This window comes from Minwuia sp. IMCC3060 (genome assembly GCF_029909435.1).
Classification (GTDB): domain Bacteria; phylum Pseudomonadota; class Alphaproteobacteria; order Minwuiales; family Minwuiaceae; genus Minwuia.
In genome coordinates this window covers 1,940,536-1,997,224 of record NZ_CP123782.1, presented here as the reverse complement: position 1 = coordinate 1,997,224, position 56,689 = coordinate 1,940,536, and the positions used below count along the sequence as shown (strand labels likewise).

Genomic DNA, 56,689 nt, shown 5'->3' with positions numbered 1-56,689 from the left:
CCGCCTGATGACATTCCCGCAAGGCGGCTTATGTTCAGGAAAGATTTTCAGGCGGAGTACCCCATGTCCGATCTCGCGACCACTTCAGAGCTGTTCTTCACCCGTGCGGGACTGGATCCCGACCGCGCCCGCCGTCAGGTGGGGGAGGCGCTGGAGGGCTGCGACGACGGGGAGCTGTATCTGGAGTACAGCCAATCGGAGATGCTGGCCTTCGACGACGGGCGACTGCGCAACGCAAGCTTCGACACGGCGCAGGGGTTCGGCCTGCGGGCCGTGGCGGATGAGGCGCAGGGCTATGCCCACTCCTCCGAACTGTCGCATGACGCCATCGCGCGGGCCGGGGATACCGTCAGCGCGGTACGGCGCGGCCATCAGGGCACCCTGGCCGATGGCCCGGCGCGCACCAACCGCAGCCTCTATGCCGACGACAATCCGCTGAATGAATTCGACTTCGAGACCAAGGTGAAGCTGCTGCAGGACATCGACGCCTATGCCCGCGATCTGGATTCGCGGGTGCGGCAGGTGACCTGTTCGCTGGCCGGTTCCTGGAAGGCTGTCCGGATCATCCGCCCGGACGGTGCGGAGGTGGGCGATATCCGCCCGCTGGTCCGGCTGAATGTCTCGGTCATGGTCGGCGATGGCGACCGCCAGGAAACCGGCAGTGCCGGAACCGGTGGACGCACCGGCTATGCCGCCTACATCGACCCGACCCGCTGGCAGGGGGAGGTGGACGAGGCCCTGCGTCAGGCGCTGGTCAATCTGGAAAGCGTTGCCGCGCCTGCGGGCGAGCAGACTGTTGTGCTGGGTCCGGGCTGGCCCGGGATCCTGCTGCATGAAGCGATCGGCCACGGGCTGGAAGGCGATTTCAACCGCAAGAAGAGCTCGGTCTTCTCCGGCCTGATGGGACAGCGCGTGGCGGCACCGGGCGTCACCGTCGTCGATGACGGCACGATCCCTGACCGGCGCGGGTCGCTGACCGTCGATGACGAGGGCACACCGAGCAGCCGCACGGTGCTGATCGAGGACGGTATCCTGCGCGGCTACATGCAGGACCGTCTCAACGCGCGCCTGATGGGTGTTGCCGCGACCGGCAATGGCCGCCGCGAGAGCTTCGCCCACATGCCGATGCCGCGCATGACCAACACGGTCATGGAGAATGGTGACCGCGATCCGGCGGAGATTCTGGAGAGCGTGCAGAACGGCATCTATGCCACCAGCTTCGGCGGCGGCCAGGTGGACATCACCTCGGGCAAGTTCGTCTTCACCTGCACGGAGGCCTACCGGATCGAGAACGGCAGGATCGGCGCCCCCGTGAAGGGCGCCACCCTGATCGGCTCCGGCGAGGAAGTGCTGAAGAAGGTTGCCATGATCGGCAACGACATGGCGCTCGACCCCGGCATCGGTACCTGCGGCAAGGCCGGGCAGGGCGTGCCCGTCGGCGTCGGACAGCCGACCCTGCGCATCGATGGCCTGACCGTCGGCGGCACGGGCTGAGGGTGCGCGGGCCGGTGATGCCATCAGACTGCTGCGCGGCACGGGAATAGATCAGACAGAACCGCCGGACTGCTCCTTCCCTCTTGATGGGGGAAGGCCGGGATGGGGGTGAGTCGGCGAAGCCGAACAGGCACCGGCCCATCATCCGATAGCCTCCGGCTTCACCCCCCATCGACCGCTCCGCGGCCACTTCCCCCTCAAGGGGGGAAGCAGCTCAGACCGGGACCAGCGTCAGTCGCTGGCGTGGCCAGCGAACGGTCACTCCGCCGCCTGGGCCTGATCGCCGGAACTCGTGGGCTTGCGGAACAGGCGGAGCAGGTCGGCCTCCCGCTTCTTCGCGCCCTCGATATTGTGTTCCTTGATGTGGCCATAGCCGCGAATGTCCTGCGGCACTTCCGCGATGGCCTTGGCCATGGCGTGGTTGCCCGCTGAGAGCTTCGCGATCAGTTCCGCGACCACCGTCTCGTACTCCGTGATCAGGGCGCGTTCCTGCTTGCGCTCCGCCGTGTAGCCGAAGATGTCGAGACGCGTGCCGCGCAGGCGTTTCAGCCCGGCGAGGACGTGGAACACGGGCATGATCCAGCCGCCAAACTCCATCTTCGACAGCCTGCCGGTCTCCGGGTCCGGCCTGCTGATCAGCGGCGGCGCCAGGTGGAACTTCAGCTTGTAGTCGCCCTCGAACTGGTTCTGCAGCCGACGGCGGAAGGTGCCGTCGGTATAGAGCCGCGCCACCTCGTACTCGTCCTTGTAGGCCAGCAGCTTGTAGTAGTTGCGGGCAACCGCCTCGGCCAGACCGGTGGCGCCGCCACCCTTCTGCTGCTCCGCCTTCTGCACGTCGCGCACCAGCGCCTCGTAGCGGTCGGCATAGGCCTTGTCCTGATAGGCGGTCAGCAGCTTGCGACGGTGGTTGATGATGTCGTCCAGATCGGTGAGCGGCTTGCGGAACGGCAGCACCGAACTGCTGGCCGGCTGTGCCGCGGCCTCGACCGCGTCCAGGTCATGCGCGGCCAGACGCCCCCAGTTGAAGGTCTCCTTGTTCATGCCGACCGCGACACCGTTCAGCTCGATGGCGCGCATCAGGGAGTCGAGACCCACCGGCAACTGCCCGCGCTGGAAGGCATAGCCCAGCATGAACAGGTTGGTGGCGATGGAATCCCCCAGCAGCGCCGTGGCGATGCGGGTGGCGTCAATGAATTCCGTCTGGTTGCCGCCCGCAGCCTCCCGGATCGTGTCCTCCAGCGCGCCGGAGCCGTACTTCATGTCCGGGTTCAGGGTGAAGGCAGCGGTCGGGGCCAGGTGGCTGTTGATGATCGCGCGGGTGCCGCCCTTTTCCATCGTGTCGATGGCATTGTCGGAGGCCGCGACGACCATGTCACAGCCCAGCACCAGGTTGGCCTTGCCGGAGGCGACGCGGACGGCGTGAATGTCCTCCGGCGCGTTGGCGATGCGCACATGGCTCATCACCGCGCCGTTCTTCTGCGCCAGACCGGTATAGTCCAGCACGGACGATCCCTTGCCCTCCAGATGCGCCGCCATGCCCATCAGGGCACCGACGGTCAGCACGCCGGTGCCACCGATGCCGGTGACGACCATGCCGAAGGGCTCGTCCTCCACCGGGGCCTTCTCGGGCATCGGCAGATCGGCAAAGCGATCCTTGGCCGCCGCGCCCTGCTTGCCCATTGATGCAGCCTTCGGCTTGCGCAGCCCGCCGCCATGAATGGTGACGAAGCTGGGGCAGAAGCCGTTCACGCAGGAGAAGTCCTTGTTGCAGGACGACTGGTTGATCTGGCGCTTGCGGCCGAGCTCGGTCTCCGCCGGTTCCACGGAGACGCAGTTGGACGCGACGGAGCAGTCGCCGCAGCCTTCACAGACGTCTTCATTGATCATCACCCGCTTGGCCGGGTCGGGGAAGGTGCCACGCTTGCGCCGCCGCCGCTTCTCCGCCGCGCAGGTCTGGTCATAGATCAGCGCGGTGCAGCCCGGCGTGTCGCGCAGTTCCTTCTGCACGTCATCCAGTTCGCTGCGGTGATAGATGCGAGTGCCTGCGGGGAAGCCCGCATCGCCCGGATACTTGTCCGGTTCGTCGGTCACGACGATCAGCTTCTTCACGCCCTCGGCCCAGACCTGCTGTGCGATCTGCGGCACGGAGAGCTGGCCGTCGTGCGGCTGGCCGCCCGTCATGGCCACGGCGTCATTGTAGAGGATCTTGTAGGTGATGTTGACGCCGGAGGCGACGGCGGCACGGATGGCCAGCAAGCCGGAGTGGAAATAGGTGCCGTCACCCAGGTTGGTGAAGATGTGGTTGTCGGTCACGAACGGGGCCTGGCCGATCCACGGCGTGCCCTCGCCACCCATCTGGGTGAAGGTCTGGGTCTGGCGGTTCATCGACAGCGCCATGAAATGACAGCCGATACCTGCCGTGGCCCGCGACCCCTCCGGCACGCGGGTGGAGGTATTGTGCGGGCAGCCGGAGCAGAAGTAGGGGACACGCTCCAGCTTGTCGCCGGCGTCACGGGTCTCGGCCGCGATCTTCTTCATCCGCTCCTTGGCGTCCAGCTGGTCGATCCGTTCCTCCATCTCCGGATTGCTGTGGAACGGCTTCAGGCGCGCGGCGATGAAACGGGCGATCTCGGCAGGGCTGAGTTCCCCATGGCTGGGGAACAGCCAGTTGCGGTGCTCGTCGAACTTGCCGACGATGCGCGGGCGCACATCCTCGCGCCAGTTGTAGAGCTGTTCCTTCAACTGGTTCTCGATGACGGCGCGCTTCTCCTCGATCACGATGACCTCTTCCAGGCCTTCCGCGAAGTGGCGCGCGCCTTCCGGCTCCAGCGGCCAGGGCATGCCGACCTTGTAGAGGCGGATGCCGATCTCGGCAGCCAGTTCCTCGTCGATGCCCAGATCGTCCAGCGCCTGCATCACGTCCAGATAGGACTTGCCGGTGGTGATGATGCCGATGCGCGGCTTCGGGCTGTCGATCATCGTCTTGTCGATGCCATTGGCGCGGGCGAAGGCCAGGGCGGCGTAGATCTTGTGGCGGTGCAGGCGGTGTTCTTCCTGGAACCGGTCATCGGGCCAGCGGATCGACAGGCCACCCGGCGGCATCTCGAAGTCCGGCTGCCGGATGTTCACGCGATGCGGATCGATATAGACACTCGCAGCACTTTCAACGGTTTCCGAGACACACTTGAACCCGACTGCGAGGCCGGAATAGCGGCTCATGGCCCATCCCAGCAGGCCGAAATCCAGATACTCCTGCACGTTGGAGGGATGCAGCACCGGGATCATGGCGGACATGAAGACATGTTCCGACTGGTGCAGCAGCGTCGATGAAACGCCAGCATGGTCATCGCCTGCGAGAACCAGCACGCCACCGTTCTTCGACATGCCGGCGGAGTTCATGTGCTTCAGCACATCGACAGAGCGATCGACGCCCGGACCCTTGCCGTACCAGATGGCGAAGACCCCGTCATATTTTGCGGTGGCATAGAGGTTGGTCTGCTGCGAACCCCAGACGGAGGTCGCGGCCAGATCCTCGTTCAGGCCCGGCTGGAACCGGATGTGGTTCTTCTCCAGATACTCCTTGGCCTGCCAGAGCTGCTGGTCATAGGTGCCGAGCGGGGAGCCGCGATAGCCGGAAATGAAACAGGCCGTGTTCAGCCCTGTCGCGAGGTCCCGGTTACGCTGCATCATCGGCAGGCGGATCAGGGCCTGCGTGCCGGTGATGAACACGCGGCCTTCTTCCAGTTCGTACTTGTCGTTCAGCGATACCTGGGCGAGGTCCATTCTCTGCGCTCCCGCGGTCAGTGTTTCCGACGTCTCATCAGAAGCTATCTGCCGGGTGACGCAAAGTCAACTATAGGTCAGAAATATTGACCTTTAATTGTAATTTTCTTTCGCCGTGAGAGCCCCCGTTTCAGGCTGCCTTCTCCCGCATCGTCACGAACTCCTCCGCTGCTGTCGGGTGGATGCCGACGGTGCGGTCGAAGTCGCGCTTTGTGGCGCCCATCTTCACTGCGATGGCGATGCCCTGGATGATCTCGCCGGCGTCGGGGCCAACCATGTGCACGCCGAGGACCTTCTGGGTAACGCGGTCGACGATGATCTTCATCATCGTCTTCTCCTCCCGCCCGGTCAGGCTGAGCTTCATCGGGGTGAAGGTGGAGCGGTAGATGTCGATGGTCCCGTGCAGTTCCCGGGCCTGGTCCTCGGTCAGCCCGACAGTACCCACCGGGGGCTGGCTGAAAACGGCGGAAGGGACGTTGGCGTGGTCGCAGGGGGTCGGGTCGTCCAGATACTCCGTGCGGTAGAGCGCCATGGCTTCCTGGATGGCCACCGGGGTGAGGGCGATGCGGTCAGTGACGTCGCCGATGGCCCAGACATTGTCGAGATTGGTCCGGGAATATTCGTCCACCTTGATCGAGCCGTTCGGCGCAAGCTCGACACCGATCTCCTCCAGCCCGATGCCTCCTGTGCGCGGGTGGCGACCGATGGCGAACATGATGCAGTCGGCCTCCAGCGTCGAACCGTCAGTCAGGGTGGCGACCAGGGTCTCGCCCTGTTTCTCGATGGCCGTGATGTTGGTGTTGGTACGCAGATCCACGCCCTTGCGCACGATCTCGGTCGACAGCACGTCGCGCACATCCTCGTCAAAGCCGCGCAGGATCTTCTCGCTGCGATAGATCTGCGTTACCTGCGACCCGAGCCCGTTCATGATCCCCGCGAATTCCACGGCAATGAAGCCGCCGCCGACCACCACGAAACGCTTCGGCAGGTCGGGCAGGAAGAAGACCTCGTTGGATGAAATGGCGTGCTCGATCCCGGGGATCTCCGGCATCGTCGGCCAGCCGCCGGTGGCGACGATGATCCGGTCGGTGGTCACGGTCTCGTTGCCGACCAGGATCGTGTGGCGGTCCACGATCTTCGCCGGGGCCTCGTAGAGCTTCACACCGGCATTGTCGAGCAGGCGGCGGTAGACGTCGTTCAGGCGGCTGATTTCCGTGTTCTTGTTGGCGATCAGGCGGTCCCAGTTGAAGCGGTCGGGCTTCACGTCCCAGCCGAAACCTGCCGCATCCTCGAAATCCTCCGCGAAGTGGCTGGCGAAGACCATCAGCTTCTTCGGCACGCAGCCGACATTGACGCAGGTACCGCCCAGGAACTGCTGCTCCGCAGCCGCGACCCGCGCGCCGGTCGACGCGATCATGCGGGCAGCACGGGTGCCCCCGGAACCAACGCCAATGACGAAGAGGTCGTAATCATAGTTGCTCATGTGCGGGGCTTCCTTGCGGTCGTATCGGTGCGGATGGGTCGGTGTTTCGTTTCAGCAGATAGGCAACAGGCGGCGGGAGCCAAGTCCCGCCGCCTGAATGCCGCGTTCAGCAACATGTGATGGTCAGCTGTCGATGCCACCCATCAGCATGTACTTGATCTCCAGATAGTCATCGATGCCGTACTTGGAGCCTTCGCGACCGAAGCCGGACTCCTTCATGCCACCGAACGGTGCGACCTCGGTGGAGATGATGCCGGAATTGATGCCGACGATGCCATATTCCAGCGCCTCCGAAACCCGCCAGACACGACCCAGGTCACGGCCATAGAAATAGGCGGCGAGACCGAACTCGGTATCGTTCGCCATCTGGATTGCCTGCGCCTCGTCAGTGAAGCGGAACACGGGGGCGAGGGGGCCGAAGGTCTCTTCCCTTGCCACCTTCATGCCCGGCGTCACGTCCGCCACGATGGTGGGTTCGAAGAACTGGCCACCAAGTTCGTGGCGCTTGCCGCCCTGGACCAGCCGTCCGCCCTTGGCAATGGCGTCGTTGACGTGCTCCTCCACCTTGGCGACCGCAGCGTCGTCGATCAGCGGCCCCTGGTCGGTTTCACCCTTCAGGCCGTCACCGACGCGCAGTTTCGCCACAGCGGCCTGCAACTTGTCCAGGAAGGCGTCATAGATGCCGTCCTGTGCCAGGATACGATTGGCGCAGACGCAGGTCTGACCGGTGTTGCGGAACTTGGACATGATTGCGCCCTCGACCGCCGCATCCAGGTCGGCGTCATCGAAGACGATGAACGGCGCGTTGCCGCCCAGTTCCATGGTGGTCTTCTTCAGGGTGTCGGCGCACTGCTTCATCAGCATCTTGCCGATCTCCGTGGAGCCGGTGAAGGACAGCTTCCGCACTGTCGGATTGCTGGTCATCTCCCCGCCGATGGCAGATGAGGAGCCGGTGACCACCGACAGCAGCCCGGCGGGCAGACCGGCGCGATGCGCCAGTTCCGCCATGGCCAGCGCCGAATAGGGGGTCGATGTCGCGGGTTTCACCACCATGCCACATCCGGCGGCCAGCGCCGGGGCGGCCTTCCGGGTGATCATCGCGGCGGGGAAGTTCCACGGCGTGATGGCGGCACAGACGCCGATGCCCTGCTTGATGACCACGATGCGGGCGTCCGCGCGGTGGCTCGGGATGGTGTCGCCATAGATGCGCTTGCCCTCTTCCGCGAACCATTCGATGAAGCTTGCGGCATAGGCGACTTCGCCCTTTGCCTCGGCCAGCGGCTTGCCCTGTTCGGCGGTCATCAGGCGGGCCAGGTCTTCCTGATGCTCGAACATCAGATCGTGCCAGCGGCGCAGGATCACCGACCGTTCCTTGGCGGTCTTGGCCTGCCAGCCGGGCATCGCGGCCTCGGCCGCCGCGATGGCGCGCGCGGTTTCGTCCGCGCCCATCTTCGGCACGGTGCCGAGCTTGGCGCCGGACGCGGGATTGGTGACGTCGATGGTCTCTCCGCCGTCCGCGTCGCACCACTCGCCGTTGATGAAGCACTGTTCGCGGAACAGGTCCGCATCCTTCATGCCGATGGCCGGCACGCCCATGGGTGTCTGGTCGTTCATGACGCTCTCCCTCGCTTCTGATGCGTGATTTGCGGGCAACCTATCACGGCCCGGAGCGGACATGAAACGCGACGAAGCGTGGCGGTGGCTCAGGCCGCCACCTTCCGCTCCAGCGGTCGCTCGTCGATGGGGAAGTGGACCAGTGCCGCCAGCACACCCAGCGCGATGCTGAGCCACCAGACGATGTCATAGCTGCCATAGATGTCGAACAGCAGCCCCCCCAGCCAGACGCCGAGGAAGGCCCCCACCTGATGGCTGAAGAAGACGATGCCTGCCAGCATGCCGATGTACTGGGCGCCGAAGATCTGGCCCACCAGCCCGGTGGTCAGCGGCACGGTGGAGAGCCAGAGCAGCCCGATCATGCCGGAGAAGATCAGGATCGTCGTTTCACTGACCGGGGAGTAGAGCAGGAACAGGATTGCCGCGGATCGTGCCAGATAGAGAAAGCTCAGCATGTACTTCTTGCTGTAGCGATCCCCCAGCACCCCGGCCATCAGCGTGCCGAAGATGTTGAACATGCCGATGACCATCAGCGCGACGGCTCCCAGTCCGGGATCGAGCCCGAGGTCGCGGATGTAGGAGGGCAGGTGACTGCCGATGAAGGTGACATGGAAACCGCAGACGAAGAAGCCGGCGATCAGCAGGATGTAGCCGCGATGCCGACCCGCCTCCCGCAGCGCTGCGCCAAAGGTCTGGGTGCTGCCGACCGTCGCCTGCGGACGTCCGGCCAGCGGAATGGTCAGGGGCACGATGATCAGCACCATCATGGACATGATCAGCAGCGCCGTGACCCAGCCATAGCCGTCGATGAAGGTCTGGGCGAGCGGGGACAGCACCATCTGTCCGGCCGATCCGCCCATGGTCACGACGGACATGACCAGGGTCCGCCGGTGCATCGGCGTGCGCCGCGCCACGACCGCCATGCCGATGTTCATGGAGGCAAAGCCCTGCGCGATGCCGATCAGCACCCCGCCTGCCAGGTGCATGGCCACCGGCACGCCGGAGAAGCTGATCGCCAGGATGCCGACGGCATAGAAGATGCCGCCCAGCGCCATGACCTTGCCCGCGCCGTAGCGGTCGGCGATGGCCCCGGCGAAGGGTTGCGTCACGCCCCACATGATGTTCTGCAGCGCCAGGGTCATGGAGAAGACCTCCCGCCCCCAGGACATGGAGTCGGAGATCGGATCCAGGAACAGGCCGAACATGTTCCGCGTGCCCATGCCGAAGAACACGATCAGCGACGCCGAGATGACCATCAGCCAGAGCGGCCAGCGCCGCACCAGCGCGGATGTTTCAGATGTTGCCGTCATTTGCCTGTTCTCCCCCACGGCGCGGTGCGCCGGCCTCGACCAGATAGTCCTGTCCGATCACATGTCCATGATGATGCAGGTTGTGGTGCCATGTGCAATCAGCCGATCCTCGGCATCGACCAGCTTGCCCTCCGCCGTGGCGGTGGAACGTCCGGCATGTATCACCTTGCCGATGGCGCGCACCTTGCCGATGCCCGGGCGCATGGCGCGGATGTAATTGATCTTCAGTTCCAGCGTCGTGTAGCTCTTGCCCGCCGGCAGCGTGGAATGCACCGCGCAGCCCATGCAGGAGTCCAGCAGGGTCGCGGCATAGCCGCCGTGGACCGTCTTCAGCGGATTCAGGTGGTTCTCGTTCGGCTCGCCCTCGAAATCGACGCGCCCGTGCTCGACGTGGGCCACGGTGAAGTTCAGCGTCCGCCCGATGCTGGGCGCGGAACCGGCATTGCTGAAAGCCATCTCGAGCGCCTGCAGGCCGGTCATTTCCTTCAGTGATCCCGGAGCATTCATGATCGTCGTTCCTTCTCGCTGACACTGCCGTGCACGACGGCCCGTGTGTTTCTCGTGGTCAGGGGACTGGCGCATTGCGGGCAGTCGATGCGCGGTTCGATGACCGTGTTGCAGTCGGTATGGAGATAGCTGACCGCCGTGCCGTCCGGGTGGGGCAGGTGCCGGTCGGCCCAGGCGGAGAGCGCCAGGATGACCGGCATCAGATCGCGTCCGGCCTCGGTCAGGCGATACTCCTCCCGCAGGGGCCGCTGCGAATAGGCTTCGCGGCGCAGCACGCCCTTCTCCACGAGCATGTTCAGCCGTTCCGTCAGCACACGCCGGGCGATGCCGAGGCGGGAATGGAAATCCTCGAACCGGCGCACGCCCAGCAGGCAGTCACGCACCACCATCATTGTCCAGCGGTCACCCAGCACCGACTCGGCGCGGGCCACGGCACACTGCTGGTTTTCGAGATCGCTCCACCGCATGGGTCTGTATTCCACTCCGATCTGATCGTCGCGCCAGCATCAGGTCTGTTTTTAAGACGGACAAGTGAGATTTCCTGCCGGTTCGCGACAGAATTCCTCTGGTGAGGTCAGCAGACCGCTTCAGGGCGCCGCGATCCGCACCAGTTCTCCGGCGGAGTTCTGGTGGCGGGTATGCAGCCGCAGACGCACCTCAGTCCGCCGCCTGCAAGGCGTCCGCGATGAATTCCATGCGGTCCTTGCCCCAGAACAGCTCCGTGCCGACGATGAATGACGGGGCGCCGAAGACGCCGCGCTTCAGGGCATTGTCGGTTTCGTCGATCAGCGCCTGCTTCATGGCGGGTTCCTCGGTCCGGCGGACGAAATCCTCGGGGTCCTGACCGATTTCCCGCGCGACATCGGCCAGCCCGGCCAGGGTCGCGACACTGGCGTCGTTCTGCTCCCAGTAGCGGCGGAAGATGGCGTCCAGATAGGCGTCCTCGCAGCCGAACTCACGCGCGACCAGCGATCCGCGCAATGAAATGCTGGTCTTGATCGGAAAGGTGTCGGGGAAGCGGAAGGGCAGGTCATGGCGCGCGGCCCAGCGTTCGAGATCGCGCTTGCGGTTGGCGATCTTGGCGGCGGGTTCCTCCATCAGCACATACTTGTGGTGCCGGAAGACATGGCCGAGGTTGAACGGGCGCATCCGGATGGTCGCGCCGTGACGGGCCGCAAGCGGGCGGATCAGGTGCAGGGCGAAATAGGTATTGGTGCTGCCCGTGTCCCAGAAGAACTCGATTTCCTTCGCCATGGCTGCCACCCGCTTCCCGTGATTGATGCGCCTGCCCGGAACGTCCAGACTGCGCCGACAGGGAGGACGATACATGAAGCCTGAGGCCGCGATAACACCGCCATGGCGCATTGGCGTCGACATTGGGGGCACCTTCACCGACATGGCGCTGATCGACGCCAGCGGGTCGTTGCGTGTGTTCAAGTCCCCCTCGACGCCCGCCGATCCGGCGAAGGGCGTGGTGAACGTGCTGGAAGTCGCAGCCGCGGCGCTGGGCGTCGCGGTGGGCGACCTGCTGCGGCAGTGCCGTCTGTTCGTGCATGGATCAACCATCGCCACCAACACGATCCTGGAGCGGAAGGGCGTGTCGGTCGGCATGCTGGTGACAGAAGGGTTTCGCGACTTCCTGGAGATCAGGCGCGGCCTGCGCGCCGACCAGTGGGACCATCGCGCGCCCTTTCCCCCTGTGCTGGTGCCGCGATACCTGCGCCGTCCCGTGCGCGGGCGTCTGGACCGGGACGGGAGTGAGGAGTCGCCCCTGAACACTGACGATGTACGTGACGCCGTGCGGTTCTTCGAGGCTGAGGGCGTGGAGTCCATCGCCGTCTGCCTGATGAATGCCTACGTCGATCCGGTGCACGAGCGGCAGGTGGCGGAAGTTGTCTCGGCGGAATGGTCAGGTCGCTGGTTGTCCCTGTCATCGGAGATCAATCCGGTGGTGGGTGAGTACGAACGCGGCTCCACCACCGTCATGAATGCCTATATCGCACCGAAGGTCGTCGGATACCTGGAACGGCTGGAGCAGCAGTTGCAGGCGGCGGGACTGCAGCAGTCCATCCTGCTGGTGCAGTCGAACGGCGGTGTGGTCTCGGCGCAGGAGGCTGCGGCGCGGCCCGTCAACCTGGCCCTGTCGGGACCGGCAGCCGGTGTCGGGGCGCTGAACCTCTATCGGACGCTGACCGGCATCGACGATCTGGTGGCGATGGAGATCGGCGGCACAAGCTGTGATGTCACTCTGATGGCCGGTGGCGATGTCCCCGTCTCCGATGCGCTGGAGATCGACGGCTATCACCTGGCAACGCCTGCGGTGGATATTCACACCGTCGGTGCCGGAGGCGGGACGCTGGCCGGCGTGGACGGCGGCGGCATGTTGCGTGTCGGGCCGGAGGGGGCAGGGGCCGATCCCGGACCCGCCGCCTACGGGCTGGGCAATGACCGCCCGACGGCCACGGATGCGCATCTGGTGCTGGGGCGGCTGCGGCCCGGACCCATGGCAGGCGGCGCGGTGACACTGGACGAGGCGCGTGCGGCAAGGGCAATCGAGGATCATGTCGCCCGACCGCTGGGCCTGAGCGTGGAGCAGGCGGCCATCGGAATCCTGCGCCTGCTGGAGCAGAACCTGCTGCACGCGGTGGAGCGGCTGTCGGTGGAGCGTGGCTACGATCCGAAGCGTTTCACCCTGGTCGCGGCGGGGGGTGCGGGACCGATGCATGGGGTGGCGGTCGCCCGCGCGCTCGGCTGCGAACGGGTCTTCGTGCCGGTGCAGGCCGGGGCCTTCTGTGCGCTGGGGATGCTCTGGTCGGACGTGCGGCTGGATTCGCTCAGGGTGATGGATGGCGACCTGGACGCGATCACGGCAGACGAAGTGGCCGAAGGCTTCGGTCCCCTGCTCGACACGGCCGCGCGGGCGCTGGAGCGGGAAGGTTTCACGGCGGCGGAGGCGGAGGTCCAGCGGGTCTTCGACCTGCGCTACAAGGGGCAGCAGTGGTCGCTGCGCACTGTGGTACCGGAGAGTGGTGAAACACTTGACCGGTCCTCCATCCGTCAGGCGTTCGAGGCCGATCACGAACGGCGCTTCGGCCATATCCAGCCCGATGGCAAACTGCTGATCACCGCACTGCGCGCCGTCGCCACGGGGCGCATCGAACGGCAGGCACCGAAGGGCATGGCCGAACGCTCTGACGGCGGCAAGCCGGTGCCGCAGGATCACCGTCGCGCCTTCGTTGATGCGGCAACGGGCTGGGCGGATGTGCCTGTGCATGCCTCCGACAGCCTGCTGCCCGGGCACCGGCTGACAGGCCCGGCGATCATCGAGGCCCCGACAACGACCGTACTTGTCGGCGCGGGGGATGAACTGAGCGTGGATGACCACGGCAACTACCTGATCAATATTGCAGTGGGAGGCGCAGCATGAACATCGATCCGGTGACCCTGGCGCTGGTACAGAACCGTCTGGACCACATCTCCCGCCAGATGGGCTTCGTCATGACGCGTACCGCGCGCAGCCCGATCTTCAACCAGAGTCACGACTTCTCCTGTTTCATCGCCGATGCGGCCGGCACCCTGATCAGCCAGGCGGACGGCATTCCGATCCATACCGGCGGTGGCGGCTTCACGGTGCGGGCACTCATCGATGCCTTTGCCGGACGGATCGAGCCTGACGACATCTTCCTGTCGAACGACCCTTACGTGGCGGGCGGCAACCATCTGCCGGACTGGGTGATCAGCCGCCCGGTCTTCGTCGACGGGGAACTGGCCGCCTGGACCTGCAACCGGGCGCACCAGTCCGACATCGGCGGTGGTGCGGCAGGCACCTACAACCCCGAAGCCACGGAGATATTCCATGAAGGCATCCGACTGCCGCCGCTGAAACTGTTCGAGCGCGGGGAGGTGCGTGACGACCTCTGGCAGTTGCTGCTGCTCAACAGCCGCACGCCGGAACTGCTGGACGGTGACCTGCGCGCCATGATCGGCTCCACCCGCATCGGCGCGGAGCGGCTGGCGGAGCTGGTCACCGAACTGGGGCGGGAGGCCGGGGCAGGCTATTTCGACGCCCTGCTGTCCTATGCCGACCAGCGTTTCCGCCAGGCCTGTGAGGAACTGCCGCGCGGCACTTACAGCGCCACGGAGATCACCGACAATGACTGCTTCGAGCAGCGCGACATCAAGGTCTGCGTGGCGGTGACCGTGACCGATGACGGGGTGAAGGTGGATTTCACCGGGTCCGACCCGCAGATGCGCGGCTTCAAGAACTCCTCCCTCGCCAATACCCATTCCGCCGTCTACATGGCGCTGGCGTCCTTCTTCGACCCGGACATGCCGCGCAACGAAGGCGCGTTCCGCTCCGTCGAGATCGTCGCGCCCTACGGCACGGTGGTGAACCCGCGCCCGCCCGCGCCTCTGACCATGTGCACCGTGTTCATCGCGCACGAGATCGTCCACGCCATCTGGCGCGCGCTGGGGGAGGCGGTGCCGTCCCGCGCCTGCGCCGGTTGGGGCAAGACGATCCACAACATCACCTCCGGCCGCCAGCCCGGCAGCACCGAGCCCTATGTGATGTACAACTGGGCCGCCAATGCGGCGGGCGGTGCGGTGGAGGGCCGGGACGGTTTCAACCAGATCGGCCTGCTGATCGCCCTCGGCGGGCTGCATCTGCCCAACGCGGAGGGGTATGAGCGGATCTACCCCGCCATGATCCGTCGCCAGGAATTCCGCACCGATGCGGCAGGGGCCGGCACGTTCCGGGGCGGCAGCGGGGTGCACTACGCCGTCGATGTGACCGGCGACGCGACCTATTCCTTCCGGGGGGAGGGACTGGACACCCCCTCCGGCTTCGGCATCCAGGGCGGCGGCACCGGGTCCGCCGGTACGATGCATGTGCAGTCCGCCGATGGCACCACATTTACGGCGCCGAAGTATGGCGTCCGCGAGTTCCCGCCCGCCCGTCTGGAGGCCTCATCCCCTGCCGGTGGCGGCTGGGGCGACCCGAAACAGCGCGATCCGGCACTGGTGCTCCGCGACGTCCGCGACGAGATCGTCAGCACGGAGGCGGCGCGGGAGGTCTACGGCGTTGTGATTGCCGGGGATGGCCGGTCGGTGGACATGGAAGCGACGCGGGCGGCAAGAGGGTAAGGGGTACGCCCTTGCCTGGATTTTCCCCGCGCCCACCCCAGACACGACGCTCGCGGAGGTGGTCCGCGAGCCCAGTCTCCGACGTCTGTGCGGCACTGCTGGGTACCCGGGTCGAGCCCGGGCACGGCGTCATGCGGGGTGGGGCAGCTGGTGATCAAATTGCATCCACCCCAGCCACGACGCTCGCGGACTTGATCCGCGAGCCCAGTCTCCGACGCTTGTGCGACACTGCTGGGTACCCGGGTCGAGCCTGGGCACGGCGTCATGGGGGTGGCCAGGCATGGAAACAGTCTCTCCACCCTCGCTCCGACGCTCGCGGACTTGATCCACGAGCCCATGCAGCGGTGCAGGCGGAGGCCCTTCAGCTTCCCTTGAACGCAGGCTGGCGCTTTTCCATGAAGGCGGTGCGGCCCTCACGGAAGTCGTCGCTGGCGAAGCAGGCTTCGACGGCAGCGTCGCAGGCGGCGATGTCGCGATGGTCGGGGTCCTTGGCGAGTTCGTCGATGGTCATCTTGGCGGCCTGGATGGTCAGCGGCGCGTTGGCGGCGATGCGGGCGGCATAGTCGCGGGTATAGCTCTCCAGTTCCGCCGTCGGGACCATGCGGTTGATCAGGCCCATGCGTTCTGCCTCCGGCGCGTCGAACTGGCGGGCGGTGAAGAAGATCTCCTTGGCATAGGCCGGACCGACGATGTCCAGCAGCCGCTTCGTGCCACCGACGCCATAGCCGAGGCCGAGCCGCGCGGCCGGCACGGCGAAGCGGGCATTGTCGGCGGCGATGCGGATGTCGGCGGACAGCGACACGGCGACACCGCCACCGATGCAGAAGCCGTTGATCATGGCGATGACCGGCTTCTTCACCTTCACCAGCGCCGCGTGGGCCTTGCCCGCCACGGCGTCATAGACCTTGGTGGCTTCGGGCGAGTTGCGCTTCTCGCCGAATTCCGAAATGTCCGCGCCCGCGATGAAGGCCTTGTCGCCCGCGCCCTTCATGATGATCACCCGGATGTCCGGATCCGCGGCATAGGCATCGACGATCGCCGGAATCGCGGCCCACATGTCGACGGAGACGGCGTTCCGCTTCTCCGGCTGGTTGAAGATGATCCAGCCGATGGCCCCGTCCTTTTCCGCCAGCATCCGTGTCGTTTCGAGTTTCATCGCGTCTTCCCCAGTCAGATGATGCCATCGGCGCGCAGCGCCGCGATCCGGTCAGCGTCGTAGCCCAATCCGGCAAGAATGTCGTTGGTGTGTTCGCCCTTCGGCGCAATGCGGTGGCGCAGCGCCGGGTCCAGGTCACCCATCTGGATCGGCTGTCCCACCAGTGTCAGGTCCGGCCCGTCATCCTCCACCCGGCGTGCCATGCCGAGATGCCGGACCTGCGGGTCGGCGAAGGTCTGGTCGATGCCGTTGATCGGGCCGCAGGGGACACCTGCCGCGTTCAGCACCTCGATCCAGTCGGCACTGCTGCGGGTCTTCAGGATGGCCGCGACCCGGTCGTTCAGTGCGGCCCGGTTGCGATAGCGCCTGCCGCCGCTGACATAGTCCGGGTCATCCGCCAGCTCCGGCGCACCGATGCATTCGCAGAACCGGCGATAGATCGTGTCACCGACGGCAGCCACGTTGATGTGACCGTCGGCAGTTGCATAGGCGTTGGTGGGAACCGAGGTCGGGTGCTCGTTGCCGACGCGGCCTGCCACTTCGTCCTCCACCAGCCAGCGCGCCGCCTGGAAGTCGAGCATGAAGGTCTGGGCCTGCAGCAGCGACGTGCGCACCCACTGGCCCTTGCCGGTCTGTCCCCGCCCGATCAGCGCCATCAGGATCGCCTGCGCCGCCAGCAGCCCCGCCGTCAGGTCGGCGATGGGTATACCCACCCGCATCGGCGGCCCGTCCGGATCGCCGGTGATCGACATCAGTCCGCCCATGCCCTGGGCGATCTGGTCGACGCCGGGACGCTTCCGGTAGGGACCGTCCTGACCGAACCCGGAGATGGAGGCCAGGATGATGCGCGGGTTGATGGCTTCCAGCGCGGGCCAGTCGATGCCCAGCCGTTCCTTCACGTCGGGGCGGTAGTTCTCGACCACCACGTCGGCCTGTCGCACCAGATCGGCCATGACCTGCCGTCCCTCCGGTTGTTTCAGGTTCAGGGTCATGCTGCGCTTGTTGCGGTGCAGGTTCTGGAAGTCGGGGCCATCCCGTGGCCCACCCAGCTCGCCGTCACCGCCGGCGGCGTCCGGCATCTCGATCTTGATGACATCCGCGCCCCAGTCGGCCAGCTGCCGGACAGCGGTCGGCCCGGCGCGCACCCGTGTCAGATCCAGCACCGTATAGGGCGCAAGGGGCAGGGGAGAATCCGCTGAAACACTCATGCCGCCACGCCCTCCCGCGCTTCGAAGATGGTCAGGAACGCCTGCTTCAGCACTGCATCCACCTCCGCCACGCTCGCATCGATGCCCAGATCGGCCAGCGATGTGACCCCATGTTCCTGGATACCGCAAGGCACGATGCCGCTGAAGTGGTCCAGGTCGGGGGCCACGTTGATGGAGATGCCGTGAAAGCTGACCCAGCGCCGGACGCGGACCCCGATGGCGGCGATCTTGTCCTCCCGCCCGTCATCGCGGACCACCCAGACGCCGACCCTGCCGTCCCGCCGCTCCCCGGTCACGCCGAAGGCGGCGAGGGTGGCTATGACCCATGACTCCAGATCATGCACGAAGCGGCGGATGTCCTGACCGCGCGGCTTCAGGTCCAGCATGACATAGCCAACCCGCTGTCCCGGCCCGTGATAGGTATATTCGCCGCCGCGCCCGCTGTGGAACACCGGAAACCGGTCCGGCTGCAGCAGATCGGCGGCATTGGCGGAGGTGCCGGCGGTATAGAGCGGCGGATGCTCCAGCAGCCATACACAATCCGCTGCGCCGTCGTTGCGGATTGCCGCGACGCGCTGCTCCATCCAGTCCACGGCCTGCGTGTAGGGGACCGGATCGCCCGATATCCGCCATTCGGAATTCATGCGTTCTGTTTACCGCCTGCTAACCACGTTGCCTCATCATAAGGCCAGTTTCAGCAGGAGTGGACATGAGCAAGCAGGATACGGCAACCGTCGAAATGGCGCTGAGCGATGTGGAGGTGGAAATCTCCGTCGTGCTCGGGCGAGCCCAGATGCCCATTCACCAGTTGCTGAAGATGGGGCGTGGGGCGGTCATCGAACTCGATGCCGACGTGGACGACCCGGCCTGGATCCTGGCCAACGACAAGGTCATCGCCCGTGGCGAGATCGTCGTGACCGGGGAACATGTCGGCATCTCCGTACTCGACACCTTCCGGGACAGCAGCGGCGACTGACACCGCAGTCAGTCGCCGCGTCCGTGCGGCGCGTTGAAGTCGATGTCGGGTCCGACGGAGACGATACGCGTCGGGTTCACGTTCTCATGACTGGCGTAATAGTGGGTGCGGATGTGGTCCATGTTCACCGTCTCCGCCACGCCGGGCCACTGGTAGAGCTCCCGCGTCCAGGCGAACAGGTTCGGATAGTCGACCAGCCGCCGGATATTGCACTTGAAGTGCCCATGGTAGACATGATCGAAGCGGATCAGTGTCGGGAACAGGCGCCAGTCGGCCTCCGTGATGCGATCCCCCACCAGGTAGCGTTGCCGGCCCAGCCGTTCCTCCAGCCAGTCCAGTGAATCGAATAGGGCGTGGACAGCCTCCTCGTAGGCGTCCTGCTTCACCGCGAAGCCGCTGCGGTAGACACCATTGTTGACGGTCTCGTAGACCCGCTTGTTCACGGCATCGATCTCGTCGCGCAGTTCTTTCGGGTAATAGTCGCCGGGCTTCGCGAAGGCATCGAACTCGCTGTTCAGCATCCGGATGATCTCGGACGACTCGTTGGAAACGATGGTCTGGCCATGGGTGTCCCAAAAGACGGGCACGCTGCTGCGCCCGGAATAGCGCGGGTTGGCGGTGGTATAGAGCTGGTGCGAATAGGTAAATCCGTTCACCCGGTCCCCGGTCGCGCCTGGATATGCCGTGAACTCCCAGCCGTTCTCCATCATCAGCGGGCTGACGACGGAGAAGCCGATGACATCCTGCAGCCCCTTGATCGCCCGATAGATCAGGGTGCGGTGCGCCCAGGGGCAGGCGTAGGAAACATAGAGGTGGTAGCGCCCGGCCTCCGGGGGGAAGTCCGTGCTGCCATCGGCCCGGATCCAGTTGCGCATCTGCGCGTCGATGCGGACGAACTCGCCCTTTTCCGATGGCTTGCGCGGCACCGCGCGCCAAACACCGTCCTCGAGTTGTCCCATGGTTCCCGCCTCCCGTTGCGCTGTCAGGGAAATATGGCGCGGTGCGGGCTGACAGACCACCGCGCACGTGGAACAATCCGGTTTCCAGATGGAAACAGGAACCCCGGATGCATGATCTATCTGCCATGGCCGTCTTCGCCGCGATCGCGGAGGCGGGAAGCCTGACGCAGGCCGCCGAACGGCTCTCGCTCTCCAAGTCCGCCGTTTCCAAGCAGCTTTCGCGGCTGGAGGAACGGCTGGGCGCGCGGCTGGTCAACCGCAATACCCGCCAGGTCAGCCTGACGGAGGTCGGCATCGTCTATTTCGACTTCTGCGCCCGCATCCTGGAGGAGGCCGAGGCCGCGGAGGCAGCCGTGGCCAACCTGCAGGACGCGCCGCGTGGCCGCCTGCGGGTCAATGCGCCCATGAGCTTCGGCACCATGCACCTGGCGGCGGCGCTGACCGGCTTCGCGAATGCCTATCCCGAGATCACTGTGGATCTCGAGCTGACGGACGCCTTCGTCGATCTGGTGGACGGTGGAATCGACGTGGCCGTCCGCATCACCTCCATGCAGGACTCCACCCTGATCGCACGGCAACTCGCCCCGGCGTGCCGCATGGTGGCCGCCAGCCCCGACTACCTGGCCGAACACGGCACGCCGCAGCACCCGCGGGACCTGAGCCGCCACAACTGCATGATCTATTCGCTGGCTCCAAACCCGGGCACATGGGTGTTCCGTGAGGCGGATGGATCGGCCATGCCGATTCCGGTGCAGGGCTCCATCCGGTCCAACAATGGAGAGGTACTGCGGGAGGCCGCGATTGCCGGTCTCGGCATCCTGGTCGATCCGACCTTCATCACCTACCGCGCGATCCGCGACGGACGGCTCGTGCCGCTGCTCTGTGACTACGAACTGCCACGGTCCGGCATCCACGCCGTCTACCCCAACCGCCGCCACCTCTCGCCCAAGGTGCGGGCCTTCATCGACTTCCTCGGCAACCACTTCGGCGACCCGCCCTACTGGGACCGCCACATCCAGACCGTGCTGGACCGCTGACGCCGGTCTCGGGACTGGCAGGCTGGATCAGGCCGGATGCCTCACACGTGCTGGTCGATCAGGATCGGGTTGCCGTCGGGGTCGACGACAATGCAGTTGGCGGGGCCGGTGCTGTCCTCGTCGGCCTCGCTGACGAAGGTGACGCCGTCGGCTTTCAGGCGGCGCTGGATCTCGCGGATGTCGGTGAAGTCCTCCAGCGTCCGGCCCTGGGAGTCCCAGCCAGGATTGAAGGTCAGCGTGTTGCGTTCCAGCATGCCCTGGAACAGGCCGATGACGCAGGTGGGGCTGGTCATGATCAGCCAGCCCTGGTCGGTGCCACCGCCGAAGGCCGTGAAACCGAGTTTCTCGTAGAAGGCGCGGGAAGCTTCGATGTCCTTCACCGCGAGGCTGAGAGAGAAGTTGCCGAGTTCCATCGTTGCTGCTCCACCGGGGGCTGTCTGCTCCGCTCAGGCAACGCTCACCGGATCGGCGCGTTTGCGGACAACCCCATAATAGCGCCAAAGCAGCCGCGCGGCGACGCCCCGGTTTGGATGCCAGGCCTGCGCGATCTCCCGCAACTGCTTCTCACCGGGGCGTTCGGGCAGGCGTTTCAGGTCCTGTACCGCCACCTGCAGTGCCAGATCGCCGGAGGGGAAGATGTCCGGCCGGTTCAGGGCAAACAGCAGATAGACCTCCGCCGTCCAGCGCCCGATCCCGGTGACGGCGGTCAGCGCGGCCATGGCATCCTCATCGCTCATCCGGGGCAACCGGTCGAGTGGCAGGGCACCGGAGACAATGTCGGCGCTCAGCGCGCGCATGTAGCGCATCTTCGGACGGCTCAGACCCATGGCCTTCAGTGCATCCCCGTCATGGTCCAGGAACCGCTCCGCCGTGAACGGGTCCGTCGCGGCCTCCACCCGTGCCCAGATGGCGGCGGCAGAGGCAAGCGAGACCTGCTGGTCGACGATCAGCTTCATCAGGGTCTTCAGGCCGGGCGGGCGGCTGCGGTCGGGCAGCGCCCCGGCGACAGCCCGCGCCTGCCGCAGGTCCGGGTCCGCCTGAAACAGGACTTCGAGTGTCGCCGCGAGTTCCGGTGACTCACCGGACCGGAACGGGGCAGGGGCGCTCACCGGTTCAGGACACACGGCATCAGGTTCCGGTGCTCAGGGCTCGGTCTGCCCCATCTGACAGATCAGATCCCAGGCTTCCTTCGGGATCGGCATGACCGACAGGCGCGACTGGCGGATCAGGGGCAGATCGGCCAGCCGTGGCTCCGCCTTCACATCTTCCAGCGTCACGGGGGTCGTGAAGGGGCGCACCGCCTTCACGTCCACCATGCCGAAGCGTTCCTTCGGGTCGGTGTGATCGGGGTAGTATTCCCGGATCACCTCGACGATGCCGACGATCCGCTTCTCGTTCACCGAGTGGTAGAAGAAGCCGCGATCACCGACCTTCATGGCCTTCATGTTGTTGGAGGCCTGGTAGTTGCGGACACCGTCCCAGTGTTCGCCCTTGTCACCACGGGCGACCTGATCATCCCAGCCCCAGGTGTTCGGCTCCGACTTGAACAGCCAGTAGTTCATGGTGAACGGTCCCCCTGCCTGCCCGGCTTCACTTGCTGCTGTTCTGCCGCACCATGTTGATGATGCCGGAGAAGTCCTTCGGCCCCTGTGCCATCTGCTCGGCATAGGCGGTATAGAGCTTCTCCGCCTCCGCACCCATGTGGGTGTCGGTGCCGGTGTCGGCCGCCGCAGCCGCCGCCAGGCGCAGATCCTTCAGCATGTTCTCCGCCGTGAAGCCCGCCTGATAGTCGCGGTTGGCCGGGCTGGTCTCCACAGGACCCGGAACCGGGCAGTAGACATTGATCGACCAGCAGTAACCGGAGGAGGTGGAGACGATGTCGAAGAAGGTCTGGTGATCCAGCCCCAGCTTCTCCGCCAGCACGAAGGCCTCGCTAGCTGCGGCCATGGAAATGCCGAGCACCATGTTGTTGCAGATCTTCGCGGCCTGGCCATTGCCCGACCCGCCGGCATGGACGATCTTCGCCCCCATCTTCGACAGGATCGGCTCCGCCCGCGCGAAGCCGTCGTCCGTCGCGCCGCACATGAAGGTCAGCGTGCCACCCTCGGCGCCGCCGACGCCGCCGGAAACCGGCGCATCCACCATCTCCAGTCCCGACGCAGCGGCTGTCGCGGCGACTTCGCGCGCGGTCGAGACGTCGATCGTGGAGCAGTCGATCAGCAGCGATCCGGATGCCTTCGCCGCGGCAATGACACCGCTGTCGCCCAGGTAGGCGGCGCGGACATGGTCCCCCTTCGGCAGCATGGAGACCACGACATCGCGGCCCGTTGCGGCCTCCTGTGCGCTGGCTGCGGCCTTGCCGCCCGCTGCCACCACGCCCTGCACGGCGTCTGCCGACAGGTCAAAGCAGGTAACCGCGTGACCGGCCTTCAGAAGGTTGCGGGCCATCGGCCCCCCCATGTTGCCGACACCGATGAAACCGATTTCCGCCATTTGCTCTTCCTCCCCGGAATGCTGTTGTCGTGTGCTCAATAAAGCGTTTCGCGATAGGCCTGCTCAAGCTGTTTCTCGGATGCTTCCACATCGATCACCGTGTTGGTCTGATCCGCGATCATCTTCGACAGTGGTGGCAGCACCTTGCGGTCCTGCTGCACCGACGGATCCCAGAGCTTCGAGCGGATGAAGGCCTTGGCGCAGTGCAGATAGGCCTCATCGACCTGCACCACGATGGCCGAAACCGCCGGTTTGCCGTTGACCGCCATGGACTGCAGCAGGTCCGGATCCACCGAGACATGGGCACGCCCGTTGACGCGCAGGGTCTCGCTGATCCCCGGAATCATGAAGATCAGCGCCACGTGCGGGTTCTCGACAATGTTGGTCATCGAATCGATCCGCCGGTTACCGGGGCGATCCGGGATGACCAGCGTGTGGTCATCCAGTACCTGCACGAAGCCCGGCAGGTCGCCCTTCGGCGAGACATCCGCCGGACCATCCTTCGCCGCGCTGCCCATCACGAGAAATGGCGAGAGCTCGATGAAACGGCGGCAATGCGGGTCCAGTGACGGGATCGCCTTCGTCGCGGCCCGGCCGGAGGCATGGCCATAGACTTCGCGCAAGGCATCCTCGGTGCGCAGAATGTTGTCCGTCATCTTCATTCTCCCGTTCTCGTCCAGCCGTGCAACGTGCGACCGGACGGACCTTAGTTGCGTCGCCTGCAGGGGTCCAATGTCGAAAGGCTGACCCTGCTCAGTCCGGTTTGCCGGGGTTGCGGTGGGCGATGAGGTTCCTGCGCGCTTCCTCGTCCCAGTTGCCGGTGGGCTTGCCGAACTCCTGCCCCACAGCATAGCCGCGCCGCAGCGCCGGGCGCTGCTGCAGTGCCTTGTACCAGCGCTTCACGTTGGGGAACTGGTCCAGGTCCACTTCCTGGCGCTTGTAGGTGATGACCCAGGGCCAGCAGGCCATGTCCGCGATAGAATAGTCGTCGCAGATGAATTCCCGCCCTTCCAGCCGACGGTCGAGGACGCCGTAGAGGCGATGCATCTCGTTGTCATAGCGCTCCCGCGCGTAGGGAATGGGTTCCGGCGCGTAGAAGCGGAAGTGCCCGGCCTGGCCGAACATCGGTCCCATGCCGCCCATCTGCCACATCAGCCATTCCATGACCGTCTTGCGCCCGCGCAGGTCGGTGGGCAGGAACCTGCCGGACTTCTCTGCCAGATACACCAGTATGGCCCCGGTCTCGAAGACGGAGACAGGTTCCCCGCCGTCTTCAGGATCATTGTCAACAATTGCCGGCATCCTGTTGTTCGGGCTGATCTTCAGGAATTTCGGTTCGAACTGGGCACCGCGACCGATGTTGATCGGAATGACGTTGTAGTCCAGTTCCATTTCCTCCAGCGCGATGGAGATCTTCCAGCCGTTCGGTGTCGGCCAGTAGTAGGCGTCGATCATGGTCTTGCTCCCCAGCAGTGTTGCAGCACCCAAGGTAGAGCATCTGGCCGGTTCCGAAAGACCGCAACGCGTTTCCATTGTGCATGGCATCAGTTACGCTCGCCCCATGCGCCCGGTCAGATATTTCGATGATTACGTTTTGGGGGACAGGTTCGTCACGGATCGCGTGACGATCACGGAGGGGATGATCCTGCAGTTCGCGCGGATGTACGACACGCAACTGTTTCACATCAATCTCGACAAGACGGCGGAGAGCAATTTCGGCGGTCTGATCGGCAGCGGATTGCAGACCCTCAACTTCAGCTTCGCCCTGTTCTTCAGGCTGGAGCTGGTGCAGCCCGTGGCCCTGGGGGGACCTGGCCTGGACAACCTGCGCTGGACGCGGCCGCTGCGCCCCGGTGACACAATCCATGTGATCTGCGAGGTCACGAAGATCGTGCCATCCCGCAGCAAGCCCGACAGGGGCATGCTGACCATGCGCCACGACACCTTCAATCAGCATGATGAACTGATCCTGACCTTCGACTGCATGCATCTGCTGCGGCGGCGGGAAGCGGCATGAGCTTGCGCGGGCTGACACTTGGCGGGCTGCTGTTGCTGCTGGCGGCCTGCGGCGGGCGTGGTGATCTGCCCCCGCCGGTGATCGAGGATCCGCGCCTGTCGCGCAATGGTGAGCTGTCAGGGGTCGCGGGGCTGACCCAGGACGACTGGAACGCGCTGGACCGGGACCTGAAACGCGCGGTCTTCAGGCTGGGCTTTCTCGAACGTCTCGGCACCGAATGCACGAACCTGTTCCCGGAGCACACGGATTTCCTGGGCGAGTTCGCGCTGCTGGTGCAGCGCGGACTGACGAACGGGGTGCAGCGCGCCATTGCCATGGAAACGGAGCGGCTGCGTCTGGCCGGTGATGGCCGGGAACGGGCGGTGATCGCACTGCTGGCGATGCGCCGTGCGAAGATGGATGTGCCCGGCATGATGGCGGACCAGATCAACATTCTCGCCACGACCCCGGTCGATGGTCATGACGCTGTTGTCAGCGCCTGCGGGTTGCTGTTCGAGCGGGAGGGCCGACGGGACCTGATGCGGACGGTTTCGGTGCCGCTGGAGGCCTATTACGCGACCATCGAGGCGGAGTATCCAGCATTGCACGGCAAGGGTGAGAAGGTGACACGGATCCGGCGGATCCTGGAGCGGATCTGATCAGCCTTCCGGCGTCTCCTTCCAGCGGTGGGCGAGGCCGCTGTCGATGTCGAACAGGTCCAGTACCCGCCCGACGGTGTGATCCACCATTTCATCCAGGCTCGACGGCCGGGCATAGAAGGCCGGGACCGGCGGCATGATGATCGCGCCGGCTTCGGTCGCCTGGCTCATCAGCCGCAGGTGACCGGCATGCAGCGGGGTTTCCCGCACCATCAGCACCAGTCGCCGCCGTTCCTTCAGCGTCACGTCGGCGGCCCGCGCCAGCAGGTTTCCGGCGGCACAGTTCGCCACCTCCGACAATGTCTTGATGGAGCAGGGGGCGATGACCATGCCCCTGGTGCGGAAGGACCCGCTGGCGATCCCGGCACCGACATCGCCCACGGGATAGCTGACGTCGGCCAGCGCACGCACCGCATCGACGCTCCGGTCAGTCTCCGCGTTGATGGTCAGGGCCGCGGCCTTGCTCATCACCAGGTGGGTTTCCACCGACTGGTCGCGCAGGACCTCCAGCAGGCGGATGCCATAGGCCGCGCCGCTGGCCCCTGACATGCCGATGATCAGGCGTTCGGTCATGGGGTGCGCGGTTTCCTCAGACGGTGAAGATCTTGCCCGGATTCATGATGTTCTGCGGGTCCAGCGCATTCTTGATCATGCGCATGAAGCTGATGGCATCGCCGTGCTCCGCCTGCAGGAACTTCATCTTGCCGGTACCGACCCCATGTTCGCCGGTGCAGGTGCCGCCCATGGACAGGGCGCGCTCCACCATGCGGTCGTTCAGGGCATCGGCGCGCTTGAACTCCTCCTCGTCACCCTCACCCAGGACAAAGGCGAGGTGGAAGTTGCCGTCGCCGACATGGCCGACAATCGGGGCGATCAGCTTCGATTCCACGATGTCCTTCTTGGTCTCCAGGATGCATTCCGCCAGCCGGGAGATCGGTACGCAGACGTCCGTCGCCCACAGCACGGAATTGTTGCGCAGCGCCTTGGCCGAATAGGCCGCGTCATGGCGGGCCTGCCAGAGCTTGGTCCGCTCCTCCGCCTGGGACGTCCACTGGAAGTTGGCACCGCCGAACTCGCCGCAGATATCGCCCATGCTGCTGGCCTGTTCGGCCACGCTGGCTTCCGAGCCATGGAACTCCAGGAACAGGGTCGACATGACGGGATAGTCGAGACCGGAATGACGGTTGATCGCGTCCATCTGCACGTCATCCAGCAGTTCGATGCGCGCAATCGGAATGCCGCACTGGATCGTGGTGATGACCGCGTTCACCGCGCCCTCCAGATCGGGGAAGGACACAACGGCGGAGGTAATGGCCTCCGGAATGCCATAGAGCCTCAGCGTCACCTCGGTGATGATGCCGAGCGTTCCCTCCGACCCGACCATCAGCCGGGTCAGGTCATACCCGGCGGAGGATTTCCGGGCGCGGCGGTTGGTGCGGATGATGCGCCCGTCGGCCATGACGCAGGTCAGGGCGAGCACGTTTTCCCGCATCGTTCCGTACCGGACGGCATTGGTGCCGGAGGCCCGGGTTGCCGCCATGCCGCCGAGGGAGGCGTCCGCGCCCGGATCGATGGGGAAGAACAGCCCGGTGTCGCGCAGGTACTCGTTCAACTGCTTGCGGCGGACACCGGCCTGCACGGTGCAGTCCAGATCCTCGGGATTGACCTCAACGACAGCATCCATCTGGCTCAGATCAACCGTCACGCCGCCGCGGGTCGGGATGACGTGGCCTTCCAGCGAAGTGCCTGTGCCATAGGCGATGATCGGCACGTCGTTGGCGGCGCAGATCTTCACGATGGCCGACACTTCCTCCGTCGAGTGGGCGAAACAGACCGCGTCGGGCATGGAACCATGATGATAGCTCTCGTCATGGCCGTGGTGTTCACGCACCGCCGTGGCCGTGGTCACGCGGTCGCCAAGCAGGTCCTTCAATGCCGCCAGCGTGGTGTCGAGCGTCTCGCTGTCGGGTCTCAGGGCGGTATCGGCCATGTTCACAATCCTCCGTCCGGGCGCAGATGCGCACCTCTTGTTGCTTGCACGTTATAGCAATTGCGGGGCCGATGAAACGTTGACCGTAACCCAGGCAACCTATTGCAACCGACAGCCAAACCCGCCTTTACTGCGGGCCGAATTCGACATGACCCGGGGAGGAGTTACACGATGGATGTCCGGACGCTGATGGCCCGCGCGGCAACCTTCTATGCGGATCGCGAAGCGGTGGTCTGGCGTGACCGCAGGCTGACCTTTGCCGAGGCCTGGGACCGTGCGGTCCGCCTGGCCAATGGTCTGATCGCGCTGGGGGTCAAGCCCGGCGACCGGGTCGGGGTGCTGGAGGACAATTCCATCGAGGCGGCGGACTTCTTCGCCGGGGCCGCCATCGCGGGCGTCGTGCGCGTGCCGCTCTACGCCCGTGACAAGCGGGAGATGCACCTGCACATGCTTGGGCATACCAACTGCAAGGCCGTGCTGGTGGCTGCGCACTATGCCAGCGACATGGACGGCTTCGTCGATGAACTGCCGGATCTTGAGCATGTGATCGTGCGTGATGATGGCTACGAGGACTGGCTGGCGGCGCAGTCGGACGTGATGCCGGAGGTGGAGATCGACCCCGACGACAATTTCATCATCCGCCACACCGGCGGCACGACCGGCAAGCCGAAGGGCGTCGCCTATACGCACAAGGCCTGGCTTGCGGCGGGGCGTGACTGGTTCTACCTGTTTCCGCCGGTTGAGCCGGGGGACAAGTGCCTGCATGTCGGCCCGATCAGCCATGGTTCCGGTTACCAGTACCTGCCGGTCTATCTCTCGGGTGGCTGCAACGTGCTGCTGGACCACTTCCACCCCGGCGAGACGTTGGACCTGATCGCGGAGGAGGGCATCGCCTATGCCTTCTTCGTGCCGACCATGCTCAACACCATGCTGCAGGACCCGACGGCTCGGGACCGTGACTATTCCAGCCTGAAGTGCATTCTGGTTGCTGCCGCGCCGATTTCGGATGCCACCGCCTATCTGGCGCGCGATGTCTTTGGCCAGGATGCGCTGTATCAGGGCTATGGCCAGACGGAGGTGCTGCCGGTGTCCATGATGGGGCCAAGGCAGTGGTTTGCGGAGATGGAGGGCTCGAATCCCATCCGGTCCTGTGGCATGCCGCTGCCCTTTGCCGAGATCGAGATCTGGGACGAGGAGAACAATCCGGTCCCGCTGGGTGATCCGGGCGAGATCGTGGCCCGGACGGACGGCCAGATGGTCGGCTTCTGGAACAACCCGGAGGCGACGGCGGAACGCATCGTGCGGGGCTGGGTGAAGACCGGCGATGTCGGCCGGCTGGACCGGAACGGCTACCTCTACATCCTCGACCGCTCCGACGACATGATCATCTCCGGTGGCTTCAATATCTGGCCGCTGGAACTGGAGAACGTCATCGCCGACCTGCCGGGCGTGGTGGAGGTTGCCGTGTTCGGCGTGCCGCACGAACGCTGGGGCGAGACCCCGCTGGCGATCTGCGTGCTGGACGGCACGGCAGAGGTGACGGAGGAAGACGTGATCCGCACCTGCGTCGAGCGGCTGGGGTCCTACAAGAAGCCTTCGAAGGCCGTGTTCCAGAAGGATCCGCTGCCCAAGTCACCGGTCGGCAAGATCCGCCGCAAGGATCTGCGCGAACCCTATTGGAAAGGCATCGACCGCCGCGTCGCTGGCAGCTGACCGGCGGTGACGGCGGGGCAGGGGGCCGGGCGATCCCGGATCGAATTCTGGTACGACTTCGCCAGCCCCTATGCCTATGTCGCGGCAGAGAGAATCGCCCGATTGCCGGAAGCGGACAGGGCGCGGTTCATCTGGCGCCCGTTTCTGCTTGGCGCCGTCTTCGCACACCACGACCCGGACGCGGGCAACCGTCAGCCGATGAATGCCGCCGCACGCGCCAACAAGTGGCGTGATCTCGCGCGCCTCTGTGCATGGTTCGGGATCGGCTGGTACGGGGAGGGGCTGCGCAGATACCCGCCCGACAGCCTGCGGGCGCTGCGCCTCGCCCTCGTGATCGATGATCCTGGATTTGCCCTAAAGGTCTTTCGCGCCGCATTCGCGGAGGATCGGGATATCGCCGACCCGGTGGTGCTCGCGTCCCTCGCGGGCGCATCGGGCCAAGTGCAGCAGCAGGCCGCCGAATCCGCGGAGATCAAGCGCCAATTGCGCCGGAACGGCGAAACAGCCATTGCCGCAGGCATCTTCGGCGCCCCGAGCTTCCTGGTCGGTGAGGAACTGTTCTTCGGTCAGGACCGGCTGGACCAGGCACTCGGCTGGGGTCAGCCGGGCTGATTGCCAAAGATCCGGTGTCTGACCTGGTCGCCTTCGGCAATGCCGATCACACGGGCCACGCCGCCGTTGATCTCCAGCACCGCTGAAGCGGGTTTCATGGAGGGGATCGGGGTCTCGTCGTAGGGGACGGCGCGATGATGGATGTGGACGATGATGCCCCGCCGGTCGATGAAGATGATGTCGAGCGGCAGCGGGGTGTTCTTCATCCAGAAGCTGAGAGGCTGTTCCCGTTCGAAATCGAACAACATGCCGTGGTCGAGTGGCATGGACTGCCGGAACATCAGGCCGCGACGGCGGCTGGCCGCATCATCGGCAAGCTCCACGGCGAAGCGCCGTTCGCCGCCGGCGGTCTCGACAGTCAGGCTGCTCAGATCCTGTGCCGCAGCGGGGGCAACGGTCGCCACGGTCAGGAGCAGCAGCAGGAGGATGGGGCGGAGAAGGATTCGCATGGTCAGGAGGTTTCCATTCCCGGCAGGGCCGTGGCAAGTGCCGCCAGACCGTCAGGGCCGTCGTTCGGCTGGTCGGCCAGGGTCGTGAACCAGTGCTCCGGCGGATTGCGGCCCGCCTGGCGATGCCATGTGAGGTCCCGCAGGATCCGTTCCGCCCCGGCAGGCAGGCGCGATGGCCGCGCAAACCCGGCCAGGGCACCCCAGATACCGGTCCAGCAGCGCGCGACCGACCAGGGATTGTAGCCGCCGCCGCCCAGCACGATCAGTCTTGGCGCAATCCGGTCAACGGAGCGCACGGCCCGCCAGATGGCACGGTTGGAGAGCTCCAGGCGGCTCAGCGGATCATCGGCCAGTGCGTCGGCACCGCACTGCATGATCACCACATCCGGCGCGAAGGCCGTGACGCGGGGCAGCAGTTCCTGTTCGAACACGCTGCGGAACAGGCTGTCACCGGACCCCCTTGGCAGCGGCCAGTTGCCCACCGTCGGCGTCTGGCGGTGCGGGGTTTCCACCCGATGCGGCCAGCGGCCATGTTCGTGGATGGAGAGCGTCAGGACGGTGGGATCATCGTGGGTCGCATCCTCCACCCCGTCGCAATGGTGCGCGTCCACGTCCACATAGGCGATACGTCCGACGCCGTGGTCTTGCAGTCGCAGGATCGCCAGCACGGGATCGTTGAAGTAACAGAAGCCGGAGGCGCGGTCGGGACGCCCGTGATGGGTGCCGCCCGCAGGCGTGTGAACCCGCCGTGCCCTGTCGCCGGCAATCAGGTCGGCGGCGAGCAGGCTGGCCCCGACAGCGGTGGCCGGTCGGCGGAAGATCTCGCCATAGACCGGGTTCTCCAGCTTGCCGATGTTGTGCCTGGCGATCAGCTCCGGTGTTGCCTTCTGCGTCCGCTCGGCCTGCATCACCGCCGTGACATAGGCCGGATCGTGGAACCGGCAGAGCTGGTCCACGGTCGCCAGCGGGCTTTCGATGTAGCAGTCGTCATCCAGCCAGCCGAGCGCCCGGCAAAGGTCCATCACCGTGGAGACACGGGGGATGGCCAGTGGATGCCGCCGCCCGTAGCGCGAGGTCCGGTAGATCTCGCTGCCGATGAAGACCGTGTCTGCCCGCACGTCGAACCGCTCCCCTCGACAGGATGACTTCTGCCTATATAGTGCGTCGAACCGGGGGAGCCGCAAGTGTGGCTGAGAGGTGCATGACGCACGACCCCTTGAACCTGATCCGGTTGGTACCGGCGTAGGGAGGGATCGTGGCCCATGGGCGTTCCGCCGGGCACATCACCAGAAGCATCTGCCGACGAAGGCTTTGGCCTCGCGCTGCGCGACCTTTCCGTCGCCTATGGCGCGCGTACGATCCTGCGCGACCTGTCACTGGATGTGCCTGCGGGCAGCACGACCTGTCTGCTGGGGCCGAGCGGGATCGGCAAGTCGACCCTGCTGCGACGGGTGGCCGGATTGATTGACGGGCCGGGCACGGTGCAGGCGACGGATGGCCAGCCGCTGGCGGGCCGTGTGGCACTGATGGGGCAGGGGGACGGGCTGCTGCCCTGGCTCAACGCACTGGACAATGTCCTGCTGGGGTCGCGGCTGCGCGGAGAGCGCGCGGATCGGGACAGGGGACTTGCCATGCTGGCGCGGGTCGGCCTGGCGGAGGCGGCTGAATCCCGACCGGCAACTCTCTCGGGCGGCATGCGGCAGCGGGTGGCGCTTGCCCGGACCCTGATGGAGGACTGCCCGCTGGTCCTGATGGACGAACCCTTCTCCGCCGTGGATGCGCTCACCCGGCTTCGCCTGCAGGATCTGGCCGCGGAAATGCTGGCCGGGCGCACGGTGCTGATGGTGACCCATGATCCGTGGGAAGCGATCCGCATCAGTCATGCGATCACGGTCATGACCGGTGATCCGGCGACCATCAGCCGAACCCTGGAACCGGGCGGACAGACGCCACGCGCCATCGACACCGACAGCGCCCGGGATCACTGGCGCCAGTTGATGGAAGCGCTGGGGGAGATGGCATGAGCCGCCTGCTGACCGCTGTCGCCACCACCTTCGTGTTGCTGGGGCTCTGGCAGGGCTACGTCCAGGTCAGCGGGATCGAGCCATTCCTGCTGCCCGGCCCGATTGCGGTCATCGAGACACTGATCGCACGGCATGAACTGATCCTGCGCCATCTGGGCACCACCGCGCAGGAGATCGTCCTGGGGCTGCTGATCGGCACGACGCTGGGTGTCGCCGCCGCGATCCTGATACACGCCATTCCGGCAGCGCGGCGCATTGGCCTGCCGTTGCTGGTCATCAGTCAGGCCGTGCCGGTCTTCGCTCTGGCACCGCTGCTGGTGCTCTGGCTCGGTTACGGTCTCTGGTCGAAGGTCGCCATGGCGGTGCTGATCATCTTCTTCCCCGTAACAACGGCCTTCCTCGACGGCCTGCGGCGGACGGAGCCGGGGATGCTCGATCTGGCCAGCATCATGTCGGCCACCCTGCCTCCTTTCCGGCGCACGGTCGCGCTGATGCTGCATGTCCGCATTCCTGCCGCCCTGCCTGCGCTGGCATCCGGGCTGCGCGTTGCGACCGGTGTCGCGCCTATCGGGGCCGTCGTGGGGGAGTGGGTCGGCTCCAGTGCCGGGCTCGGCTACCTGATGCTGCACGCCAACGGACGGATGCAGATCGACCTGCTGTTCGCCGCGCTCTTTGTCCTGGCGCTGTTTTCCGTCCTGCTCTGGCTCAGCGTCGATGCGCTGTTGCGCAGGGCGCTGCCATGGCAGCCGGACAGCTTTGCCAGATGAGTGAATTCCCTTTCCTTTCAGAACGCTGGAGTGAATATCTCATGAAAAGAATTCTGCCCCTGATGCTGTCAGCCCTGCTGCTGACGGCAACCGCCCTGCCTGTCAGGGCGGCGGACAAGCTGACCGTCCTGCTGGACTGGTTCGTCAACCCGGACCATGGCCCCCTGTATGTCGCCCAACAGATCGGCGCGTTCGAACGGCGCGACCTGGAGGTGACCTTCATCGCCCCGGCTGATCCGAACGATCCGCCGAAACTGGTTGCGGCCAGGCAGGCGGAGCTGGCCATCTCCTACCAGCCGCAACTGCATATCCAGGTGGCGCAGGGGCTGCCGCTCAAGCGCATCGGTACGCTGGTCGCGACGCCGCTGAACAGCCTCGTCGTTCTGGCCGACGGGCCGATCCGATCGCTGGCCGACCTGAAGGGCAAGCGGATCGGCTTCTCCGTCGGTGGCTTCGAGGATGCGATCCTGGCCGCGATGCTGGCTCCGCACGGGCTTTCGCTTTCGGACGTCGAATTGATCAATGTCAATTTCTCCCTCTCGCCTGCGCTCTACTCTGGTCAGGTCGATGCGGTGATCGGTGCGTTTCGCAATTTCGAGCTGAACCAGATGGACATTGTCGGCAAGCCGGGCCGTGCCTTCTTTGTGGAGGCAGAGGGTGTGCCCGCCTATGACGAACTCATCGTCGTCTCGCACCGGGATACGGTGGATGACCCCCGTCATGTGCGCTTCCTCGCCGCGATCGAGGAAGCGGTGCAGTACATGGTCAACGACCCGAAAGGTGCATGGGAACTGTTCCTTGTCGCCAACCCGGACCTGGACGATGAGCTGAACCGCCGCGCCTGGCGCGACACGCTGCCTCGCTTCGCATTGCGTCCCGCCGCGCTTGATCACGGGCGCTATGCCCGTTTCGCGGCATTTCTGGCGGCGCAGGGGCTGATCGAAAAGGCGGCTCCCGTCAGCGACTATGCGGTCGAAGCAGGTCGACAAGACGGGCGCTGAGGCAATATGAAGGACGTAACAGACCGGCGGTCAGTTAACGTCGGTCTGTTGTGGCCAGCTTGGGGAGGATTTGGGCATGAACGTCAATGTTGCGGCTCGGCATGAGGCAGATCAGGCAGCGACACACTTCGATGTACTGATTGTCGGTGCCGGCATCTCCGGCATCGATGCCGCCTACCATCTGCAGCAGCATTGCCCGGAACGCAGTTTTGCCCTGCTGGAGAACCAGGAGAGCTTCGGCGGGACCTGGCTGACCCATACCTATCCCGGCATCCGGTCCGACAGTGACCTGTTCACCTTCGGCTATGGCTGGAAGCCCTGGCACGGCAAGCCCATCGCGCGGGCCGACAAGATCCTGAGCTACCTGAACGAGGTGCTGGACGAGCAGGATATCCGCCGCCACATCCGCTATCAGCGCCAGGTCAGGACCGCGACCTGGTCCAGTGAGACCCAGACCTGGACGCTGGAGGTCCTGCAGCACGAAACGGGTGAAACCGTGGAGATGACCTGCAATTTCCTCTGGATGTGCCAGGGCTACTACAAGCATCAGGAAGGCTACACGCCGGACTTCCCCGGCATGGCGGACTTCAAGGGGCAGATCGTGCACCCGCAGCGCTGGCCGGCGGATCTGGACTACACGGGCAAGAAGGTCGTGGTGATCGGCTCCGGCGCGACCGCCGCGACACTGATCCCGGCCATGGCCGACGATTGCGAGCACATCACGATGCTGCAACGGTCCCCGACCTATTTCGCGGCCCGCCCGAACGTCAACGAACTGGCGGAGCAGTTGCGCAGCCTGGACATTCCGGAGGAGTGGACGCACGAGATCGTGCGCCGCAACATCCTGAAGGAACAGCGGATGATCACTGCCGCAGCAGTGCATACGCCGGAGGTGGTGAAGCAGCAGTTGCTGACCATGGCGAGGGAGCATCTGGGTGACGACTTCGACATCGACAAGCATTTCACCCCGTCCTACCGCCCGTGGCAGCAGCGGCTGGCGCTGATCCCGGACGGGGACCTGTTCCAGAAGCTGAAGTCGGGGAAGGCGTCCGTGGTGACCGACCGGATCGACACGTTCACGGAGACGGGCATCAGGCTGAAGTCCGGGGACGAGCTGGAGGCCGACATCATCGTCACGGCGACGGGCTTCAACATGGCGATCCTGGGCGACATTGCCTTCACCATCGACGGCAAGCCGATGAACTTCGCCGACCGGATCACTTGGCGCGGCTTCATGTATTCGGACTTCCCGAACATGGCCTGGGTCTTCGGCTACTTCCGGGCGAGCTGGACCCTGCGTGCGGATCTGATCTCCGCCTTCGTGACGCGGTTGCTGAACCATATGGCGGCGAAGGACGCGAAGTCCGTGACCCCGGAACTGCGGGATCAGGATCAGGGCATGAAGCTCGGCCCCTTCATCGATCCCGAGAACTTCAATCCCGGCTATGTCAGCCGCAGCCTGGACCGGATGCCGAAGCAGGGTGACCACGAACCGTGGCTGTTCGAGCATGACTATTTCGCGGAGAAGGACATCCTGCCGAAGGCTGATCTGGAGGACGGATCGCTGGTCTATCGCTGAGCGGCGGCAGGTCCGTCAGGTCGGCGTATCGACCGGTACATTGTCGATCAGGCGGGCCTTGCCGAGGTAGACGGCTGCGAAGGCGCGTGCAGGACGTTTTGGCCGATGGCTGAGTTCCAGCGTCTCGGCGTCGCGGACTTCCAGATAGTCCACCTGGCCGAACCCGGATTTCGCCAGTCGCTTCAGCCCCTTGTCGATGGAGCCGCGCACATCCTCACCACGTCCCGCGGTCTCGGCAATGTCCGTCAGGATGCTGAAGAGCTGCGGCGCGACGGCACGCTCCGGCTCGGTCAGATGCCAGTTGCGCGATGACATGGCGAGGCCATCCGCCTCCCGCACCGTGTCGATGCCGCGAATATCGACGGGGATGTTCAGGTCCTCGACCATGCGCCGTACCACCATCAGCTGCTGGTAGTCCTTGCGGCCGAAGTAGGCCCGGTCCGGCAGACACTGCAGCAGCAGCTTGGTGACGACAACGGCGACTCCGCCGAAGTGACCGGCCCGCGTCGCGCCGCAGAGACAGTCCGTCAGGCCGGCAACCTCCACGCTGGTGGCGAACCCGGACGGGTACATTTCGTCCGGCAACGGCGACCAGATGGCATCGACGCCGGCGGATGCCAGCATGGCTGCGTCACGATCCATGTCGCGGGGATAGGCCTCCAGGTCGGAGGCGCGGTCGAACTGCTTCGGATTGACGAAGATGGAGACCACGGTCCGGTCGTTCTGGGCGCGGGAATTGCGCACCAGGGACATGTGTCCGTCATGCAGGAAGCCCATGGTGGGAACCATGCCGACGCTCTCGCCGGACTGCCGCCAACCGCTGACCCGCGCGCGCAACTGGCGCACGGTGGTGATGATTTCTGGACTCTGGGTCATGGTATCAGGCGTTGCTGCTGACGATCATCAGGACGCACTGGCGACCCGGTCACCGTCGATGCTGACCGGTTTCACGGTCGGCGCCGGATCCTGATCGGGCTTCGTGCGCAGAATGGCCTTCAGCGGCTCGTCCATCATGCCCTTGCCATCCGCCTTGCGGACCTGGCCTTCGAGATGGGCACCCGCCTCCATGGCGAGGGAGGAATGCCAGATGTCGCCAACGACCCGCGCCGTGCTGGCAAGGGTCACGACATCCCCATGAATGCGTCCGCTGATCTGGCCCCGGATATCGACGTGCTTCGCCCGCACCTCGCCCTCCACCGCGGCACCCGTACCGACGACCAGCTTGCCGCACTTGATGTCGCCGATGACGCGGCCATCGATATGCACCTCGCCATCCGTGACCATGTCACCTGTGATCTCCAGGCCGCGACTGATGATGGAAGGAGGCGAAGGTTCGGTCTTGCGACCGGCCTCAGCCCTTGGCGTCTTCGACTTTGAAAACATTGCGTCCTGCCTTCAGGAATTGCTCCGGGTCGACAAGCTCCCCCTGGAACTCGATCTCGTAGTGCACGTGGCTGCCGGTACTGCGACCGCTCGACCCCATTCTACCTACCTGATCATGGAAAGCGACCCGGTCACCCACTTTGACGTCGATCGACCGCAAGTGCCCGTAACGGGTGATGAATCCGGCACCATGGTCGATCTCGACCATCCGGCCATAGGCGCCGTTCCAGTCCGCGAATGTCACGATGCCGGGTGCCGTGGCATGGATCGGTGTCCGTGGCGGCGCGGCTATGTCGATGCCCTTGTGCACCGACCGGCGACCGTTGATGGGGTCCTTCCGCGTGCCGAACTTGGAGGAGATGTAGCCGACCACCGTCGGGCGGGCGAGGGGCACACGCTCCAGCAGCACCTGCATGGTTTCCCAACGGGCGAGGTCCTGCTCCAGCGTGCCGACCACATGCTCGAAGCTGTCCTCAGGCGCATCGATGGCCACATCGATCTGCGGACCACCCTGTCCCTGACTGTCATCGCGTGCCGCGGCCAGCAGCTTGTCCAGCGGCAGGCCAGTCTGCTGCAGGGTGCGGGTCAGCGTGCCGATGTTCCGCCGCGCACGCTCGCCCACGCCCCGCAACAGCACGAGCTGGTTCTGCCGCACATCGTCGAGACGCATTTCCAGGTTGTCCACCAGACCGGCGAGGGCGGAGCCACGCTGCTCGGCAAGGACCTGGCCCTGATGGGTGTTGGTCAGGGCATCAGCGGTCGCGGCCAGCCGACGACGCAGGTCGGCATTGCTGCGACGGGTATCGCCCAGATCGTTGCGCAGGACACCAAGCTGGATGGCCAGCCTGCTGGCCTCCGACATGGCCAGATCCCGTGCGTCGGCTGTGGAGGCAAGCTGCCGCCCGCGATCCTTCAACTGCTGGCGCAGGGCGATCATGCCTTCCGTGGTTTCATTCAGGGCCGACTGCATGGCGCTGATCTGCTGTGCCTGGTCCCGCCGCGCATGTGTCTGCAGTTGCAGGCCGTTCGAGGCGCCCGCCAGTGCCGCCGACATCTCGACCAGGCGCTGCTCGACAAGCTGGCTCGCGGCGAGACGCGCGTTCAGGCGTCGGTTCAGGGCTGCGACCTCGTCATCCAGTTCGGCGGATGCAGAGCGTGTCCGGCGGTAGTCGTTCTCGACTGCTGCCAACCGGATCTGCGCCTGAGTCAGCTCTCCTTCAAGTTCACTTCGTGTCGCAAGAAGTCGGCGCAACTCACCGTACTGGCGTTCTATTTCGGTTGTTGCATTGGAATAATGTGCCTGCGTGGCGGCCAGCATGCCGTTCAGCCGCATGCGCTGCCGTTCCAGATCGACAATGGTCGATTGCTGCTGGGCAATGACGTCCGCGCGCCGCTCCCGATCAAATGTCGCGTACGACATCCAGCCGACAAGCGTCGCAAGCGCAACGAGTACACTGACCTGAAGCCCGGTTCCGATGGTGAGGTATCGGACCCGCGCGTCCACCCTCACAATGACGTTGCGTTCCGGCAATAGGTGCCGAACGCGGTCCCACAAGTGCGCCAACGCGCCAACCTCCTGCATTGGTTCGCCATCGGTTCCGGTCTGCAACGGTCCGACGATCAATCATGTTGTCCGGCCAAGCCACCCTGATGCCGGAATGATCTGGATAAAACGCAAATCAGACGATCAGTTCAACGACAAAAAACAATTGACAGTGTCGATCATGCATCAATGCCGGGCAGGGGATCGGCCAGGGGCTCATACATGTCCGGCTCCATGCCGGCTTCACGTCGCGCGGACTCGTTGAAGGGACGCTTCAGCTTTCCCCGGAAACCGGCGCGCACCTGCGCGTGCCAGTGCTGTTCCAGTTCCGCCCCGGCAAGTCCGGTCAGTGCGCCGTACCAGCGTGTCGCCGTGGCCACATGCGTGATCTCGTCACGGTAGATGACGGACAGGACCTGCGCGGTCTCCTCATCCCCCAGCCGCCGCATCCGATCGATCATGGCCGGTGTCACATCCAGTCCGCGCGCTTCCAGTACCATGTGCGCAACGGCCAGCCGGGCCACGAGATCGTGGGACGTATCCATTGCCGCTTCCCACAGACCGTCGTGAGCCGGCAGGTCGCCATAGTCAGCTTCCAGATCACGCAGGCGCTGTTGCAGCATCAGGAAATGCCGGGCCTCGTCATCCGCGACCTGCAGCCAGTCGTCGAAGAATCGCCGGGGCAGGGTCGGGGAGGCGAAGCGTGCCACCAGATCGACCGCCAGATCGATTGCATTGAGTTCGATGTGCGCGATGGCGTGGATCAGCGCAATACGGGTGGCGCGGGTGCCGCCCTTGCGCCGTCGCGGCATCTCGCGGGGCGGCAGCAGTTCCGGGCGGGCCGGTCGGGCCGGACGCCGTGGGGCATCCGGCTGACCAGGTACAGCGAAGCGTCCCGCCTGCCAGTCGGCATGAAGGCGGCGCGCCGCCCCGGCCTTCTCCACCGCGTCAGGGATGGAGAGGATCGCCGCCGCCGCCGCCGTCATGGTTTCGGGAATGGGAGGGGTCAAAGGGCCTTCACGGCCTCCAGCACTTCCTCCGCATGGCCCGGCACCTTCACCTTGCGCCAGGTCCTGGCAATCTTGCCATCAGCGCCGATCAGGAATGTCGAACGCTCGATACCCATCGACTTCTTGCCGTACATGCTCTTCTCGACCCAGACGCCATAGGCCTCGCAGACCGATCCATCCTCGTCGGCGGCCAGCACCACATCCAGTTCGTACTTGGCCTTGAACTTGTCGTGCTTCGCGACGGTATCCTTCGAGACGCCGATGACCTCAGCGCCCGCAGCGCGGAAGTCGCCGATCAGGCCCGTGAAGGCAATCGCTTCCTTGGTGCAGCCCGGTGTGTCGTCGCGCGGATAGAAGTAGAGGACAACAGCCTTGCCGCCCATTGTATCAAGGCTTGCCGTGCCGCCGCTGTCGGTCGGCATGCTGAACCCCGGTGCCTTGTCGCCTGTATCGACCCTGTCAGTCATGTTCTTCGATTCTCCCGTCGTTGTGGCGGCGAAACGGGTGTCGCCGCAGTCTGAATGCGTGCCGGTCCGGCTCAGTCCCGACCGACAATCCGATCATATACGTCACTGATCAGCGTCTGGGTTTCAACCAGCCTTTCGCGCACACCGTCGAATGATTCCGTTCCCATGAGACGGGCGAGCAGGTTGCGGAAATCCGGTGAGGCTGCTTCTTCGGTGAACTTGCCGCTGAAGCAGAGCCGCAGCAGGGACTGGGTCCCCTGCAGATCGGCATGGGCCTGGATCAGTGACCCGGTATCCGCCCCGTCCAGCAGGTCGTGCGCGCCCAGCCGCTTCAGCGCGGTCGCGACATTGCCACTGACGATCCCGGGATGGCGGTGGGCATTGGCCAGGATCAGGTACTGCACCATGAACTCCAGGTCGACGAGCCCGCCGCGAACATGTTTCACGCCCCAGATATCGCGGGTGCCGTGGTGCGCCATGATCCGTGCCCGCATGTCCCGGACCCTGTTGCGCAACTCGTCCGCATCCTGTTCCCGCGTCACCACTTCATGCAGGACGCGGTTCAGGTCGCACACCAGCGACTCGGGGCCGGTGATGACCCGCGCCCGCGTCGCCGCCATCAGTTCCCATATCCAGGCATCCTGCCGCATGTAGCTGGCGTAGGCGGAAAGCGGGACCGCGACGGCGCCGGAATTGCCGGACGGGCGCAGCCGCATGTCGACTTCGTACAGCATCCCCTCCGACGTCAGGCTGGAGATGGCGGTGATGTAGCGCTGACTGACGCGGGTGAACCATGGGCCGATCGACAGGGGGCTGTCCCCGTCCGAGCTTTGCACGTCCTGCCCGTCGTCATAGACAAAGACGAGATCCAGGTCGGACCCGAACGCGAGTTCCTGGCCCCCCAGCTTGCCCATTGCGATCACGGCCATGCCGGCGGGTGCGACGGTGCCGTGGCGCACCGCGACCTGCCGGATGACACGGGGCAGCAGGTCCTGCAGAACGGTATCGGCGGTGAGGCTGAGTCCCTCGCCCGCCACATGGGCGCCGATCCGCCCCTCCAGCAGGTCGACACCGATGCGGAACTTCCGTTCGTTCGCGAAACGCCTGACGGCGTCCAGTTCACCCTCGTGATCCTCGGCATGGGACTGCTCGACGGCAATCCGATCCAGCGCGGCCTGCGGGTCCAGCAGATCGTCGTCGCCGGGTTCCAGCAGACTGTCGAGCAGGTGCACCTTGCGGCTGAGTGTTTCAGCCAGCCCCGGCGCGGTTCCCATGATTCGGGCCAGCAGACGCAGCAGTCCCGGATTGGCATGCAGCAGCGACATGAACTGGATGCCGGCCGGCAGTTGCTTCAGGAAACTGTCGAAGCGTCGCAGGGCCGCATCGGGATTGGCCGTGGCGGCAATCGCCTTCAGCAGCGCCGGGACCAGATCGTTCATCAACTGGCGCGCGCGGGAGGTCCGGGTGGCCCGGTACCGGCCCGCATGCCAGCCCTTGATGGTCTCGATGATCCCTTCGGGTGACTGGAACCCCATCTGTTTCAGCGTCTCGACCGTACCCGGATCCAGATCGGTGCCGGTGAAGACCAGGTTGCCGCGATCTGCCGCCAGGCTCGGGGCCTCCGCGAACAGGTCGGCATAGTGATCATGGACCAGGGTCAGTTGCGCGGTCAGCGCTTCGGCAAAGGCATCCGCGTCAGCGAAGCCGGAGAAGCGGGCGAGCCGCCGCAGCGCCTCATCGGATTTCGGCAGCACCTGCGTCTGACTGTCATCGAGCATCTGCAGGCGATGTTCGATGCGCCGCAGGAAGCGGTATGCCTGTGCCATTTCCTCCGCCACATCCGGCTCCAGACGCTCGGCTGCCACCAGCAGGTGCAGGGCCTCGATTGTCCTGCGGTTGCGCAGGCTCGGATCCCGGCCCCCGAAGATCAGCTGCTGCGTCTGGGCGAAGAACTCGATCTCCCGAATGCCGCCACGCCCGACCTTGATGTCATGACCGGCGACGGTGATCCGGTCATGGCCCTTGTGGGCATGAATCTGGCGCTTGATCGACTGGATGTCGGCGATTGCCGCATAATCGAGGTTGCGACGCCAGATGAAGGCGTCGATCTCCTCCATGAAGCCTGCGCCCGCGACCAGATCTCCGGCGGCGATGCGTGCCTTGATCATCGCCGCGCGTTCCCAGTTCTGGGCCAGTGTCTCGTAATAGAGAATCGCCGCCTCCGACGATAGTGCGAGCGGGGAGGCCGCCGGGTCCGGGCGCAGCCGCAGATCGGTGCGGAACACGTACCCCTCCGGTGTGCGTTCCTGCATGAGCTGGACGAGCTTCCGGATCATGCGCGGATAGAACTCCCGGGGGGCTTCGAGTGCGCGGGCGTGAGCCGCCTGTTCGTCGAACAGGACGATCAGGTCGATGTCGCTGGAATAGTTGAGCTCACCGGCACCCATCTTGCCCATTGCGATGACGAACAGTCCTGACCCTTCAGCCGGGTCATCGGCATTGGCCAGCTTCATGTGGCCTTCGGCTTCGGCCTGCCTGAGCAGGAATCGCAGCGCACTCCGAACCGCGCCATCAGCGAAGTTGCTGAGGGCCTGCGTCACCTGTTCGACTGTCCAGACACCGCCGGTGTCGGCCATGGCGATCAATAATGCGATCCGGCGCTTGATACGGCGCAGGCTTCCCGCCATCTGTCGGAAGGAGGCCGGGTCCGACCAGCAACTCTCCAGCTGTCGCATCTCGGATTCCAGCAGGGTCTCGACGGGGACCTGCAACAGGGACACCGGCAGATCCGCCTCCCGGTGAATCAGGGCGGTCAGGTAGGGGCTGTTGCCAAAGATGCCATCCAGCAGTTCACCCATGTGCGGATGTCCGATGACGTTCTGCCGGTCCTCGGCTGTCACACCACCGTCAGACGTGCCCGCAGACAGCCATTTCTCGCGCGAACGTGCGACGGCGTCGGCATTGTCCACCAGTGGCTTTTCGATGATGCTGTCGGCAAAAGAGGTCAAGTCAGATTCCTGAGCTGGAACAATCGGGTCCACACGACCGTCCCACCAACCCTGAGCGCCACGCGCGGTCCGGTCAAGGCAGGCGTACGCGTCGTCGCGGTACCCGCAAACGCGGTATTGCGGGCCGTCTCGGCATGCTGCTGATGGCACTGCTCGGTGCCGTCTTCGCGGTCAGCACAGCCGCCGGTATCGTCGCGGCCTGGCGTCTGTCCGAAGGACCGGTCGCACTTGGTTTCATGACTCCCTGGCTGCAGGAACGCATCGGCGAACTGCCGAACGGCAATACCCTGCATTTCACCAGCGTGCAGGTCGTCTGGGACGGGGAGTCAGGCGCGCTGGATCTTGAGGTTCTGGACGCCGGCCTGACCTCGGCAGATGGCACCCAGGTCGCAAGCGTGCCCGAGGCCGCGCTGTCGTTCGATGGTGCTTCCCTGCTGCAGGGCCAAGTGAGACTGCGGACCGTCAAGCTGCGGGGGCTGATGCTCGATGTTCGGCGCAAGGTCGATGGCGGCCTCGAACTCGGACTGGCGGGTACGGACAGTGATGACGGGGAAGCAGACAGCGCCCTGCGTCCGATGAATGACTTGCTGGATGAGTTGTTCGCACCGGGGGACGGTGACACCGGGCCGTTCTCGCGGCTCAGCCGTATCGTGCTCCGGGACAGTCAGATTGTCCTGAACGATGTCGCCCGGAACCGGTTCTTCCTGCTGCGCGTTGACAGCATCTCCATCAGCGCCGCGTCCCGTTCAGTCCTCGTCGAGGGACAGATGGTTCTGGAGGCGGGACGGTTGGAACTGCCGCTCGATGTCGGACTCATCATCAACCGGGAGACCGGATTCACGCTGGCCAACATCGACTTCGAACCATTCTCGATCCCCGAAATGTCGGAGGCCCTGTCGGGCCCGAAACCATTGCTGGGGTTCCAGTTTCCGGTTTCGGGGCGTGTTTCCGTCCAGGTGAATGCCGAGGGCACTGCCGAGAAGATCCGGCTGGAACTGACTGCCGGTCGCGGCCAGATCGCCTTGCCCGGCATTCTTGCCGCGCCGGTGCCGGTCACCAGAGCCGAACTGAAAGGTGTCTTCGATCCGACTTCGCTGGTCCTGTCAGTCGACCGGCTCGACTATGATTCAGGTGTCGTGCAGGCCCAGGCCAGCGGGCGGGTCGCGATAACCGATGCTGGCCCTGACCTTGATATCGTGATCGAGGGCGATGATCTGCCCGTGGTGCTGATTCCGGCCTACTGGCCCGTGGATCGCGCCGCCAACGCAAGGAAATGGATCGAGGCACATCTGCTTGGCGGTCGCGCCGATCAGGTCCGGGCGCACCTGGACATGCGACCGGAGCACTGGTCGCTGCAGGTGCCGCCTGATGCGTCGCTGGACGTCCAGTTGAAGTTCCGGGACGCGCGCGTCGCCCTCTACGAACCCTATGACGACATTACGGGCGGCAAGGGCGCGGTGGCGGTCACCGGGCGGACCCTGAAGGTATCGATGGATCAGGGCCGGAGCGCCGGTCTGAAACTGTCCGATGGCGTCCTGAGCATTGACGACTTCGGCAAGGCCGCACCGCTGCTGACGACGGAGTTCGTGGGGGAGGGGACAATTGCCGCGTCCGTGGCGGCTTCCGTCCGTGGTGCCTTGGCCCGCTCCGTCGGCGGTGCGCCGGATGTTTCCGGCATGACTGGCGAAGCCGCCACCCGGGTACGCCTTTCGCTGCCCGTCTCGTCGGACACGAAGCTGGAAGAGATCAGCATTGCAGCCGCATCCCATGTGCGGAATGTCACGGCGGAAGGACTGTATGGCGGCATGCGGTTCACGGCTGATGCGCTGGCGCTTCGTGTCGATGCGGAACGTCTGGCCGTGGAGGGAGCCGGTGAACTGAACGATGTGCCATTGGCATTGCGCTGGATCCAGGAGTTCCGGCCGGATGACGGTTTCGGACAGCATTTCAGCGTCGGGGGCCGCATGGACCGCGCCTCGTTCACGCGACTTGGCCTTGAAGTGCCGGACTGGATCACTGGCGCGGTTGGTCTGCGCTCCGACATACACATCAAGGATGATGGCGTCATTGCCGCAACGGTGAACCTTGATCTCGTCCAGACGGGACTGGAGCCACCGGGCGGCGTCTGGCGGAAGATGCCCGGCGCACCAGCCGAGGCCGCGTTCCAGGTATTTCGTACCCCATCCAACGTCATACGTCTGGATGCGGTGGAAGTGTCCGCCCCTGATCTGACGTTCCGGGGTGCGGTTTCCGGCTCGCTGGCAGGCGGCCTGGAGAATCTGGAGATCGAGCTGCTGCAGTTGGGGGATGATCGCCTGTCCGGACAGCTTCGCCGCCTTGACGGGTCGGCCTGGGGACTGGATATCGCGGCGGAGTCACTGAATGCGGAACCCTTCGTCGGCATCACTCGGGAATCATCATCGGATGAGCCGTCCGAACTGAACCTCGAGGCGGCTTTCACGTTTGGCAGCCTGCGGCTTGATCCAGCGCTGACGATCACCAGCGCCAGCGGACAACTCTCTCTGGTTGATGGTCATCTCGCGCGGCTTGAGACCAGCGGGCTGGTCGGGGGAACGGAGCCGCTTTCGGTTTCCGTGACGCCGAAACAGCCCGGCACGGCGGGCGGCGTGGGGACCAGGGATCTGCTGGTCGAGAGTGGTGATGCGGGCGCCATGCTCTCCGCGCTGGACCTCACCGATGCCTTGCGGGGGGGCAAGCTGCAGATCACGGCAAGCATCGCCCCGGACGGGCAGGCCACGGGCTTGCTGGGGATAGACAGTTTCCGCCTGACGGAGACTCCCACAGCCGCACGCCTGCTTTCCCTCGCCTCCCTGACCGGGATCGGCCAGGCCATGTCGGGGGAAGGGCTGGGATTCGTGCGGGCCGATGTTCCGTTTCGCTATGACGGTGCGCGGTTGAGCTTCAGCGGCGCGCGGGCCACCGGTCCAGCACTCGGGATCACGGCCGATGGCTATGTCGACCGGGAAACAGAGGAAATCCGGTTGGTTGGCAACGTCATACCCGCCTATTCGCTGACCCGGGTGCTGGGGGCGATACCGCTGATCGGGACAATCCTGGGCGGCGATGACGGCATCTTCGGCGTGACCTACCTGATCGAAGGTCCGGCGGCCAGGCCGACCATTACCGTGAACCCGCTCTCGGCGCTGGCGCCAGGTATCCTGCGGCGCATGTTCCTGGAACCGGTGGATCCGAACCAGCAGCTCGAGACCTTCGAACCGCCGGTCAACGACCGGTAGAGTCGCCTCGGGCCGATGCCGAAGCCTCAGGGCCGCGATACAGGCAGTCCGGTGATGCGGCAGACGGCCAGGGTCAACTGGTCGACGAGAGCCGAATCGCCGATCTGGTAAGGACCCGGCCGGTTGATGATCGCGTTGTTCAGGGTGCCGATCACCATCTGCAGGGCGAATTGGTAGGTCCGCTTCTCGACTGTCTCGCGGAAATTGTCGCTGCATTCGGACAGGGACTCAAAGCTGACCCGGACGACACGAGCGCCGGCCTGCTGCAGCACGGAAATCGCGTCCGGCTGACGAAGCTGCCGGGCCGTGATCGCGCGCAGCAGGCCCTGATTGGCATGCAGGAAACCGTGCGCGACAGAAACGACGTGCCAGATCCCGACCTGGGCGGACAGGTCCTTGAAACGGGAAGGCGACAGTTCCTCGGTCACCAGGTCGTCCAGCTCGGCGACGACCTCCTCCAGAATGACATCCAGCAGGGCATCCTTGTCCTTGAAACGCTGATAGAGCGTCCCGACGGAACATCCGGCCTCTGTCGCGATCTGTTCCATGCGCAGGGTGTCGAACGGCACGTTCTGCAACAGGCTCCGTCCCGCCCGCAGGATGGCCTGCTGGCGCGCCATCGACCGTTGCTGTCGGACGGGCATGACACGTGCGTCGTTTTCTTCCGGGTCAGAGGCGCTCATGACTTCCCACCATGTTCATTCGTGTTGCCGTAGCCCATCGTGCGGCCTCACTCCAGCCCCGTTCGCTGAGGCACCGGTTTCGCGCGCATCAGCCGGATGGCCGGAGCGGGAACTGCGCCCTGATTCTTGCCAGAACAGGTATTCCTTGACAAGTGAATATGAATTCACTTTCATGTTTGTCAAACAGGAACAAGGGAGAGAGCAGATGACAACAATCGACCGCTATGTCCTGCCGGTGGAGAGCACTGGCTGGAATTTTGATGGCAAAACCGAGATCGCATTTGTCTGGGAGTATGATGACGAGCGCGAGAAGCTGCTGCAGCTCTACGACAAGGGAAAGAAGCAGCAGTGGGACGCCGCCGAGCGCATCGACTGGTCGATAGACCTGGATCCCGAGAACCCGATGGAGATCGATGACCGGATCGTTCCGATCTACGGGACCGACATCTGGAACCGGATGACGGACAAGGAAAAGACGCAGACCCGCATCCATCAGCAGGCCGCGCAGATCTCCCAGTTCCTGCACGGGGAGCAGGGTGCCCTGATCGCCACCTCCAAGATCGTGGCGACGGTGCCGCATCTGGATGCCAAGTTCTACGCCGCAACACAGGTGATGGACGAGGCCCGGCATGTGGAAGCCTACAACCGGCTGCTGCACGAGAAGATGGAACTGGCCTATCCGATGACCCCGGGCCTGAAGACGCTGCTGGAGCAGGGGCTGACCGACAGCCGCTGGGACATGACCTATCTGACCATGCAGGTCCTGATCGAAGGGCTGGCGCTGGCTGCGTTCCAGCGTATCCGGGACTATTCGACCAATCCGCTGGCCGCGGCCGTCAACGCCTATGTCATGCAGGACGAGGCGCGCCACGTTGCGTTCGGCCGTCTGTCGCTGCGGGACTTCTATCCGGAACTGACCCAGTCGGAGCGGGACGAGCGGGAAGAGTTCGTCGTCGAGGCCTGCTACCACATGCGCGACCGCTTCAACCAGATGGAAGTCTGGGAACAGCTTGGTCTGCCTGCCAGGGAGTGCGCCGCTGCAGTGATGGAATCACAGCACATGGCCCAGTTCCGCCAGCGCCTGTTCAGCCGCGTCGTGCCCATCGTCAAGGATATCGGTCTCTGGGGTCCGCGGGTCCAGAGCGCCTTTGCCGAGATGGGGGCGATCCAGTTCGCGGATGTGAATACCGAGGAGATGCTGGAGAACGACAGCAAGGTTGCCGATGAACATGACCTGAAGATGTTCGTCGAACGGGAAGCCGGACCACTGCCGAGCCAGGCAGCAGCAGGCTGAGGCTCAGGCGGACGCGGGCCGGATGCTGGTGCATGCGGCCCGCGCCTGATCAACTGCCTGTCCAGTTCGGCGGGCGTTTCTCCAGGAACGAGTCAACGCCCTCCTGATAGTCGTTGGATGTCTGGCTGAGGGCGTACTGGTCCAGGTCCATGAAGCTGACGGCATGGTTCAGCGCCTTGGCGGCCACGTCCACGTCGCGCTTGCACATGCGCACCTGCACCGGCGGCAGTGACGCGATGCGTTCGGCCATCTTCATGGATTCGGCCAGGGCTTCGCCCTTCGGCGCGACTTCGTCCGCCAGACCCCAGTCGAGCGCCCGATCCGCCCCTACGCGTTCTGCCATGACAACCACGCGCTTCGATTTTGCCGGGCCGCACAGGTTCACGAAGCGCGGGACCGAATTCCAGCTCATGTTCATGCCCCGCTCGATCTCCGAGACATAGAGCGTCGAGCCTTCCGCCATGACACGCAGGTCCAGCGACACGGCCAGCGCGACTCCGCCCCCGACGCACCAGCCCTCGATGGCGCAGATCGTCATCTGCTCCAGATCCTCCCAGGCCTTGCACATGCGCGGGCCGGTCTGCAGCAGCTTCCGCCGCTTCTGCAGCGGAGCCGTGCGCATGGCCACGGAATGGGGGTCCTTGAGATCGAAACCCATGGAGAAATTGTCTTCCCGGCCCGTCAGCACGATGACGGATGTCTCCAGATCCTCATCGAAGTGCTTCGCGATCGCGGTCAGTTCCTGCATGGCCTCCAGCGACAGCGGATTGGCCGCGACACCGCGATCGAAGCGAACGATCGCGATGCGTCCCATTTTCTCTATCGTCGAGAACTTCCATTCCATGGCTTCCTCCCCCATAACTGTCTGCCAATGATCCGAGTGGAACAATTCACATCAACCGGGGAGCCAAGTCCATGAGCGCGTTCGTCATTGCCAGAGTTAATGTCACCGATCCGGCCAAGTACGAGAATTACAAGGCGCTCGCGCCCGCGACGATCGCCAAGTACCAGGGAGAGTATGTCGCCAGGGGCGGGGAGACCGTGACGCTGGAGGGACCGGCCGAAACCCACCGTGTGGTGGTCCTGCGCTTCGCCTCGCTGGAGGCCGCGAAGACCTGGTACAACTCGCCGGAATATCAGGCGGCGAAGAAGGAGCGTGAGGGCGCTGCCGATGGCTCCTTCATCGCGGTGGAGGGGCTCTGAGCCTTTCGGTCTTTCTGACTTCTGGAGTTGTCTGATGTTCTACGAATCCGGCGATGCGTTCCGCCGCGCGGCGCACAAGTCGATCACGCTGCTCGGCATGTCGGGTGTCGGCAAGACGATGCTGGCGGAACGCCTGCCGACCGATCTCTGGTTCCACTATTCGGCGGATTACCGGATCGGGACGAAGTATCTGGAAGAGGACATTCTCGACAACATCAAGCGTCAGGCGATGCAGGTCCCGTTCCTGCGGAACCTGCTGCTGTCGGACTCGATCTACATCTGCTCCAACATCACCGTCCAGAACCTGGACCCGATCTCGACCTTTCTGGGCAAGATCGGGCGACCGGCACCGGATGGGATGGAGGAAGGCGGCCTGAGCTATGCCGACTTCCGTGAGCGCCAGGACCTGCATGAACAGGGCGAGATCAGCTCCATGCATGATGTCGCCCGTTTCATGCGCAAGGCGCTGGATATCTACGGCTACCCGAATTTCATCAATGATGCGTCCGGCAGCATCTGCGAGATCGTGGATCCTTCGGGCAGCCAGGAGGATCCGGTACTGCATGCGCTGGCCGAGCATACGTTGCTGCTCTACATCCGCGCGGGGGAGGCGGACTACAACCGGATCCAGGCGGCGGCGATGCGCAATCCGAAACCACTGTTCTATCGCGACGACTTCCTGCGCTCCGTGATCCCCGAGTATCGGGAGGAGCGCGGCCTGCCTGCCGCACCCGTCGAGCAGGTGGCGGACATCGATCCGGATGATTTCGTGAAGTGGGTGTTTCCGAAGCTGTGGCAGCATCGCATCCCCCGCTACCAGGCCATCGCGGACAGATATGGCTATGTGGTCGAGGCTGCGGATGTTGCCGGGGTCCGTGATCATGATGACGTGATCAATCTGGTCGCGGACGCGATTGACCGTCGCGTCCGGGCCGCGGCCTGAACCGGCGGGGAGCGTTTCGAAATGACACTGTTCCTGCCCGAAGGATTGCCCTGTCTGGCGCAATTGCGCCAGGAGGGCCTGTCGGTGGCGGAGGTCGCCACGCCTGATGCGGCACCTGACAGCGCGCTTCGCATCGGCATCCTGAACCTGATGCCGGACAAGATCGCGACCGAGGTGCAGCTCATCCGCATGCTGGCGCATGAGACCCACGACGTGGCGGTCGTGCTGTTTGCCACCAGCGCCTACATGGACCGCGTGCGTCAGCCAGACTACCGGTCCGCGAATACCCCGGTGGACCATCTGAGGAAGTTCTATCGCAGCTTCGCGGAGGTGCGGGAATTCCGCTTCGACGGGTTGATCATCACAGGTGCGCCTGTCGAGCAGGTGCCCTTTGAAGAGGTGCCCTACTGGTCGGAGATGGAACAGATCCTGGACTGGATCGGACAGCGTCACCTGGGTGTGTTCAGCATCTGCTGGGGCGCACAGGCCGCGTTGAAGCACTATTACGGAATGCCGAAACACGTATTGAGTGCCAAGAGGTTCGGCGTTTTTTCTCATGCAGTACTGGATGAAGGATCGGTGCTGCGTGGCGTCAGCAGGCCCTTCGCGGTTCCAGTGTCCCGACATTCCGAAACCCGTCGGGAGGATCTGCCGGCTGACACGGGTCTGGTGGTTCTGGCGGAAAGCGCCGAGGCGGGGATCTGTCTGCTCGAGGACCCGGCGAAGGGCTGCGTCTACATGCTCAATCACTTCGAATATGACGCCGATACCCTGAAGCGAGAGTACGATCGCGACAAGAAATCCGGTGCGGCGATAGAGCTGCCGCTGAACTACTATCCCGACGATGATGACACCGCCCAACCGGTGGCGCACTGGCAGCAGGATGGTCGGGCATTCTATGGCAACTGGCTCGACAGCGTCGCGAGCCGTCGCGCATCAGGCGTCTGAGGGGAAGCCGCCATTGTGCCATAACGGGCGTGTGTTGTTTTATTTCAACCACTTCCGGCGCCAGAAGCGTTAGCTTGCTGGTCATCAACTTGCATTAATCTGGAGATCAGTTGGTCTATTGTGCAATTTGCACATGGGAAACGATCCGGGGGTTTGGCTTGCGTGCGTAGGATGTCGGCGGCTCGCGACGGGACGGGAAGGGCGGGGACAATGCTGTCCCGCGCCCTGCTGGTGCTTGCGCTGATCATGTCGCCGGTCACCAGCGGCATCGGCCAGTCCGCAGCCGTCGATGCGCCGCTGGTACGCGTGCTTTCGGCCGATCTGGGACCCATGGCACGGCTCGAGTTTTCCTGGCCCGGTCCTTTCCATGCCGAGATCGACCGCAGCGACCGGCAGTTGGTCCTGCGGTTTGATCAGGAGTTCAACAGCCCGTTCGTCGGCGCCTTGCGACAGCGGCTGGCCAACTGGGTTGTCGGAGTTGACAAGCGCGCGCGCTCCATTGCCATCACGACACGGCAGGACGCCGAGTTTGCCGTTCAGATCGACGGCAACGTCCTGGCGGTGGAGATCACGGCCCGTCCCGCACGGCTGGACGGCACGACAGCGGCCGGTGGAGCGACAGCCGCACTGAACCTGCAGCCGCCGGGCAGGGCAAAGCAGGACGCCACACGCGACCGATCGGTTGTTCTGGTGCCCCCGGGGGGATCTTCGACAGCGCGTGTGCCGGCCGTTCCGGCTCCGGCTCCGGTTCCGAACCGCGATCCGGCAGTTCAGCGGCGTCTAGACGCGGCGGCGGAACGCGCCCTGAAACTGCTCAGGCTCAAGGGACCGAACGTCCGGCCGGAGGTTTCCAGCGCGACCGTCGAACAGAGCACCACCACCGTGACGGAACTTGTCCTGCAGCCGCGCGTCGAGGTTTCGTCCGGCCCGGCGGGTGTCGACATCCAGTTTTTCTGGCCCAAGACGGTGACGATCGAACCGGAGGCAAGTGAGAGCGAATTGCTGCTCCGGTTCGCTGAGCCGATTGACAGCAGCGTCGCGGACGGGATCGCGGAGCAGTTGCCCGGCTGGCTCAGCAGTGTCTCCGTCGGCTACGACAGCATGCTCATCGTTGCCACGCGCCCGGTGAACTTCGGGCTCGGGCACGAGGGCGCGGTGACACGGATCACGCTGACGGAGGCGGGCGGAGCGTCAGCCGACGCCAGGTCGGCAGAGGACCTTCGGCTGGATGTCCTGCGCGCACGGCTGAAGGCGCGGCAGGGCAAGACGGATGCTGCCCGTTCCGATCTGCAGGACCTGCAGCAGACCGCACCCGACAATGCGGATGTGCTGGTCGAGCTTGCGACCCTGGAGGAAAGCGTAGGCTCATGGCGCCGCGCGGTCAGCCTCTATGACAGGGCGCTCAATCTGGACCCGAACCGGCGCGAACTGGCTTCGGCCCGGCGTTCACTGGACCGGGAGCACGGTTCACAGCTTCGCCTCGACAGCGATATCCAGTTCGTGGAGGGCGGTGATACCCAGTGGATCACCGTAGGCAGTGGTCGGGTCATCACGTCAATGACCACGGAGTTCGGCGTCCGCGTCGAGAATCGCTGGCTGGATGACGATCAGGTGCTGCGTGCCAGCGGCGTCACGGAAGCTGTCAGCGAGATGCATCAGCGCGGTGAGGTCTATGGCGCCGTTGAACTCGCACCGGGGCATGACCTGGAGGGGACCCTGCTCGCGGGTGCCGGTTCTCCGGGGGCCGCGCTGCGCTACGACTATCGGACGCCGCAGACCAGGACCACGCTGCGCCTGACCCTGCATCGCTCTTACTGGGAACTGGTTGAGGGCATCGTCGATGATGCGCTGCAGGACGCCATCGGTCTGCGGCACGAGCATCAACTCAGCCGCCGCTGGTTCGCCGAGGCGGAGGCAAGCCTGAACCGCTTCGGTATCGACACCATCGACACTGCTGCAACGTCCTTCGATATTGGCGGCGCCCTGCGTTATCGGGTGCCCTGGGACGCGGCGGACCTGACCGTCGGGTACACGATCAGCGGGCGCTATGTCGGCGCTGTCGAGACGCGACGCGACGCCAATGGCAACGCATTCAATCCATTGCCCCTGACCGATACCGAGTTCCACTCGCTGGACATTTCACTGGGTGACGCGATCGGCTCCGACTTCCGCTACAACACCTTCCTCAGCCTGTCGGCGGACCGGATCGGTGACGGGATCGGTCCCAGCATCGGTGGCGAGCTGTTCTGGGAAATCACCGAGGATTCGCAACTCGGCCTGCGCGCCGGGCATTCCCGGGTTTCGGGCCGTGGCGATGACGCGGTCTTCACGCGCTTCGGCGGCCATCTGCTGGTCAGGTTCTGATCATGCAGTCCGAACAGGCCAGACAGCTGCTGGGTTTTGGTGAGGAAGAGGCCGCACGCACGATCGTGAAGCAGGAATCCATGTTCCTGAAGTCGGCACAGGGTGTCGCCTATCTGGAAATCGCGCTGATCATGATGCTGCTCGTGGGCATCGACTATCTGATCGGCGGCATCAATGGCTTCGCGACGGTCAATCCGAATCCCTACTGGATTCCGGTCATCCTGATCTCGGTCCAGTACGGCGTCTTCGAGGGGCTGGTTGCCGCCTTCCTTTCCTCCATCCTGTCGGTCGGGTCCCGCCTGATCGGGCCCATTCTGGAAGATGCCATCGACAATGGTCTGGATGTGGCCATAAGCGATGCCATCGGCGGCGATTTCACCTCCTTCAACAACGAGGACTACCTGATTGCCTGGCAGTATGCCGCCGAGCCACTGCTCTGGCTGATCGTTGCCCTGATGGTGGGCCTGCTGCGAGAGCGGCTGCGCCAGCGCAATCAGCAGCTCGCCCGGCAATTGAGCGAGACATCGGAACGCGAGCAGGTGCTTACCTCCGCCTATGAGCAGCTGCTTCATACCAAGGAACATCTGGAAGTCCGTGTCGCGGGCCAGCTCAAGACGGTGTTCACGCTCTACCAGGCGGCGAAGGCCATCGAGAAGCTCGGCCCCGGTGAGGTCCTGATCGGTATTGCCGATCTGGTCCGCGCGGTCATGCAGCCGACCAAGTTCTCGCTCTATCTGCTGAACGGCAGCGTACTGGAGGCCGTGACCAATGACGGGTGGGACGACGACGATACCTACGCGCGGGTGTTCGATTCCTCGACCGCGATCTTTCAGGAAGTGGTGGGCCGCCGCCACATCATGTCCGTCGTCAACACGGTCGATGAGCGGCTGCTGGCGGGGGAGGGCATTCTCGCCGGGCCTCTGACGTCCGTCGATACCGGCGAAGTCGTCGGCATGCTGAAGATCGAGAAGCTGGGCTTCCTGGACCTGCATGTTTCCTCACTGGAGAACTTCCGCATTCTCAGCGAATGGGTCGGCACGGCCTTCGCCAACGCCCGTCGCTTCCGGAAGGCGCAGGGCAACATGTACTTCAATGATGACCGGACACTGTTGAGCGACACCGTCTATCGCCAGCATTCGCGGTTCATGAAGATCCTGGGCGAGAACCTGGGGATCGACGTGACTGCGGTGCAGCTGAAGGCAGAGGGGCTGGACGTGTTGCACGAGAACCGCCGCCATGCGGTGATCAAGGCCCTGCGTGATGTTGTCGAGCAGCATATGTCGCCCATGGTGCAGGCTTTCGAGTACAAGCAGAACGGGCGCGAGTTCGCGCTCATCCTGCCTACCGTCAACGCCGAAACGGATGGCGCAACGGTGGCCGAGAGCATTGCCAGTGCCGTGATGCACTATCTGGAAGTGGCCAGGGTGGAGGAGGTGAAGATCACCGCGACCGCCAAGGCGATCTATACCACACCCACCGAGCGTGACGCCGGGACCACCCCGGACACGCCGATCCTCAGGGCAGGCCGGGGATGAGCGGTGCGGCACTTTCCGATGCGGCTCTTGAGGCGGAACTGGAACGGATCGAGGTCGAGCGTGAGCGTCGCAAGGCATCGGTCGGCGGCAGTGATCATGCGACCCTCTCCATTCTGGGAATTGCCCTTCTGGCGACCATTGCCGAGGCAGGCATTCTGTACTTTCTCTATGCGCGCCTCGGTCCGGCCTGGATTGCGGCGGTGATGCACGCCCTGGCAGCGGTTCTGCTGGGGTTTGCTGCATGGAAGGTGCGACCCAACGGCGGCCACTCCCGCTATCTGGTGCTGGTGTTCGTCGCGACGACCTTCCTCGGCATCTTCGGGCCCCTTGGCACCATGATGGCAATGCTGCTGCATGTCCATTTCCGCAGGAACGCGACACCGTTCGAGGAGTGGTATGCGTCCCTGTTTCCCGATCATTTCGACGAGCCCTCCGAGAAGCTCTACGAGATGCTGACCCGTGGACTGGCCGACTCGGCGAAGCAGCAGAATGTCACCTCCTTCACAGATGTCCTGCAATATGGCTCCATCGAGCAGAAGCGGGCGGTGATCTCCCTGCTGACCCGCGACTTCAAGCCGGAATTCGCCCCGGCGCTGCAATCAGCCCTTTCCGACAGCAATCCGGCGGTGCGGGTGCAGGCGGCAACGGCCGCCGCAAGCATCGAGAACGACTTCCTGGAGCGGGCGATGGAGCTGGAGCAGGCGGCCAGGGCTGCTTCCGGTGACTATGCGGCCCAACTGGAGGTCGCCCGCCATTTCGACAAGTATGCCTTCAGCGGCATTCTTGATGGTGACCGGCAGGCGGAGAACCGCCGCAAGGCCGAGGAGGGGTATCGCAGGGCGCTGGATCTGGAGCCGACACTTGCGGATGCGCTGCTGGGGGTTGGCCGGCTTATGGTGCGGACAGACCGGCTGGAAGAAGCCGCACGCTGGTTCGAGGCTGGTTTCGCCAAGGGTATCCTGCGCCCCAGCGAACTGGCCTGGTACATGGAAACGGTCTTCCGCCTGGGTGATTTCGACCGGCTGCGGTACGCCGTTGCGGGATTTGGGGATGATCTGCTGGCCGATCCGACGATCAATGATCGCCTGCGCGACGT

The 56,689-nt window shown here is 64.8% G+C and carries 50 protein-coding genes and 1 riboswitch (1 of these 51 cut by a window edge); of the genes, 21 read left to right on the top strand and 29 right to left on the bottom strand.

What is annotated here, in order from left to right:
• Positions 1-63 precede the first annotated feature (63 nt).
• Positions 64-1,494 carry a metalloprotease TldD gene (tldD, locus tag QGV54_RS09355; RefSeq protein WP_281017105.1) on the top strand — a complete coding sequence of 477 codons (1,431 nt, stop codon included), beginning with the start codon at positions 64-66 and terminating at the stop codon, positions 1,492-1,494.
• A gap of 258 nt (positions 1,495-1,752) precedes the next feature.
• Here tldD and QGV54_RS09350 read toward each other — a convergent pair whose 3' ends face one another.
• The 7 genes from QGV54_RS09350 to QGV54_RS09320 all read right to left on the bottom strand — a co-directional run bounded on the left by QGV54_RS09350 (position 1,753) and on the right by QGV54_RS09320 (position 11,445).
• On the bottom strand, positions 1,753-5,277 hold the full coding sequence (locus tag QGV54_RS09350; protein WP_281017106.1) for an indolepyruvate ferredoxin oxidoreductase family protein: 3,525 nt from the start codon (positions 5,275-5,277) through the stop codon (positions 1,753-1,755).
• 130 nt (positions 5,278-5,407) lie between these two features.
• Complete coding sequence (gene gor / locus QGV54_RS09345) at positions 5,408-6,760, bottom strand: glutathione-disulfide reductase (RefSeq protein WP_281017107.1); 1,353 nt, start codon at positions 6,758-6,760, stop codon at positions 5,408-5,410.
• Between the two features lie 123 nt (positions 6,761-6,883).
• On the bottom strand, positions 6,884-8,374 hold the full coding sequence (gene gabD / locus QGV54_RS09340) for an NADP-dependent succinate-semialdehyde dehydrogenase (protein ID WP_281017108.1): 1,491 nt from the start codon (positions 8,372-8,374) through the stop codon (positions 6,884-6,886).
• Between the two features lie 89 nt (positions 8,375-8,463).
• Entirely contained in the window at positions 8,464-9,684 is a 1,221-nt protein-coding gene (locus QGV54_RS09335; RefSeq protein WP_348638777.1) for an MFS transporter, read from the bottom strand.
• A gap of 57 nt (positions 9,685-9,741) precedes the next feature.
• The gene (locus QGV54_RS09330) at positions 9,742-10,191 is read right to left on the bottom strand and encodes a PaaI family thioesterase (RefSeq protein WP_281017110.1); all 450 of its coding nucleotides are present in this window, start codon (positions 10,189-10,191) and stop codon (positions 9,742-9,744) included.
• The gene (locus QGV54_RS09325) at positions 10,188-10,658 is read right to left on the bottom strand and encodes a helix-turn-helix domain-containing protein (protein WP_281017111.1); all 471 of its coding nucleotides are present in this window, start codon (positions 10,656-10,658) and stop codon (positions 10,188-10,190) included. The genes QGV54_RS09330 and QGV54_RS09325 overlap by 4 nt, the downstream gene beginning before the upstream one ends.
• A gap of 190 nt (positions 10,659-10,848) precedes the next feature.
• On the bottom strand, positions 10,849-11,445 hold the full coding sequence (locus QGV54_RS09320; protein WP_281017112.1) for a 2-hydroxychromene-2-carboxylate isomerase: 597 nt from the start codon (positions 11,443-11,445) through the stop codon (positions 10,849-10,851).
• A gap of 73 nt (positions 11,446-11,518) precedes the next feature.
• On the opposite strand from QGV54_RS09320, the gene QGV54_RS09315 reads away from it, so the two are divergent.
• A complete protein-coding gene (locus QGV54_RS09315) occupies positions 11,519-13,618 on the top strand; it encodes a hydantoinase/oxoprolinase family protein (protein ID WP_281017113.1) in 2,100 nt (699 codons plus the stop codon).
• Complete coding sequence (locus tag QGV54_RS09310; RefSeq protein ID WP_281017114.1) at positions 13,615-15,336, top strand: hydantoinase B/oxoprolinase family protein; 1,722 nt, start codon at positions 13,615-13,617, stop codon at positions 15,334-15,336. Before QGV54_RS09315 ends, QGV54_RS09310 begins: the two co-directional genes overlap by 4 nt.
• Positions 15,337-15,697: 361 nt before the next feature.
• On the opposite strand, the gene QGV54_RS09305 is transcribed toward QGV54_RS09310, so the two are convergent.
• From QGV54_RS09305 to lipB, 3 genes are read right to left on the bottom strand one after another with little or no spacing between them, the layout of a single operon-like run.
• Positions 15,698-16,492 (bottom strand): enoyl-CoA hydratase, encoded by a 795-nt coding sequence (locus QGV54_RS09305; RefSeq protein WP_281017115.1) that lies wholly within the window; start codon positions 16,490-16,492, stop codon positions 15,698-15,700.
• A 14-nt stretch (positions 16,493-16,506) separates the two neighbouring features.
• On the bottom strand, positions 16,507-17,700 hold the full coding sequence (locus tag QGV54_RS09300) for a CoA transferase (RefSeq protein ID WP_281020140.1): 1,194 nt from the start codon (positions 17,698-17,700) through the stop codon (positions 16,507-16,509).
• Positions 17,697-18,344, bottom strand: coding sequence for a lipoyl(octanoyl) transferase LipB (gene lipB / locus QGV54_RS09295; RefSeq protein WP_281017117.1), 648 nt, complete (start codon positions 18,342-18,344; stop codon positions 17,697-17,699). The genes QGV54_RS09300 and lipB overlap by 4 nt, the downstream gene beginning before the upstream one ends.
• Before the next feature lie 65 nt (positions 18,345-18,409).
• On the opposite strand from lipB, the gene QGV54_RS09290 reads away from it, so the two are divergent.
• Positions 18,410-18,676 (top strand): FliM/FliN family flagellar motor switch protein, encoded by a 267-nt coding sequence (locus QGV54_RS09290; RefSeq protein WP_281017118.1) that lies wholly within the window; start codon positions 18,410-18,412, stop codon positions 18,674-18,676.
• 8 nt (positions 18,677-18,684) lie between these two features.
• On the opposite strand, the gene QGV54_RS09285 is transcribed toward QGV54_RS09290, so the two are convergent.
• On the bottom strand, positions 18,685-19,635 hold the full coding sequence (locus tag QGV54_RS09285; protein WP_281017119.1) for a glutathione S-transferase family protein: 951 nt from the start codon (positions 19,633-19,635) through the stop codon (positions 18,685-18,687).
• A 107-nt stretch (positions 19,636-19,742) separates the two neighbouring features.
• On the opposite strand from QGV54_RS09285, the gene QGV54_RS09280 reads away from it, so the two are divergent.
• A complete protein-coding gene (locus QGV54_RS09280; protein ID WP_281017120.1) occupies positions 19,743-20,672 on the top strand; it encodes a LysR family transcriptional regulator in 930 nt (309 codons plus the stop codon).
• Between the two features lie 41 nt (positions 20,673-20,713).
• Here QGV54_RS09280 and QGV54_RS09275 read toward each other — a convergent pair whose 3' ends face one another.
• The 6 genes from QGV54_RS09275 to QGV54_RS09250 form a co-directional block, all read right to left on the bottom strand.
• The gene (locus QGV54_RS09275) at positions 20,714-21,085 is read right to left on the bottom strand and encodes a VOC family protein (RefSeq protein WP_281017121.1); all 372 of its coding nucleotides are present in this window, start codon (positions 21,083-21,085) and stop codon (positions 20,714-20,716) included.
• Positions 21,086-21,118: 33 nt separating this feature from the next.
• The gene (locus tag QGV54_RS09270) at positions 21,119-21,781 is read right to left on the bottom strand and encodes a DNA-3-methyladenine glycosylase 2 family protein (protein ID WP_281017122.1); all 663 of its coding nucleotides are present in this window, start codon (positions 21,779-21,781) and stop codon (positions 21,119-21,121) included.
• Between the two features lie 33 nt (positions 21,782-21,814).
• Positions 21,815-22,234, bottom strand: a complete 420-nt coding sequence (locus QGV54_RS09265; RefSeq protein ID WP_281017123.1) for an EVE domain-containing protein — start codon at positions 22,232-22,234, stop codon at positions 21,815-21,817.
• 28 nt (positions 22,235-22,262) lie between these two features.
• The gene (gene mmsB, locus QGV54_RS09260; protein ID WP_281017124.1) at positions 22,263-23,165 is read right to left on the bottom strand and encodes a 3-hydroxyisobutyrate dehydrogenase; all 903 of its coding nucleotides are present in this window, start codon (positions 23,163-23,165) and stop codon (positions 22,263-22,265) included.
• A 35-nt stretch (positions 23,166-23,200) separates the two neighbouring features.
• Entirely contained in the window at positions 23,201-23,821 is a 621-nt protein-coding gene (locus tag QGV54_RS09255; RefSeq protein WP_281017125.1) for a pyridoxamine 5'-phosphate oxidase family protein, read from the bottom strand.
• A 97-nt stretch (positions 23,822-23,918) separates the two neighbouring features.
• Positions 23,919-24,620, bottom strand: coding sequence for a glutathione S-transferase N-terminal domain-containing protein (locus QGV54_RS09250; RefSeq protein ID WP_281017126.1), 702 nt, complete (start codon positions 24,618-24,620; stop codon positions 23,919-23,921).
• 139 nt (positions 24,621-24,759) lie between these two features.
• Here QGV54_RS09250 and QGV54_RS09245 point away from each other — a divergent pair, with 139 nt between their 5' ends.
• Positions 24,760-25,182 carry a MaoC/PaaZ C-terminal domain-containing protein gene (locus tag QGV54_RS09245; RefSeq protein WP_281017127.1) on the top strand — a complete coding sequence of 141 codons (423 nt, stop codon included), beginning with the start codon at positions 24,760-24,762 and terminating at the stop codon, positions 25,180-25,182.
• Positions 25,179-25,820: a hypothetical protein gene (locus tag QGV54_RS09240; RefSeq protein ID WP_281017128.1), complete on the top strand. Its 642-nt coding sequence runs from the start codon at positions 25,179-25,181 to the stop codon at positions 25,818-25,820. The genes QGV54_RS09245 and QGV54_RS09240 overlap by 4 nt, the downstream gene beginning before the upstream one ends.
• Here QGV54_RS09240 and QGV54_RS09235 read toward each other — a convergent pair whose 3' ends face one another.
• On the bottom strand, positions 25,821-26,393 hold the full coding sequence (locus QGV54_RS09235) for a UbiX family flavin prenyltransferase (RefSeq protein WP_281017129.1): 573 nt from the start codon (positions 26,391-26,393) through the stop codon (positions 25,821-25,823).
• Between the two features lie 16 nt (positions 26,394-26,409).
• Entirely contained in the window at positions 26,410-27,810 is a 1,401-nt protein-coding gene (locus QGV54_RS09230) for an FAD-linked oxidase C-terminal domain-containing protein (RefSeq protein WP_281017130.1), read from the bottom strand.
• 171 nt (positions 27,811-27,981) lie between these two features.
• Here QGV54_RS09230 and QGV54_RS09225 point away from each other — a divergent pair, with 171 nt between their 5' ends.
• Positions 27,982-29,523, top strand: a complete 1,542-nt coding sequence (locus tag QGV54_RS09225) for an AMP-binding protein (protein ID WP_281017131.1) — start codon at positions 27,982-27,984, stop codon at positions 29,521-29,523.
• 6 nt (positions 29,524-29,529) lie between these two features.
• Complete coding sequence (locus QGV54_RS09220; protein WP_281017132.1) at positions 29,530-30,135, top strand: DsbA family protein; 606 nt, start codon at positions 29,530-29,532, stop codon at positions 30,133-30,135.
• On the opposite strand, the gene QGV54_RS09215 is transcribed toward QGV54_RS09220, so the two are convergent.
• On the bottom strand, positions 30,123-30,584 hold the full coding sequence (locus QGV54_RS09215; RefSeq protein WP_281017133.1) for a DUF192 domain-containing protein: 462 nt from the start codon (positions 30,582-30,584) through the stop codon (positions 30,123-30,125). The genes QGV54_RS09220 and QGV54_RS09215 overlap by 13 nt on opposite strands.
• Positions 30,585-30,586: 2 nt before the next feature.
• Positions 30,587-31,702: an acetoin utilization protein AcuC gene (locus tag QGV54_RS09210; protein ID WP_281017134.1), complete on the bottom strand. Its 1,116-nt coding sequence runs from the start codon at positions 31,700-31,702 to the stop codon at positions 30,587-30,589.
• Positions 31,703-31,745: 43 nt separating this feature from the next.
• Positions 31,746-31,851, top strand: a riboswitch (TPP riboswitch).
• On the opposite strand from QGV54_RS09210, the gene QGV54_RS09205 reads away from it, so the two are divergent.
• The 4 genes from QGV54_RS09205 to QGV54_RS09190 all read left to right on the top strand — a co-directional run bounded on the left by QGV54_RS09205 (position 31,847) and on the right by QGV54_RS09190 (position 35,955).
• Positions 31,847-32,608: an ABC transporter ATP-binding protein gene (locus QGV54_RS09205; RefSeq protein ID WP_281017135.1), complete on the top strand. Its 762-nt coding sequence runs from the start codon at positions 31,847-31,849 to the stop codon at positions 32,606-32,608. (Overlaps the previous riboswitch by 5 nt.)
• On the top strand, positions 32,605-33,375 hold the full coding sequence (locus QGV54_RS09200) for an ABC transporter permease (protein ID WP_281017136.1): 771 nt from the start codon (positions 32,605-32,607) through the stop codon (positions 33,373-33,375). Before QGV54_RS09205 ends, QGV54_RS09200 begins: the two co-directional genes overlap by 4 nt.
• A 41-nt stretch (positions 33,376-33,416) precedes the next feature.
• Positions 33,417-34,376: an ABC transporter substrate-binding protein gene (locus QGV54_RS09195; protein ID WP_281017137.1), complete on the top strand. Its 960-nt coding sequence runs from the start codon at positions 33,417-33,419 to the stop codon at positions 34,374-34,376.
• Between the two features lie 76 nt (positions 34,377-34,452).
• A complete protein-coding gene (locus QGV54_RS09190) occupies positions 34,453-35,955 on the top strand; it encodes an NAD(P)/FAD-dependent oxidoreductase (RefSeq protein WP_281017138.1) in 1,503 nt (500 codons plus the stop codon).
• 15 nt (positions 35,956-35,970) lie between these two features.
• Here the strand turns inward: QGV54_RS09190 and panC are convergent, their stop codons facing one another.
• From panC to QGV54_RS09160, 6 genes are all read right to left on the bottom strand, one after another.
• Entirely contained in the window at positions 35,971-36,831 is an 861-nt protein-coding gene (gene panC / locus QGV54_RS09185) for a pantoate--beta-alanine ligase (RefSeq protein WP_281017139.1), read from the bottom strand.
• Positions 36,832-36,858: 27 nt separating this feature from the next.
• Positions 36,859-37,338: a polymer-forming cytoskeletal protein gene (locus QGV54_RS09180; protein ID WP_281017140.1), complete on the bottom strand. Its 480-nt coding sequence runs from the start codon at positions 37,336-37,338 to the stop codon at positions 36,859-36,861.
• On the bottom strand, positions 37,307-38,842 hold the full coding sequence (locus tag QGV54_RS09175) for a peptidoglycan DD-metalloendopeptidase family protein (RefSeq protein ID WP_281020139.1): 1,536 nt from the start codon (positions 38,840-38,842) through the stop codon (positions 37,307-37,309). The genes QGV54_RS09180 and QGV54_RS09175 overlap by 32 nt, the downstream gene beginning before the upstream one ends.
• Before the next feature lie 218 nt (positions 38,843-39,060).
• A complete protein-coding gene (locus QGV54_RS09170; protein WP_281017142.1) occupies positions 39,061-39,891 on the bottom strand; it encodes a ferritin-like domain-containing protein in 831 nt (276 codons plus the stop codon).
• On the bottom strand, positions 39,888-40,358 hold the full coding sequence (locus QGV54_RS09165; RefSeq protein WP_281017143.1) for a peroxiredoxin: 471 nt from the start codon (positions 40,356-40,358) through the stop codon (positions 39,888-39,890). The genes QGV54_RS09170 and QGV54_RS09165 overlap by 4 nt, the downstream gene beginning before the upstream one ends.
• Before the next feature lie 71 nt (positions 40,359-40,429).
• The gene (locus tag QGV54_RS09160) at positions 40,430-43,366 is read right to left on the bottom strand and encodes a bifunctional [glutamine synthetase] adenylyltransferase/[glutamine synthetase]-adenylyl-L-tyrosine phosphorylase (RefSeq protein ID WP_281017144.1); all 2,937 of its coding nucleotides are present in this window, start codon (positions 43,364-43,366) and stop codon (positions 40,430-40,432) included.
• A 143-nt stretch (positions 43,367-43,509) separates the two neighbouring features.
• Here QGV54_RS09160 and QGV54_RS09155 point away from each other — a divergent pair, with 143 nt between their 5' ends.
• Positions 43,510-46,623 (top strand): DUF3971 domain-containing protein, encoded by a 3,114-nt coding sequence (locus QGV54_RS09155; protein WP_281017145.1) that lies wholly within the window; start codon positions 43,510-43,512, stop codon positions 46,621-46,623.
• A 26-nt stretch (positions 46,624-46,649) separates the two neighbouring features.
• Here QGV54_RS09155 and QGV54_RS09150 read toward each other — a convergent pair whose 3' ends face one another.
• A complete protein-coding gene (locus tag QGV54_RS09150; RefSeq protein WP_281017146.1) occupies positions 46,650-47,306 on the bottom strand; it encodes a TetR/AcrR family transcriptional regulator in 657 nt (218 codons plus the stop codon).
• A 205-nt stretch (positions 47,307-47,511) separates the two neighbouring features.
• On the opposite strand from QGV54_RS09150, the gene QGV54_RS09145 reads away from it, so the two are divergent.
• Positions 47,512-48,600, top strand: a complete 1,089-nt coding sequence (locus tag QGV54_RS09145) for a ferritin-like domain-containing protein (RefSeq protein WP_281017147.1) — start codon at positions 47,512-47,514, stop codon at positions 48,598-48,600.
• A 49-nt stretch (positions 48,601-48,649) separates the two neighbouring features.
• Here QGV54_RS09145 and QGV54_RS09140 read toward each other — a convergent pair whose 3' ends face one another.
• Positions 48,650-49,444 carry an enoyl-CoA hydratase/isomerase family protein gene (locus tag QGV54_RS09140; protein WP_281017148.1) on the bottom strand — a complete coding sequence of 265 codons (795 nt, stop codon included), beginning with the start codon at positions 49,442-49,444 and terminating at the stop codon, positions 48,650-48,652.
• 71 nt (positions 49,445-49,515) lie between these two features.
• Between QGV54_RS09140 and QGV54_RS09135 the strand changes: the two genes are divergently transcribed.
• From QGV54_RS09135 to QGV54_RS09110, 6 genes are all read left to right on the top strand, one after another.
• The gene (locus QGV54_RS09135) at positions 49,516-49,803 is read left to right on the top strand and encodes a DUF1330 domain-containing protein (RefSeq protein WP_281017149.1); all 288 of its coding nucleotides are present in this window, start codon (positions 49,516-49,518) and stop codon (positions 49,801-49,803) included.
• Between the two features lie 34 nt (positions 49,804-49,837).
• Positions 49,838-50,746 carry a hypothetical protein gene (locus QGV54_RS09130; RefSeq protein WP_281017150.1) on the top strand — a complete coding sequence of 303 codons (909 nt, stop codon included), beginning with the start codon at positions 49,838-49,840 and terminating at the stop codon, positions 50,744-50,746.
• A 21-nt stretch (positions 50,747-50,767) separates the two neighbouring features.
• Complete coding sequence (locus QGV54_RS09125; protein ID WP_281017151.1) at positions 50,768-51,694, top strand: homoserine O-succinyltransferase; 927 nt, start codon at positions 50,768-50,770, stop codon at positions 51,692-51,694.
• A gap of 210 nt (positions 51,695-51,904) precedes the next feature.
• Complete coding sequence (locus QGV54_RS09120) at positions 51,905-54,058, top strand: tetratricopeptide repeat protein (protein ID WP_281017152.1); 2,154 nt, start codon at positions 51,905-51,907, stop codon at positions 54,056-54,058.
• A gap of 2 nt (positions 54,059-54,060) precedes the next feature.
• Complete coding sequence (locus QGV54_RS09115; RefSeq protein WP_281017153.1) at positions 54,061-55,593, top strand: GAF domain-containing protein; 1,533 nt, start codon at positions 54,061-54,063, stop codon at positions 55,591-55,593.
• Positions 55,590-56,689, top strand: partial view of a hypothetical protein gene (locus QGV54_RS09110; protein WP_281017154.1) — the 5' portion only. It continues 169 nt past the right edge of the window; the window shows 1,100 of its 1,269 coding nt (coding positions 1-1,100); the start codon lies at positions 55,590-55,592; its stop codon lies beyond the right edge, outside the window. The genes QGV54_RS09115 and QGV54_RS09110 overlap by 4 nt, the downstream gene beginning before the upstream one ends.

What these genes read in the sequence shown, in the direction of transcription:
- tldD (WP_281017105.1), top strand. Translation starts at nt 64, where the DNA reads ATGTCCGATCTCGCGACCACTTCAGAGCTGTTCTTCACCCGTGCGGGA.
- QGV54_RS09350 (WP_281017106.1), bottom strand. Translation starts at nt 5,277, where the DNA reads ATGGACCTCGCCCAGGTATCGCTGAACGACAAGTACGAACTGGAAGAA.
- gor (WP_281017107.1), bottom strand. Translation starts at nt 6,760, where the DNA reads ATGAGCAACTATGATTACGACCTCTTCGTCATTGGCGTTGGTTCCGGG.
- gabD (WP_281017108.1), bottom strand. Translation starts at nt 8,374, where the DNA reads ATGAACGACCAGACACCCATGGGCGTGCCGGCCATCGGCATGAAGGAT.
- QGV54_RS09335 (WP_348638777.1), bottom strand. Translation starts at nt 9,684, where the DNA reads ATGACGGCAACATCTGAAACATCCGCGCTGGTGCGGCGCTGGCCGCTC.
- QGV54_RS09330 (WP_281017110.1), bottom strand. Translation starts at nt 10,191, where the DNA reads ATGAATGCTCCGGGATCACTGAAGGAAATGACCGGCCTGCAGGCGCTC.
- QGV54_RS09325 (WP_281017111.1), bottom strand. Translation starts at nt 10,658, where the DNA reads ATGCGGTGGAGCGATCTCGAAAACCAGCAGTGTGCCGTGGCCCGCGCC.
- QGV54_RS09320 (WP_281017112.1), bottom strand. Translation starts at nt 11,445, where the DNA reads ATGGCGAAGGAAATCGAGTTCTTCTGGGACACGGGCAGCACCAATACC.
- QGV54_RS09315 (WP_281017113.1), top strand. Translation starts at nt 11,519, where the DNA reads ATGAAGCCTGAGGCCGCGATAACACCGCCATGGCGCATTGGCGTCGAC.
- QGV54_RS09310 (WP_281017114.1), top strand. Translation starts at nt 13,615, where the DNA reads ATGAACATCGATCCGGTGACCCTGGCGCTGGTACAGAACCGTCTGGAC.
- QGV54_RS09305 (WP_281017115.1), bottom strand. Translation starts at nt 16,492, where the DNA reads ATGAAACTCGAAACGACACGGATGCTGGCGGAAAAGGACGGGGCCATC.
- QGV54_RS09300 (WP_281020140.1), bottom strand. Translation starts at nt 17,700, where the DNA reads ATGAGTGTTTCAGCGGATTCTCCCCTGCCCCTTGCGCCCTATACGGTG.
- lipB (WP_281017117.1), bottom strand. Translation starts at nt 18,344, where the DNA reads ATGAATTCCGAATGGCGGATATCGGGCGATCCGGTCCCCTACACGCAG.
- QGV54_RS09290 (WP_281017118.1), top strand. Translation starts at nt 18,410, where the DNA reads ATGAGCAAGCAGGATACGGCAACCGTCGAAATGGCGCTGAGCGATGTG.
- QGV54_RS09285 (WP_281017119.1), bottom strand. Translation starts at nt 19,635, where the DNA reads ATGGGACAACTCGAGGACGGTGTTTGGCGCGCGGTGCCGCGCAAGCCA.
- QGV54_RS09280 (WP_281017120.1), top strand. Translation starts at nt 19,743, where the DNA reads ATGCATGATCTATCTGCCATGGCCGTCTTCGCCGCGATCGCGGAGGCG.
- QGV54_RS09275 (WP_281017121.1), bottom strand. Translation starts at nt 21,085, where the DNA reads ATGGAACTCGGCAACTTCTCTCTCAGCCTCGCGGTGAAGGACATCGAA.
- QGV54_RS09265 (WP_281017123.1), bottom strand. Translation starts at nt 22,234, where the DNA reads ATGAACTACTGGCTGTTCAAGTCGGAGCCGAACACCTGGGGCTGGGAT.
- mmsB (WP_281017124.1), bottom strand. Translation starts at nt 23,165, where the DNA reads ATGGCGGAAATCGGTTTCATCGGTGTCGGCAACATGGGGGGGCCGATG.
- QGV54_RS09255 (WP_281017125.1), bottom strand. Translation starts at nt 23,821, where the DNA reads ATGACGGACAACATTCTGCGCACCGAGGATGCCTTGCGCGAAGTCTAT.
- QGV54_RS09250 (WP_281017126.1), bottom strand. Translation starts at nt 24,620, where the DNA reads ATGATCGACGCCTACTACTGGCCGACACCGAACGGCTGGAAGATCTCC.
- QGV54_RS09240 (WP_281017128.1), top strand. Translation starts at nt 25,179, where the DNA reads ATGAGCTTGCGCGGGCTGACACTTGGCGGGCTGCTGTTGCTGCTGGCG.
- QGV54_RS09235 (WP_281017129.1), bottom strand. Translation starts at nt 26,393, where the DNA reads ATGACCGAACGCCTGATCATCGGCATGTCAGGGGCCAGCGGCGCGGCC.
- QGV54_RS09230 (WP_281017130.1), bottom strand. Translation starts at nt 27,810, where the DNA reads ATGGCCGATACCGCCCTGAGACCCGACAGCGAGACGCTCGACACCACG.
- QGV54_RS09225 (WP_281017131.1), top strand. Translation starts at nt 27,982, where the DNA reads ATGGATGTCCGGACGCTGATGGCCCGCGCGGCAACCTTCTATGCGGAT.
- QGV54_RS09215 (WP_281017133.1), bottom strand. Translation starts at nt 30,584, where the DNA reads ATGCGAATCCTTCTCCGCCCCATCCTCCTGCTGCTGCTCCTGACCGTG.
- QGV54_RS09205 (WP_281017135.1), top strand. Translation starts at nt 31,847, where the DNA reads ATGGGCGTTCCGCCGGGCACATCACCAGAAGCATCTGCCGACGAAGGC.
- QGV54_RS09200 (WP_281017136.1), top strand. Translation starts at nt 32,605, where the DNA reads ATGAGCCGCCTGCTGACCGCTGTCGCCACCACCTTCGTGTTGCTGGGG.
- QGV54_RS09195 (WP_281017137.1), top strand. Translation starts at nt 33,417, where the DNA reads ATGAAAAGAATTCTGCCCCTGATGCTGTCAGCCCTGCTGCTGACGGCA.
- QGV54_RS09190 (WP_281017138.1), top strand. Translation starts at nt 34,453, where the DNA reads ATGAACGTCAATGTTGCGGCTCGGCATGAGGCAGATCAGGCAGCGACA.
- panC (WP_281017139.1), bottom strand. Translation starts at nt 36,831, where the DNA reads ATGACCCAGAGTCCAGAAATCATCACCACCGTGCGCCAGTTGCGCGCG.
- QGV54_RS09180 (WP_281017140.1), bottom strand. Translation starts at nt 37,338, where the DNA reads ATGTTTTCAAAGTCGAAGACGCCAAGGGCTGAGGCCGGTCGCAAGACC.
- QGV54_RS09165 (WP_281017143.1), bottom strand. Translation starts at nt 40,358, where the DNA reads ATGACTGACAGGGTCGATACAGGCGACAAGGCACCGGGGTTCAGCATG.
- QGV54_RS09155 (WP_281017145.1), top strand. Translation starts at nt 43,510, where the DNA reads ATGGCACTGCTCGGTGCCGTCTTCGCGGTCAGCACAGCCGCCGGTATC.
- QGV54_RS09150 (WP_281017146.1), bottom strand. Translation starts at nt 47,306, where the DNA reads ATGAGCGCCTCTGACCCGGAAGAAAACGACGCACGTGTCATGCCCGTC.
- QGV54_RS09145 (WP_281017147.1), top strand. Translation starts at nt 47,512, where the DNA reads ATGACAACAATCGACCGCTATGTCCTGCCGGTGGAGAGCACTGGCTGG.
- QGV54_RS09140 (WP_281017148.1), bottom strand. Translation starts at nt 49,444, where the DNA reads ATGGAATGGAAGTTCTCGACGATAGAGAAAATGGGACGCATCGCGATC.
- QGV54_RS09135 (WP_281017149.1), top strand. Translation starts at nt 49,516, where the DNA reads ATGAGCGCGTTCGTCATTGCCAGAGTTAATGTCACCGATCCGGCCAAG.
- QGV54_RS09130 (WP_281017150.1), top strand. Translation starts at nt 49,838, where the DNA reads ATGTTCTACGAATCCGGCGATGCGTTCCGCCGCGCGGCGCACAAGTCG.
- QGV54_RS09125 (WP_281017151.1), top strand. Translation starts at nt 50,768, where the DNA reads ATGACACTGTTCCTGCCCGAAGGATTGCCCTGTCTGGCGCAATTGCGC.
- QGV54_RS09120 (WP_281017152.1), top strand. Translation starts at nt 51,905, where the DNA reads ATGCTGTCCCGCGCCCTGCTGGTGCTTGCGCTGATCATGTCGCCGGTC.
- QGV54_RS09115 (WP_281017153.1), top strand. Translation starts at nt 54,061, where the DNA reads ATGCAGTCCGAACAGGCCAGACAGCTGCTGGGTTTTGGTGAGGAAGAG.